The 57,671-nt window shown below is 59.5% G+C and carries 46 protein-coding genes, 1 tRNA gene, 3 pseudogenes and 1 riboswitch (2 of these 51 running past the window's edge); of the genes and pseudogenes, 21 read left to right on the forward strand and 29 right to left on the reverse strand.

From position 1 onward, the window contains the following. The 5 genes and pseudogenes from JHD80_RS01610 to istA (JHD80_RS01630) all read right to left on the reverse strand — a co-directional run. Window positions 1-2,685, reverse strand: partial view of a calcium-binding protein gene (locus JHD80_RS01610; RefSeq protein ID WP_199084622.1) — the 5' portion only. 6,888 nt of this gene lie to the left of the window's left edge; 2,685 of the gene's 9,573 nt are visible here — the first part of the coding sequence; it begins with the start codon at window positions 2,683-2,685; the stop codon falls past the left edge of the window. Between the two features lie 25 nt (window positions 2,686-2,710). Beyond that, on the reverse strand, window positions 2,711-3,595 hold the full coding sequence (locus JHD80_RS01615; protein WP_199084623.1) for a hypothetical protein: 885 nt from the start codon (window positions 3,593-3,595) through the stop codon (window positions 2,711-2,713). Window positions 3,596-3,611: 16 nt separating this feature from the next. After that, window positions 3,612-4,217, reverse strand: coding sequence for a toxin-activating lysine-acyltransferase (locus tag JHD80_RS01620; protein WP_199084624.1), 606 nt, complete (start codon window positions 4,215-4,217; stop codon window positions 3,612-3,614). 427 nt (window positions 4,218-4,644) lie between these two features. Beyond that, window positions 4,645-5,374 (reverse strand): annotated as a pseudogene (gene istB / locus JHD80_RS01625) (IS21-like element helper ATPase IstB). Beyond that, window positions 5,374-6,873: an IS21 family transposase gene (gene istA / locus JHD80_RS01630; protein ID WP_199084625.1), complete on the reverse strand. Its 1,500-nt coding sequence runs from the start codon at window positions 6,871-6,873 to the stop codon at window positions 5,374-5,376. The pseudogene istB (JHD80_RS01625) and the gene istA (JHD80_RS01630) overlap by 1 nt, the downstream one beginning before the upstream one ends. Before the next feature lie 65 nt (window positions 6,874-6,938). Here istA (JHD80_RS01630) and JHD80_RS01635 point away from each other — a divergent pair, with 65 nt between their 5' ends. Further along, window positions 6,939-7,739, forward strand: a complete 801-nt coding sequence (locus tag JHD80_RS01635; RefSeq protein WP_210339775.1) for a ferredoxin--NADP reductase — start codon at window positions 6,939-6,941, stop codon at window positions 7,737-7,739. A gap of 84 nt (window positions 7,740-7,823) precedes the next feature. Further along, window positions 7,824-8,294, forward strand: coding sequence for an Lrp/AsnC family transcriptional regulator (locus JHD80_RS01640; protein ID WP_199084626.1), 471 nt, complete (start codon window positions 7,824-7,826; stop codon window positions 8,292-8,294). Between the two features lie 248 nt (window positions 8,295-8,542). Here JHD80_RS01640 and JHD80_RS01645 read toward each other — a convergent pair whose 3' ends face one another. From JHD80_RS01645 to JHD80_RS01660, 4 genes are all read right to left on the reverse strand, one after another. Next, window positions 8,543-8,854 carry a Dabb family protein gene (locus JHD80_RS01645; protein WP_199084627.1) on the reverse strand — a complete coding sequence of 104 codons (312 nt, stop codon included), beginning with the start codon at window positions 8,852-8,854 and terminating at the stop codon, window positions 8,543-8,545. Between the two features lie 108 nt (window positions 8,855-8,962). Further along, entirely contained in the window at window positions 8,963-10,312 is a 1,350-nt protein-coding gene (locus JHD80_RS01650; protein ID WP_199084628.1) for an MBL fold metallo-hydrolase, read from the reverse strand. After that, window positions 10,294-12,189: a gluzincin family metallopeptidase gene (locus tag JHD80_RS01655; RefSeq protein WP_199084629.1), complete on the reverse strand. Its 1,896-nt coding sequence runs from the start codon at window positions 12,187-12,189 to the stop codon at window positions 10,294-10,296. Before JHD80_RS01655 ends, JHD80_RS01650 begins: the two co-directional genes overlap by 19 nt. 663 nt (window positions 12,190-12,852) lie before the next feature. Further along, entirely contained in the window at window positions 12,853-14,046 is a 1,194-nt protein-coding gene (locus tag JHD80_RS01660) for a DUF2235 domain-containing protein (protein WP_199084630.1), read from the reverse strand. A gap of 404 nt (window positions 14,047-14,450) precedes the next feature. Here JHD80_RS01660 and JHD80_RS01665 point away from each other — a divergent pair, with 404 nt between their 5' ends. After that, window positions 14,451-14,882, forward strand: a complete 432-nt coding sequence (locus tag JHD80_RS01665; RefSeq protein WP_199084631.1) for a Ros/MucR family transcriptional regulator — start codon at window positions 14,451-14,453, stop codon at window positions 14,880-14,882. A gap of 31 nt (window positions 14,883-14,913) precedes the next feature. Then, entirely contained in the window at window positions 14,914-15,186 is a 273-nt protein-coding gene (locus tag JHD80_RS01670; protein ID WP_199084632.1) for an HU family DNA-binding protein, read from the forward strand. A 316-nt stretch (window positions 15,187-15,502) separates the two neighbouring features. Here JHD80_RS01670 and JHD80_RS01675 read toward each other — a convergent pair whose 3' ends face one another. From JHD80_RS01675 to JHD80_RS01685, 3 genes are read right to left on the reverse strand one after another with little or no spacing between them, the layout of a single operon-like run. Next, a complete protein-coding gene (locus tag JHD80_RS01675) occupies window positions 15,503-16,315 on the reverse strand; it encodes an HNH endonuclease (RefSeq protein WP_199084633.1) in 813 nt (270 codons plus the stop codon). Further along, complete coding sequence (locus JHD80_RS01680) at window positions 16,312-17,847, reverse strand: AAA family ATPase (RefSeq protein WP_199084634.1); 1,536 nt, start codon at window positions 17,845-17,847, stop codon at window positions 16,312-16,314. The genes JHD80_RS01675 and JHD80_RS01680 overlap by 4 nt, the downstream gene beginning before the upstream one ends. 26 nt (window positions 17,848-17,873) lie before the next feature. After that, window positions 17,874-18,161 carry a hypothetical protein gene (locus tag JHD80_RS01685; RefSeq protein ID WP_199084635.1) on the reverse strand — a complete coding sequence of 96 codons (288 nt, stop codon included), beginning with the start codon at window positions 18,159-18,161 and terminating at the stop codon, window positions 17,874-17,876. A gap of 407 nt (window positions 18,162-18,568) precedes the next feature. Between JHD80_RS01685 and JHD80_RS01690 the strand changes: the two genes are divergently transcribed. Beyond that, window positions 18,569-19,219 (forward strand): hypothetical protein, encoded by a 651-nt coding sequence (locus tag JHD80_RS01690; RefSeq protein ID WP_199084636.1) that lies wholly within the window; start codon window positions 18,569-18,571, stop codon window positions 19,217-19,219. An 87-nt stretch (window positions 19,220-19,306) separates the two neighbouring features. On the opposite strand, the gene JHD80_RS01695 is transcribed toward JHD80_RS01690, so the two are convergent. Further along, window positions 19,307-19,729: a DUF1214 domain-containing protein gene (locus JHD80_RS01695; RefSeq protein ID WP_199084637.1), complete on the reverse strand. Its 423-nt coding sequence runs from the start codon at window positions 19,727-19,729 to the stop codon at window positions 19,307-19,309. 934 nt (window positions 19,730-20,663) lie between these two features. Between JHD80_RS01695 and JHD80_RS01700 the strand changes: the two genes are divergently transcribed. After that, on the forward strand, window positions 20,664-21,641 hold the full coding sequence (locus JHD80_RS01700; RefSeq protein ID WP_199084638.1) for a helix-turn-helix domain-containing protein: 978 nt from the start codon (window positions 20,664-20,666) through the stop codon (window positions 21,639-21,641). On the opposite strand, the gene JHD80_RS01705 is transcribed toward JHD80_RS01700, so the two are convergent. The 6 genes from JHD80_RS01705 to JHD80_RS01730 all read right to left on the reverse strand — a co-directional run bounded on the left by JHD80_RS01705 (window position 21,634) and on the right by JHD80_RS01730 (window position 30,221). Continuing rightward, a complete protein-coding gene (locus JHD80_RS01705) occupies window positions 21,634-24,459 on the reverse strand; it encodes a transposase (protein ID WP_199084639.1) in 2,826 nt (941 codons plus the stop codon). The two genes, JHD80_RS01700 and JHD80_RS01705, sit on opposite strands and share 8 nt — an antisense overlap. A gap of 366 nt (window positions 24,460-24,825) precedes the next feature. Next, a complete protein-coding gene (locus JHD80_RS01710; protein ID WP_199084640.1) occupies window positions 24,826-25,185 on the reverse strand; it encodes an antitoxin Xre/MbcA/ParS toxin-binding domain-containing protein in 360 nt (119 codons plus the stop codon). Beyond that, window positions 25,175-27,034, reverse strand: a complete 1,860-nt coding sequence (locus JHD80_RS01715; RefSeq protein ID WP_199084641.1) for an AAA family ATPase — start codon at window positions 27,032-27,034, stop codon at window positions 25,175-25,177. The genes JHD80_RS01710 and JHD80_RS01715 overlap by 11 nt, the downstream gene beginning before the upstream one ends. Before the next feature lie 151 nt (window positions 27,035-27,185). Next, window positions 27,186-27,842: a hypothetical protein gene (locus JHD80_RS01720; protein ID WP_199084642.1), complete on the reverse strand. Its 657-nt coding sequence runs from the start codon at window positions 27,840-27,842 to the stop codon at window positions 27,186-27,188. Continuing rightward, the gene (locus JHD80_RS01725) at window positions 27,839-28,183 is read right to left on the reverse strand and encodes a DUF6634 family protein (RefSeq protein ID WP_199084643.1); all 345 of its coding nucleotides are present in this window, start codon (window positions 28,181-28,183) and stop codon (window positions 27,839-27,841) included. The genes JHD80_RS01720 and JHD80_RS01725 overlap by 4 nt, the downstream gene beginning before the upstream one ends. 967 nt (window positions 28,184-29,150) lie before the next feature. Then, the gene (locus JHD80_RS01730; RefSeq protein WP_199084644.1) at window positions 29,151-30,221 is read right to left on the reverse strand and encodes an AlbA family DNA-binding domain-containing protein; all 1,071 of its coding nucleotides are present in this window, start codon (window positions 30,219-30,221) and stop codon (window positions 29,151-29,153) included. Between the two features lie 125 nt (window positions 30,222-30,346). On the opposite strand from JHD80_RS01730, the gene JHD80_RS01735 reads away from it, so the two are divergent. After that, on the forward strand, window positions 30,347-30,766 hold the full coding sequence (locus tag JHD80_RS01735) for a DNA-binding protein (RefSeq protein WP_199084645.1): 420 nt from the start codon (window positions 30,347-30,349) through the stop codon (window positions 30,764-30,766). Window positions 30,767-31,187: 421 nt separating this feature from the next. Here the strand turns inward: JHD80_RS01735 and JHD80_RS01740 are convergent, their stop codons facing one another. The 3 genes from JHD80_RS01740 to JHD80_RS01750 all read right to left on the reverse strand — a co-directional run bounded on the left by JHD80_RS01740 (window position 31,188) and on the right by JHD80_RS01750 (window position 37,701). Further along, window positions 31,188-31,460, reverse strand: a complete 273-nt coding sequence (locus JHD80_RS01740; protein ID WP_199084646.1) for a hypothetical protein — start codon at window positions 31,458-31,460, stop codon at window positions 31,188-31,190. A 167-nt stretch (window positions 31,461-31,627) separates the two neighbouring features. After that, complete coding sequence (locus JHD80_RS01745; protein WP_199084647.1) at window positions 31,628-35,737, reverse strand: NACHT domain-containing protein; 4,110 nt, start codon at window positions 35,735-35,737, stop codon at window positions 31,628-31,630. 701 nt (window positions 35,738-36,438) lie between these two features. Continuing rightward, window positions 36,439-37,701, reverse strand: a complete 1,263-nt coding sequence (locus tag JHD80_RS01750; protein WP_199084648.1) for a hypothetical protein — start codon at window positions 37,699-37,701, stop codon at window positions 36,439-36,441. A gap of 214 nt (window positions 37,702-37,915) precedes the next feature. Between JHD80_RS01750 and istA (JHD80_RS01755) the strand changes: the two are divergent. Beyond that, window positions 37,916-39,430, forward strand: a pseudogene (gene istA / locus JHD80_RS01755) (IS21 family transposase). Then, window positions 39,420-40,213, forward strand: a pseudogene (istB, locus tag JHD80_RS01760) (IS21-like element helper ATPase IstB). Before istA (JHD80_RS01755) ends, istB (JHD80_RS01760) begins: the two co-directional pseudogenes overlap by 11 nt. Window positions 40,214-40,243: 30 nt before the next feature. Here istB (JHD80_RS01760) and JHD80_RS01765 read toward each other — a convergent pair. Continuing rightward, window positions 40,244-40,438, reverse strand: a complete 195-nt coding sequence (locus JHD80_RS01765; protein WP_199084649.1) for a hypothetical protein — start codon at window positions 40,436-40,438, stop codon at window positions 40,244-40,246. 87 nt (window positions 40,439-40,525) lie between these two features. Between JHD80_RS01765 and JHD80_RS01770 the strand changes: the two genes are divergently transcribed. The 4 genes from JHD80_RS01770 (at window position 40,526) to JHD80_RS01785 (ending at window position 43,877) form a co-directional block, all read left to right on the forward strand. Then, window positions 40,526-41,446, forward strand: coding sequence for a hypothetical protein (locus JHD80_RS01770; RefSeq protein WP_199084650.1), 921 nt, complete (start codon window positions 40,526-40,528; stop codon window positions 41,444-41,446). After that, complete coding sequence (locus tag JHD80_RS01775; protein WP_199084651.1) at window positions 41,446-43,032, forward strand: hypothetical protein; 1,587 nt, start codon at window positions 41,446-41,448, stop codon at window positions 43,030-43,032. The genes JHD80_RS01770 and JHD80_RS01775 overlap by 1 nt, the downstream gene beginning before the upstream one ends. Before the next feature lie 125 nt (window positions 43,033-43,157). Beyond that, entirely contained in the window at window positions 43,158-43,595 is a 438-nt protein-coding gene (locus JHD80_RS01780; RefSeq protein WP_199084652.1) for a Ros/MucR family transcriptional regulator, read from the forward strand. A gap of 9 nt (window positions 43,596-43,604) precedes the next feature. After that, entirely contained in the window at window positions 43,605-43,877 is a 273-nt protein-coding gene (locus JHD80_RS01785) for an HU family DNA-binding protein (RefSeq protein ID WP_199084653.1), read from the forward strand. 633 nt (window positions 43,878-44,510) lie between these two features. On the opposite strand, the gene JHD80_RS01795 is transcribed toward JHD80_RS01785, so the two are convergent. Beyond that, on the reverse strand, window positions 44,511-45,800 hold the full coding sequence (locus tag JHD80_RS01795; protein WP_199084655.1) for a SidA/IucD/PvdA family monooxygenase: 1,290 nt from the start codon (window positions 45,798-45,800) through the stop codon (window positions 44,511-44,513). Between the two features lie 198 nt (window positions 45,801-45,998). Here JHD80_RS01795 and JHD80_RS28575 point away from each other — a divergent pair, with 198 nt between their 5' ends. Together JHD80_RS28575 and JHD80_RS01805 are read left to right on the forward strand one after the other, a co-directional pair. After that, complete coding sequence (locus JHD80_RS28575) at window positions 45,999-46,877, forward strand: NAD(P)H-dependent oxidoreductase (protein ID WP_248311336.1); 879 nt, start codon at window positions 45,999-46,001, stop codon at window positions 46,875-46,877. Between the two features lie 465 nt (window positions 46,878-47,342). Continuing rightward, the gene (locus JHD80_RS01805) at window positions 47,343-47,663 is read left to right on the forward strand and encodes a hypothetical protein (protein WP_199084656.1); all 321 of its coding nucleotides are present in this window, start codon (window positions 47,343-47,345) and stop codon (window positions 47,661-47,663) included. A gap of 41 nt (window positions 47,664-47,704) precedes the next feature. On the opposite strand, the gene JHD80_RS01810 is transcribed toward JHD80_RS01805, so the two are convergent. After that, window positions 47,705-49,549 carry a site-specific integrase gene (locus tag JHD80_RS01810; RefSeq protein ID WP_199084657.1) on the reverse strand — a complete coding sequence of 615 codons (1,845 nt, stop codon included), beginning with the start codon at window positions 49,547-49,549 and terminating at the stop codon, window positions 47,705-47,707. A gap of 108 nt (window positions 49,550-49,657) precedes the next feature. After that, window positions 49,658-49,748 (reverse strand) — tRNA-Ser (locus tag JHD80_RS01815). A gap of 214 nt (window positions 49,749-49,962) precedes the next feature. Further along, window positions 49,963-50,064, forward strand: a riboswitch (TPP riboswitch). Between the two features lie 78 nt (window positions 50,065-50,142). Here JHD80_RS01815 and thiO point away from each other — a divergent pair. From thiO to JHD80_RS01835, 4 genes are read left to right on the forward strand one after another with little or no spacing between them, the layout of a single operon-like run. After that, entirely contained in the window at window positions 50,143-51,138 is a 996-nt protein-coding gene (thiO, locus tag JHD80_RS01820; protein WP_199084685.1) for a glycine oxidase ThiO, read from the forward strand. After that, window positions 51,122-51,319 carry a sulfur carrier protein ThiS gene (thiS, locus tag JHD80_RS01825; protein ID WP_199084658.1) on the forward strand — a complete coding sequence of 66 codons (198 nt, stop codon included), beginning with the start codon at window positions 51,122-51,124 and terminating at the stop codon, window positions 51,317-51,319. Before thiO ends, thiS begins: the two co-directional genes overlap by 17 nt. Window position 51,320: 1 nt before the next feature. Beyond that, window positions 51,321-52,091 carry a thiazole synthase gene (locus JHD80_RS01830; protein WP_199084659.1) on the forward strand — a complete coding sequence of 257 codons (771 nt, stop codon included), beginning with the start codon at window positions 51,321-51,323 and terminating at the stop codon, window positions 52,089-52,091. Between the two features lie 14 nt (window positions 52,092-52,105). Then, window positions 52,106-52,723, forward strand: a complete 618-nt coding sequence (locus tag JHD80_RS01835) for a thiamine phosphate synthase (protein ID WP_199084660.1) — start codon at window positions 52,106-52,108, stop codon at window positions 52,721-52,723. Window positions 52,724-52,848: 125 nt separating this feature from the next. Here JHD80_RS01835 and JHD80_RS01840 read toward each other — a convergent pair whose 3' ends face one another. The 3 genes from JHD80_RS01840 to JHD80_RS01850 form a co-directional block, all read right to left on the reverse strand. Then, complete coding sequence (locus JHD80_RS01840) at window positions 52,849-53,163, reverse strand: Rdx family protein (RefSeq protein ID WP_047580587.1); 315 nt, start codon at window positions 53,161-53,163, stop codon at window positions 52,849-52,851. A gap of 134 nt (window positions 53,164-53,297) precedes the next feature. Beyond that, the gene (locus JHD80_RS01845; RefSeq protein WP_199084661.1) at window positions 53,298-54,791 is read right to left on the reverse strand and encodes a carboxypeptidase M32; all 1,494 of its coding nucleotides are present in this window, start codon (window positions 54,789-54,791) and stop codon (window positions 53,298-53,300) included. A 162-nt stretch (window positions 54,792-54,953) separates the two neighbouring features. Further along, on the reverse strand, window positions 54,954-56,045 hold the full coding sequence (locus JHD80_RS01850) for an NADH:flavin oxidoreductase/NADH oxidase (RefSeq protein WP_199084662.1): 1,092 nt from the start codon (window positions 56,043-56,045) through the stop codon (window positions 54,954-54,956). A gap of 176 nt (window positions 56,046-56,221) precedes the next feature. On the opposite strand from JHD80_RS01850, the gene JHD80_RS01855 reads away from it, so the two are divergent. Both JHD80_RS01855 and JHD80_RS01860 read left to right on the forward strand, forming a co-directional pair. Beyond that, window positions 56,222-57,013, forward strand: coding sequence for an enoyl-CoA hydratase/isomerase family protein (locus tag JHD80_RS01855; RefSeq protein ID WP_199084663.1), 792 nt, complete (start codon window positions 56,222-56,224; stop codon window positions 57,011-57,013). Between the two features lie 194 nt (window positions 57,014-57,207). After that, a protein-coding gene (locus JHD80_RS01860; protein ID WP_199084664.1) for a MarR family winged helix-turn-helix transcriptional regulator crosses the window boundary here: on the forward strand, window positions 57,208-57,671 show its 5' portion. 7 nt of this gene lie beyond the right edge of the window; only the first 464 of its 471 coding nucleotides appear in the window; it begins with the start codon at window positions 57,208-57,210; the stop codon falls past the right edge of the window.

The following is a 57,671-nucleotide window of genomic DNA, read 5'->3' on the forward strand; positions in this document are numbered from 1 at the left end:
AGCTGCCCATCGAATAACGATCGAGGTAACTGCGTTGCGAAGATCTTGCCAGCTAGAGGCCTGCGACATGGAAGTGGCAGATGAGACCATCGCTTGCAGGGTGGCATCGGAACTCATTGCAATCCGGAGGTCCCGCACGACCCCAAAACCACGGAGCTCAGGCAGTTCACTGGCGGACGCCGAGATTGTCTGATCACCTAAGTATCGAGTGTTTGCCTCGTCGGCCTCAAGCAGAATATCGCCAATTTTCGACGTTGAGCCATCAGAACGCGTGAACACGCTCTCAGCCCGCACCACGTTGCCTCGGATGAGGTTATCCGAAGGTGCAGAGGACCCAAGCGAGATGCCGGTTATGCCCATCTCTCCGAGTGTCTTAAGTTCACCCGCATCGGTTTGACCGTTTCCATTCAAATCTCTCCAGACGAGGAGTGAGCCAAATCCGGCATCGGCTGCATTAACCCAGCCATCGGAATTCGAATCCAGGGCCGCAAGAGCACTGAAACCGGGCGTGGAAGCAGTTCCAAAGAGTTCCGTTATATCGTCAATTCTGCCGTTGCCATTCAGGTCGCGTGTGAGCAAACCATCATCGGGGCTGACCCACGATGTCTGTTCAGCAAAGCCATCGGCGTCCAAATCAAAGAATATATCACTAGATGTACGCGGGATAAGCTCAAATCCGTCACCATCAAGATCCAAAACAAGGGGATCTTTACCATTTAGGTCTGTGCCGTAACCTGCTTTAAGGACCAAGTTCGTGTAATTTGTTATTGATTCGAGCGAACCAATTCCATTAAGAATCGTTTGTTTGAATACGACTATGTTTCCAGAGCCCTTATGATTATCAAGATCGAGCTCGTAATCTTCAATTATTATTTGGCCGCCCTCACCGAGCGCCATTTGGATAACGAGTTGGCCGCTCTCTGTCATTTTGAACTGGAATAGAAGCGAGCTGACAACATCTAAAGCCACGCCGAGCATCATGATTGGCGCAACCGCCCCGAAACCCATCAGGAAGGGTAGAGGCATTCCTGAGATCAAGCTGCTGAATGGAGCCCAGGTCGCCCATCCGCCTTCCATCCACCACTGCTGAACGCCACCGGTTACCCGAAGCGGCCCCCAGTAAACGTAATCCTCGAAGCCGGCATCATGAATGAACGTGTTATTCGAAGCTACGAACCAGTCCTCCTCATTGTCCGCTACCTCTCCGTCGCCGCCGAACAGGTGATCTTCTCCCGACCATCCGATCAGAATGTCGCCACCGGCGCCGCCGTAAACATATGAACCGGCCCCCCACAAGGTTACGATGAGATCATTTCCGGCACCGCCGCTAATTTCTTGAGCTACATTTCCTGGATAATTTGCGACTGGCAGCGCGAAAATCCAGTCGTTACCAGCACCACCATCAATCGAGCCCGTCGATTTTAAGGAGATAATTATATCGTTGTCGGCCCCACCGTAGGCTTCGGCTTCATCGGTAACGACGATGAAATCTTTTCCTTCTCCGCCATCCACGGACGATCTCTTCATCCCGACGAGAATGTCGTCACCGTCGTCGCCGTACCCTTTCGCAAAGGCGGTCGGCTCCGCGCCCCTGGCAAAAATGAGATCCTTTCCGCCGGCGCCGTGGACTTCGCCGTTAGCAAACGCCAACATGACGTCGCCCTGTCCGGAGCCGTACACCTTCGCCGTATCATAAGCTCCGATGATTTTACCTTCCGAACCGCCTACCGCATAGGTTCCAGCGTTCCGCAAAATGATTCCAAATTCGTCCCACACCAAACCGGAGGGCAAAGTCCCATTCGGCGCAATCTCTTCGCCATGCGCGCCGAGGAATTGAGTAATACGGTCGCGGAGCCCGAAATCGACATCCGGACCACTCGAAAGTAATTTTATTTTCTCTCCGAGTATCTTTTCTGTAATTCCACCTAGCGCATCATTGAATTCTTTAACAGAACTTACGAGATAGTCCGAAATGATGCCGCTAAATGGACCGGTAAAAATTTTAACTACACTTTCGGATAGGAATTTGATTCGCCCATCGGTAATAAATTTATTTGTTAATGGCGAAATAATTCCTATCTTTTCTTGAACGAAGACGATTCGGCCATTCGAATCTCGAACAAGATCGTAGTCCGTATTAGATGTATCTAAAATTCCAGTATAATCACTTCTCTTGAAACCGATGTGACTGCCAAAGACTAACTGTAAAAATGCTATGGCATTTGACATCGTCGATGCAGTGAGCAGGTTATCGTAGTCGACGCTCCATAGCTGGAAATTTCCCGGAAAATAGTCCTGCAGCCCTTTTTCAGCCCAAACCGATTGGTCAGATGAGCGTATTTCAAATTCACTCAAGTACCCAGCGTCAGCGCCTCCCTTGTCCACCGAAAGTTCTATCGAAGCGAGCAGGCCCTTACAGATATCCCAAGAAAATTCATCTAAGGATATTGTATACAAATCTGGTCGTGCAAACTTTGCGATTGCATTCCCCAGGAGAGCGGCACCGCCAATGAAGCCAGAATATGTTGCGATGTGCGCTTGCAGTAAGATCTGCGCGGCCGCCGTGGAATTGTGTGGCTTGATCAGCTCATAGTACCGTAGATAAAAAGCTGCTCGATCCCCAACCTGATAGCTGTCGCCTAAGAGTGATTTTAGTTCTGCCACATCAGATTGAGAAAGTGCCATTTTCGACCTCTAATGTATCAAAGCCTTAGGGGCAGCTAACGTAAGTGCAAAGTCCGGAACGAACCGCAGCAACACGCTTCTTCAAGAAAGACTCCCCGCCCCATCGACGGAAGTCTACGAAACGCGCAATTGCAAAATATCGATCCGACAAATATATGTGATATCGACACAGCCTAAAATCGACATTACCTGACGTGCATGTTATGAATTTCAAATGCTTCGGCGATGAACCGAACAAAAATGACGAATTCGAGTCCAGCCCGTATTGTGTCATCGAACCAAATTCCGTTTTGACGGTTCTTTTTGCGATATTATGGTCTAATTCGCGGTTGAACTGACGCCTTAGCATTTCAGCTGCCCCGGTTATCGGAGTGTAAATAAGTTCGACCGAGATTATAGCTGCTCTTTCATCGCGCACTTGAACTGAATTGGAATACGTCTCAGCTAAATCTCCAGATTTCCGGGTAAGCATATATGGCTTTCCGTCAGGAGAGGAAATCAGTAAATTTACGCTCCCGTAAGTTGTCACCTCTTGCGGAAGCGCCTTCACGTATGTTGTGTTGGAATCCTTAAACCCAGAAAGAACCGCTCTACGCGCGTAGCCAGTTACTCGGTAGACGTAAGCCCTCGGCAAAATGACCGTGTCTGATAGCTGGCGGCCGGAATCATCTAGTTTGAGCTTGAAATTAACGACAATATTATCATTTTTGATTGAGCTATAGAAATCTTCGGCGGAACCCATGCCAGGAACGTCTGAACTCTCTTGCTCCGCGCTAGAGCAACCCATCAACAAAACAACGGGAATAATCTTAACGAAGGGAAGGGTTCTAGCGATCACAAACCATTTAAAACCAGATAGAACGGCCGGCGCTCTCTGAAATGATTGTGTAATCCAATGAATCAATGCCATCCCTAGAACCCGTAATCTAAATTTCTATAATTCGAGACCCGGAATTCTTTTGTGCAACGCGAATTTTCAGCCTTTTCTCAGCGAAAATTGATTCTTTTAGTTTTTCGATCAAGGCCTGCCTCGCGCTTGGTTCGCCAAACGCTTCAATAATCCAAATCGTGGATCCGCTCCGCCATTCTTCGGGGCGCAGCCTACCAGGCCGGTCTGCGCTAGCGCAAAGGCGAGCATCCACCTCATCTGAAACGCATGCCCAAAGCACCGCGGCTATCGGCGCAACAAGACCAAGACTCTTTGATTGAGCTTCGGCTATCAAAAACTGCCCACTGGCGATCGCGGGCATAATCAACCATTCAAGCTCGGCAAGGTTCGTGAGCCGGTGGGCGTCAGATCTCGCCATTAAGGCCACGATCTGTCCGAAAGAAGCCGCCATCCGATTAGCGATTTTTGCTCGCCGCTCCAACTCCTCAGTAGAGATTACTGGATGCTGGCTTCGTTCGCTGAGTGTCTCTTCGGATGCGGGTACAACGTTTTCCACACAGCCTCCATGTATCATAGGAGTGCGCCCAAAAATCGGTTGCTCAAATTTCTGCCACATTTCTTCACCGGTGATACCGCCATACAATTACACAATATTATGACATAATAGCGCTAGCGACATTGTTCTGCGTGGCCTGCCTCTGAAAAATTCCTAATCGCATTGGTCAAGCTGGCTGATTGGTACCAACGTCCTTCATGGCCGACCGTATCCGGCTAAGATCAAACGGCGCCTCCGACAAACCCAGGGCGATTCATAGCTTCCGGCTTGCAACCCTTACTCGTCGGAAGCCGACCGTCGCGATAAGCGGCCAGGCTCACTGCAGCGGCGTCGACCGAGATCGACCACGAAATCGAACATGCTCTGCTACGGTGTCAAACGGCCCGCAAAGTTGCCCCCCGATCGGCGTCCAATGTTGACCCCTTGAGTATGCTCTACAGCGAGGAGACGGCGCGGCGGAGCTGGTCTGTGTTGCGCAGCCGCGCCGGCTCCGGATCGGTGGCGTGCGGGGAACTCAGAGCCTTTTCTTGAAGCGCCAGCTCTCGTTGCCGGTCTCGACGATGTCGCAGTGATGGGTGAGCCGGTCGAGGAGCGCGGTGGTCATCTTGGCGTCGCCGAAGACGGACGGCCATTTCGCCGAAGGCGAGGTTTGTGGTGACGATGACGGAGCTCTGCTCGTAGAGCCTGCTGACCAGGTGGAAGAGCAGTTGTCCGCCGGACTGGGCGAAGGGCAGATAGCCGAGTTCGTCGAGGACGATGAAGTCCATGCGTGCGAGATAATCGGCCATGCGGCCCTGGCGGCCGGCGCGGGCTTCGGCCTCGAGCTTGTTGACGAGATCGACGACGTTGAAGAAGCGGCCGCGAGCACCGGCACGGATGCATGCCCGGGCGATCGCGATGGCGAGATGGGTCTTGCCGGTCCCAGTCCCGCCGACGAGGACAACGTTGCGCTGATGGCCCAGGAAGTTGCCGCCGGCGAGATCATGAACGAGGGTCTCGTTGATCGGGGTTCCGTCGAAGGCGAAGTCGGCGACATCCTTGGCGAGCGGCAGCTTGGCGATAGTGATCTGATACTTGATCGAACGAGCCTGCTTCTCGGCGATCTCGGCGGCGAGCAGATCGCCGACGACGCGCTGGGGCTCGTGCTGGCGCTTTACCGCCGAGGCGATGATCTCGTCGAAGGCGGCCTTCATGCCATAGAGCTTGAGCTCGCCCATGGTGGCGAGAATCTCCGAGCGTTCCATCACACGGCTCTCCTGAGGCTGTCGTAGCGGGCACAATCGGCGGCGGGCTCATGGCGCAGCCGCAAGGCATCGGGCGTCATGATCGTGATCGCTGCCGCGGGCTCGCGGCGCCGGGCCAGGATGTTGATGATCACGTCGGCGGAATGGACGCCTTGCCGCAGAGCGTCCGCGCAGGCGGCTTCGACGGTAGGCAGCCCGTCGCTGAGCACCGCCGTGAGGATCTCGACCATCTGCCGATCGCCGTCTTGAACGGCAGCGAGCTTGCGCCGGACCCGATCGATCGCGCCGGGCAGAACCCAATCCTTGAAGGGCGCGCCATTGCGCAGAGCGCCCGGTTTGCGAGCCAGCACCGGGACATAGTGCCAGGGATCGTAGATGGTCTGGTCGCGGCCGTAGCAGCGGGGATGCTCGCCGACGAGGCGCCCGTCCTGGCGCAGTTCGATCCGATCGGCATAGGCGCGGATCTCGACGGGGCGCCCGACCGCACTCGCGATGACCGAGTACTTGTTGTTGTCGAAGCGCACGAGGCAGGTCTTCGACACCGAGGCCGGCAGCGCATGGAAGCCATCGAACCGCCCGGCGTAAGGCACGAGGCTCGACCGCTCGGCTTCGAACATCTCCCAGATCGTGCGGTCACGTTGCTCCGGATGGCGGTGAGCCTTGGCGTAGCGGAGCACCTGATCCATCAGCCAGGCGTTCAACTCGTCGTAGTTCTTGACCCGCAGGCGCGGGGCGAAGAAGCGCTCCCGCACGAGCCCGACCTGGTTCTCGACCTGCCCCTTCTCCCAGCCCGAGGCCGGCGTGCAAGCGACTGGATCGACCAGGTAATGGCTGCACATCTGCTGGAAGCGGCGATTATAGGCACGCTCCTTGCCGACGAAGATCGTCTCTACCGCAGTCTTCATGTTGTCGTAGATGCCGCGCGTGCAGGCGCCCTTGAAGAAGGCGAAGGCCCGGTCATGGGCATCGAAGACCATCTCCTGGCTCTCGCGCGGATAGGCCCGCACGAACAGCATGCGCGAGTGACAGAGCCGGACATGCGCCACCTTCACCTGGGTCGTGGCGCCATTGATGACGACGATCTCGTGGCTCCAGTCGAACTGGTAGGCCTCGCCGGGCGCGAAGCTCAAAGGCACATAGGCGTCGGCCGTGACGGCGGATTGCTCGCGGCGCCAGCCTCTCGCATAGCGACGAACGGCATCGTAGCCGCCCTCGAAGCCGAGATCCCGCAGCTCTTCGAAAAGACGGATCAGCGTCAGGCGCTCGCGGGCCGGCTTGCCGTCGTCCGCCATCAGCAGCCGATCCAGCTCCTGGCGCCAGGGCCCGATCTTTGGTTGCGGCTGAACCTTCCGCTCATACTCGAACGACGTCGCGCCCGAGCGCAGCACCTTCCGCACCGTGTTCCGAGAGACGTGCAGCTCGCGGGCGATCTCCTTGATCGTCTTCCCGCGGATCGAAAACTCGCGCCGGATCCGCGCAATCGTATCCACGCCCTTCATCCCCCGCCCGCCCATCCGAAACCAGGACGGGCAGTCTCACCGAAACCGGCTCAAGGGGGTCAAAGTTGGAAGCCGATCCCCCGCCTCACGGGGTCAAACTTGCACGCCGAAACACAGTGCTGAGTGTGCGCCACTGGACGGATACACTTTTCAGCTTCACGACCACGCGGGATGCTTCCTTCCGCTTCAAGAATGGCCAGTTCACCATGATCGGGGTTGCGGTCGACCAGAGACCGTTGCTGCGTGCCTATAGTGTCGCCAGCACCAATTACGACGAAAATCTGGAGTTTCTGTCGATCAAGGTTCCGGATGGGCCGCTCACTTCGCGTCTTCAAAACTTAAGGGTTGGCGACCCCATCATCGTTGGGAAAAAAGCCACCGGCACATTGGTCCTCGACAACTTAAATGCAGGTAGGCGGCTGTTCTTGCTTGGTACGGGGACGGGATTGGCTCCCTTCCTATCGCTGATCCGCGATCCAGAGGTGTATGAACGCTTCGAGACGGTTGTGCTGGTGCACGGATGCCGCCAGGTTGCGGAGCTTGCCTATGGCGAGCGGATACAGCGAGAGCTGCCGGCGGACGAGTTTATCGGAGAGATGATCAGCCGACAGCTGATTTATTACCCGACGGTGACGCGAGAGCCGTTTCGCAACCGTGGGCGAATCACAGATCTATTTCTGTCGGCTCAGTTCTTCTCGGATATCGGCCAGCCTACCTTCGATGCCGCGGGAGACAAGTTCATGCTTTGTGGCTCGCCCCAGATGCTAGCTGACTTCAAGCCGATCTTTTCCCGCTATGGCCTGCGCGAAGGCAACCACGGTGAGGCGGGCGACTACCTGATCGAGAAAGCCTTCGTCGAAAAATAATACCGCGACTCCCAGCCGTGCATCTGCGCCAAAGCGCCCAGGCGGCTCGGCAGCTGCACATGTCAACTTTTACCGGGCGCATCGATGGACGGCATTGACCGAAAGATCCTGGCTGTTCTCCAGTCGAACGCCGAAGTCACGCTTTCCGATCTCGCCAAGCGTGTGGCGTTATCTCAGACACCCTGTTGGAATCGGATCCAGAAGCTTGAGAAGAACGGTACCCTTCTCAAGCGAGTAGCGTTGCTTGACCCTGATAAACTCGGGCTGCGTCTTACCGTGTTCGTCCAAATCGAAACCGGGGATCACTCCGCTTCTTGGCTGGAGAATTTTGCTCGAATTGTGAGCGCTATGCCGGAAGTTATGGAGTTCTATCGAATGGCAGGCGAAGTGGATTACCTGCTCCGCGTCGTTGTTCCCGACCTGGAGGCATATGAGTTCTTCGCCGAAAGATTGGCAGATTCAGTTCAGCTGAGAAAGCTGACCCCCTTGTTCACTTCGGAGCGCATCAAGTCGACGACGGCCTATTTTACTCAGTACTCTGCTCAAGCTCGTTGAAATTGTATCTCTCGGGACGCGGGCAGTCTGGCCAAACTCTATCGTTCATACAATGCCATCACGTTCTTGAAGCGCAGACCTTCGATGAAGTCTCGGCCGTCCTGGCGGAGATGCAGGAAGCGTTGAGGGCTGGCAATCACCTGGCTGGCTATGCTGCATACGAACTGGGGCACGTGTTCGAGCCGCGGCTATCTAAGCTGACCATCGGACGAGACGAAGGCCGTGCATGGCGCCGTCGCGCTATCCGCTCAGCGCACCGGGAAGGTCGTAGCCTCGGAAGTGTTATAGTCTGCCGCCAATCGCACTTCTCGGAGGGGCCTCACCAGTCGAATTGCCTCTGCGTAAAGCTCATGCCCCTTGTATGCTGACAGGGCGGCGTCATCCTGAAATTCGCCATACACAACGATATCGATTTCAGAGCTGATAGGGTCAGACTTCCGATTGACCGCAACTTCCAATGCGTTCGCATGTGGGATTGCCGTCAGGACTGAGAGGCCTACGCGGATGCGCTCGACATCTAGGCCGGCTTTGGCGGTGAAAAACACGAAGTGGCGGATCATCAATCTACCGAAACGAAAACAAACGAAGGGAGCTGCCGAATAGCCCAAGGACATTAGACTGGTGGCTGCTAATTCGTGCCGAACCACCGCGCCAAATGATGACGCTTTCTATGGCCCTATGGCCTCGAACTCAACGTCGACGAAGCCCACGCCGGTGAGCATGCGTTCGCAATCCGTTCGCTGGGGCTGCGGCAGTTCGATCCAATCCTCCTCAAACTTGCTGTATTTTGGCAGCGCTGTCGCCGTGAGACCCGCGGCGGCGAACCGCTTCGAGTACCTTTGTGCATTGGCTACCCGCTGGCCAAGTTCTGCAAGCAACTCGCTTCTTGGAATCGTCTCGTATCGACCGCGTTGGGTCGAAGCGACAGCCTTCGCCTTAGCCTTGGCGTTACCCACCGGTTTCGGAAGAATTGCGTCAAGGATCGCGCGCGGCTCTCCGTCCGCTCCCCAAGGCGTTGCGTTCTCGCTGCCGTGATGGCCAATCTTCAGAAAATCGAATGGCGCCTTGAGCTCTTCCTTCCGGGCATGCCACATAACGTTCCAGGAGCTGTTTGCTTTGCCGTCCCTGAAGGCGCTATCCCATTCCGCGTCGCCGACAAATAACAAGCGCCGCCCACCCCATTCGAGAAGTAGCACCACGCTGGTGTTGTTGGTCACCTTGCTGGACAAGGCGGCGAACGCCAGAGCGCTAGAGAGCATCCGCTGCTTCAAGCGGGTGAAGTCGGCGCTCCCAATGTTGGTCGGTATCGCCGATTTGGACCTGACCGACGCCGAGGCGCCAGGCCCCATTAGGGTGATAGAGTCGGACAGCGCGTTTACAGCTGCCCCGCCGGATTTGCCGAGATAGTAACCGTCAATGTCATTCTCTGGGCCCAGAACGGAGAGCTTGGCTCCCTTGAGCGGAAGCTCGAAGTCCTCGTGAGTCTTGCCCGCAAAAACGTACTGAGGCTTGATGCCGTTGGCTTCTGGCAGATCTTTGCGTAGCGCTTTGACTGCTCCCTCGTTGTCGATCCCAAATAGCTCGGTCAACGAGGCGAGCTCGGGCCCCAGTTCGGCCCGACTTTCGACGAGCCTCTGAACGGCATCTACCGCGAAGGCTTGCAGTTTTTGCGCTCCCTTCGCCTGTTCGTGGTTGGGGTTCATCGCGGCGCTCATCCAGATCGCGCCGATCTGGAATTTCTCAAACAAGACCGGATCGCACCCGGCCATATGGTCCTTGTGCTCGTGGGTCACGACCAGCAAGTCGAGGCGCTTCTTGTCTCCGCCGGCCGATGGTAACTGCGTGGCGATATCGGCCAGAGCGGTCTCCAGGAACGGTATCCCACTCCAGGAACCGCAATCGATAAGCATGTGAAATGGAGCCGGCACGCCGTCCACAACGGCGCCGTCTGGAATCCGGCACAGGATGCAATCGCCCAGACCGACGTCGTAAACCCGAATTAAGAGCTTAGATGCCAACGCCTGCCCTCCATTTCGCTTTCGTGGCCGTGGCCGCTCGATAGGTGGGGGGTCAACTCGAACCGTAGCGACCCGCCGACGTCGACCGCAGTGAGCTGGGGGATGCTTCCCGCGAGCAATCCAACATTCCCACCGATGGCGTCGCCGACGCTCCCCGCCTGGATCCGTCGTGCCAGCGTGTCGAGGTAGAGATCCTTGCGAGCCGTCCCGAGCGTCATTTCTTGCGCGACTGCTGCTCGCGTTCCTTCCAGAGCCAGAGTGCCAGGCTTCCGGGCCCAGTGAATAAAGTTCCCACTCGGGTCGAGGACCAGTGTGGCACCACACAGCATCCCGGTTGTCTTGCCTTCGTACTGACCGAAGCGCGATCCTGCGAGCGTCAGCTCCTCGCGCCACACATACTGGATAATGAACTGCCTGGGCAGCTTTTGGCCGGTATTGTTCAGCTTTTGAGAGCTGAAGACATCCGCAAGGACCAGGTCGACGTTCCTTGGAATTAAAAGATCGGCTCGATTGTCGTCTAGGAAGCGATAGGCGGCGGCGCGCGAACTGGCGAGATCGCCGACATCGTACGGTACGGTTAGCGAAGTGCGCGCGAATACCGGCTCGGGCGTGAGAAGGCGTTCCCTCTCGGACAGGTCAAGGATACCTCGGTCGACGAAAACGTCGATCAGCATCCCGCGATAGTTGTCGGGATCGGTCGGGTTGGCGACGAATTCAGCCCGCAGCATCGCCTGCGCATAGTCCCAGAACGTCACTTCGACCGGGGGCAGCAGGTCAAGCGCTTGAATGACCATCGTCTGGATTCGTTGGACCGTGAACCAGAGCGCGCGTGCAACGCTCGTCGACTTATTTCGGGTGCGATACTGAACCGACAACTTGAGGAGAAAGCCGAAGATCGCGCCGGTGAGAACCTGAGACGTCCTGTGCGGCTCGAAGCTGCCCTTGACGTCGCGCATCTTCAGCTCGTTTTTCGCACTGCGCAGGTAGTCTTCGCCTTTCACCGCCTCGCCAAACTCATGCGCGATGCCTGAAAGGAGCGCATCGCCATCGAGCTTGCCGCCGGTTCGCTTGGCGAGATCCTCCCGAAATTTGTTGTTTCGGAACACCATCAAGAGCGCGGTGATGTCGCCGACGAACTCATGGAACGCAGCCGTCTCAGGAGTAACTGCTTCAAGATAATAGGGGCGGATGCCATCGAGAATCGCATGCGCCAGTTCGTGGTTGACGATGTCACTGGACAAGCATGTATATATGCGCTTTTTGTCCTCAGTATCAAAGTAATAGAATTGTAGTGATTTGCTTTTCCTATCGTAATAGGCGTTCTCTCCGTAGCCCGCTTGCGGCACGACGATGAGCCGGGAGCCTTCGAAGCCCCAGAGAATGCGGCGTCCTAGGCCAGCCCCGCTTTCGAAATGATCGAGAGTTGCCTGCAGAACCGCCCAAGCGCTCACTTGACGGAAATGGCTCGACGATTTTGCCAATTCCTTGCCGTTCGGAGCGACGTAGGCGCACTGCCTTGTGTTCCATTTCGCCGGCGGCTGAAGCGCATCCAGAGAAGCGTCGTAGTCGACTACGGCGAAGCGGGCGCTCGTCGGACCATCGGCCAAGCCAGGTTCCCAGGGGGTGTAGAAATCGTTGTCGATGCCCACTCCGGGAAAATTCTGGGCGACCAGCGGATCTTTAAAGTAAACGGGTACCCTCAGTCGGAGGCCCAGATCCTTTTGAGCTTCGAGACCGAGAAGGTTGCGTACTGAGTAGAGCCTTCTTCGCTGCTCAATTGGCAACGGCTTTACGGCTGGCGAGGATGGTCGTCTTGTTGCCACCGAGAAGCGCTCCCGAGTTCGCGACTGGCGACGCGAACGCGCTTTGCCAAACAAGTCGGCGCGCTTCCTTGCCCCCTTTTCTAAATATGGCTGCGGGGAGCCCGGATTTCAACCTTTTCGTGCAAAGCCTCCTCGCGATGTGCATACTTAAACTACATGTCAGAAGCGATTAAGTCGGGAATTTCTGCCCATTCACTCGCGTCTTCCGAAATAGGCGATCCGCACTGACGAGCTATGCTCGTGTGACGCTGGTGCAAGGAGATCGTCGTACCAGCGAATACAAGGATTGGGCGCCGTGGCTGGGGCGCTTTGTTCGCTGGTCACCAAATTTGATGATGAACTGACGGACGATCCGCTATCTTATCGAGACCGCCAGCGTCAGTCTTTCTGGCCGCCGTGGCCAAGGCAGAATATCTAGGCATTGCCGAATTCAGCCTGGTCAAAGGGCACAGAGTTGACCATCGCCGTTCCGCCAGGGGCCGATGCGATTTTTGGATGTCCGCCACCCGAAACAACTACGGGCTTGAGTTCAAACAGGTCGCACGTGCGCGCATCACTCGGTCGGTCTGGCTGCATGCTATGGAAGAAGCTGCAGAGTGCGCGCGCTGTCTCAGGGCGTAGGAGGCTGATTTTCGCGTCGGCAGCTTGCTAGTCTCGCCGTGGCACCATGATCGTGACAAAATGCATGATGCCCGTAAGTTGTTGTGCGAACTGCGCTCACCAAGGCTCGACCTCAACGGCGGTCGGCAGATTGACCGGAATATATCCGCCGGCAGCTATTCGATCGAAAACGCCTTGATGGACCCTGGGCCGCGGGCTTGTCCGGGTAAGGGCTCTGGGTTCAGCGAGCGGCAGATAAAGCGGCCAAATGGGCTTTCGAGTTTCCGCGAAATCCCTGGCCTTAGGGATGTACTCGAAGAACCCGTGACCAGGCATTGAGTCGTGCAGATCGCCATTGAATGACGGCTTTACGAACCGCCCGTTATCGTCAGCTCTCTCTCCCCGGACAAAGCGATCGATCCTGCGATGGCTGAGCCGAAGACCATGCGCCTGTGCTTCTTGAATCATCCAGAGAAGCGGCACCTTGGCCAGGCTGGACTTCGCTTCAGGGTAGCCGCCTCCGATATCGGCATGCACCCCAGCAAACCAAACCTGCTTAACGTCCTGAGGCTCTTCGATTTCGGGCCTGAAGGGGTTGGGGACGAAAGGCTGCGGTTCGGTCCAGCGGTTGAGACGAAATAGAGCGCGCCGTTCATCGATCGCCGCCGCATGCCGAACGACCCTAACGCTTTTGTTCTTTCGCGTGCAGGGCAGGGTAGCAAGCCCGGGAAACGGCCCGTTACGTTCAGGCAGGATCAAACTGGATACGGTATCGAACAAGCCAAGGAACCAGATGCTCACCCTTCGCGCGCCAGCGATCCGAGCGAAGCCGTATACCCGGTCAAAATCCGCCTTGTCGGCCTCTCCGTCTCGTTCCGATATGGCTTTGAGATAGCTCAGTGCATATCCGGAGAGTTCGATCTGGTCCTTGGGCAGCACTCCGACCATGTGCAGAAGCGCAGCCACAATGCGAACCGTGTAAGCTCCTCGGCTGAAGCCGAAGAGCCAAATGCGATCGCCGTCCTGATAGTTCGCGCAGATAAATCTGTAGATCGCGAGGATGTCTCGATCGATAGCGTAGCCTGTGGCTTGCTCAAAAAGTGCCTTGACGCTGCGGGCGCGCTGCGACCACCACATGTCGCCGCCGATCGTGCCTACGCCAGAGTTATAGAAGACCTGCTGCGTGGCGTCGCGATCAAGGCATCTGAATAACCTCGCGATATTGGTCAGGTCGTCGCCTAAGTGGTTCCTTGTTCCGTCACATAGTGCCACGAGATTGCGAGGCTTCGCTTCCGCAGACAGATCGATCATTCGATGCGCCCCCTAAACCCGAACAAGGTCAATCATTACTTGGAGAGTTTCAACTGCTCCGCTGCGTCGTCGATGGAATTTGTACAGAAATTTACGTGTGTGCTTAAAGCGAGGGGTGTGATCCGGTTCATATTCTAGGCTCTGCGGTGAGGCGCCGCTCGATCTCGTCGTAAATCTCCCAGGCCTTTTGCCTGTGTTCGCAAGTTTCACGTAGCCGCGCGCAGCCGTGAATTGCCGTCACGAGCTAATATGGGAGCGCCCTCCAAAGAACTGTTGAAATGCCACGATCCACTGCAGCACGGCGACTTCATGCCTTGTCGCCTGGATTCAATCGGCATAGTCGATTTGAGCGGCGGTCTGCTCGTGCTTGGAATCAATGGACCGTCCCGATCCAGGAGAGAGCTATGGCTGAAGCTAACGAGAATCTGATCGGCTTAGTAGCCGACATCGTGTCCGCCTATGTCTCGAACAATAGCGTGCCGGCAGCTGAGCTTCCGGCTTTAATTGCTACCACCCATGTCGCAATTTCAAGGTTGGGGTCGGAACCGGCTCCCGTGGTCGAGGAGAAGCCCGCACCGGCCGTCTCGATAAAGAAGTCCATCACAGCTGACTTCCTCATTTGCCTTGAAGACGGCAAAAAATTCAAATCGCTTAAGCGGCATCTGCGCACAGCCTACAACATAACGCCGGAAGAGTACCGGGCGCGCTGGGGGTTGCCTGCCGACTATCCGATGGTTGCACCTGCATATGCCGAGGCTCGCTCCACCCTTGCCAAGAAGATGGGCCTGGGTCAGCAGCGCCGCAAGAGCCCGGCGCGCACCCGGAAATCTGGTTGAGAAGGCCTCCTCCGACATCGGGAGAACATTAATGACCAAGAACGAGCTGATTGCCGCGGTGGCAGAACAGTCAAGTAAGTCCAAGGCCGACGTGACTGTGGTTTTGACCTCGCTCGCCGGTACAATTTCAAAGACGCTCGCGTCGGGCGGTGACGTTAGTTTGGGGGGCGTCGGCAAGCTGTCGTCTGCGAAGCGTAATGCACGTCAGGCTCGGAACCCTTCGACGGGGGCTATGATCGACGTTCCGGCGAAGACCGTCGTGAAGTTCAAGGTCGCGAAGGACCTCGCCGACGCCCTCGCATAAGACGTGAGGTGTCGAATGATCGGGCGGCGATCGACACCTCAACAATTTATCGTTGCCCGGATAAGCCGGAGCAGGGCGAGGCATGGGGGAGGAACTGGATCCGGGCCGCATCGGCCGCATGGGCGAGGCGACTTTTCAGCTGCAGTCCGAACAAGCCGGCCTGATACGCAACAAGAGCCCCATCGACCAGATGGACTGGTGGAGCCGTCTACGCTCGGTTTCCACAGGCCGCCCCTGTGAAGGCGAGCACGGATCACCTGTCGGACGTCGAAGAGCCTCAAGGCAGGGGAACCCTAGGAGTAGATTTTCCCTATGGCTAGGCTCTTACCCATCCGAGCGCTTCGGGAACATTTTCAAAAGCGGCCCGAATAACCGGATCCAGAACCACCTGTCGCTTCATTTCCTCGAAGATGCTGGGGTGGTACTGGTTTAGCAGATCCTCTCGCCGACGGTCGAGCTCACCAGCATCTGCGCCGCCATCTCGTCGGAGCGCGTAAACTACCAGGCGGTCTTGGTAGCTCTGGAAGTGAGTTTTGCGGGCCTTTAGGAGATACCCTCGATTGAGATCCAGGACCTCGATCGTCGTCTCGGCCCTCTCGTGCGCCAACGCTTCGATCCCGATTCTCGGTAGAAACCGGAAGGTCCCTGCCAGATCGAGCTCCAGATAATCGAGAGGATCCTCGACCCTAGGGTCAATCAAAAGCGAAGTTCCAGCTGGCGGGGGCAACACGGGAGTATTGGGCTTGCGAGCGCCATCAACGATCTGGCCGCTGGCAAGTTTCAATGGAAAGGAATTGTTCTTGCCTCGATTGCAGTAGCCGCAAGCGTAGAGGTAGTTGGCCCAGTCAAATGTACGTTCTGGGTATAGCGATTTTGGCGCGATGTGTTCGACCTCGTCCGCAGCGCTGTCCTCGCAATATCCGCATCGCACGGCGCCGCAGCACATCGAGGATAGAACGTCTCGAATATGTGCGAAGGTGGGATTGTCTTTTCGGTTACGCCGAGTGAAGGATAGCTTCGCAGCCTTCACTCGACGCTCGTACTCCGGGTCAGAGTCAACCTCGTCCTGCCAGCCGCGCAGCACGGCGCGCGCTGCGTCGCTAATCCCTGCGTCCGATATATGCATCATAATTGAACGCCCGCGGCCTGTGCCGGGAAGATGGCTCGAAGCTCATCAAATTGACGACGCTGGTTGGGATCTAGCTCGCCCCGAAGCGACAGCCGGTTCAGTGTAGCGAGTTCGTCGAGCATGGCGGCTGCTTCGTCAGATTGCTCTACACTCCGTCCGAACACTTCGGTCCCAACTGCTTCGACGAGGTCGCCATAGACCAGTCTCTTCAGGCGCTGGCCGGTAACAGCCTCAAGTCTACAGCCTCCCTCATCATCGGGAATAAGCTGCCAAACGGAGCCCGATAGCTGCCCATCAGTGATCAGCGACCTGCATACAATAGGGCTGTGGCTGGTCACGATGAACTGGATGCGTGGAAAGCTTGCTCGGAGCCAATCCCCGATTTGCTCCTGCCAATCCGGATGCAAATGGGCCTCGACCTCGTCTATGATCACCACACCTGGGAGCTGCACCGTCCCGTTGTCATCCAGGAATTTTTCGAATTGGCGTGGCCCGAACAGGATGAGCTGCAAGCGTAGAATCTCCAAAGCGATCGAGATTGCAGCCCGATACCCGTCACTCAACTGAGAAAGCGACAGCTCGTTTCCGAACCCGTCGACAGCGAGGATAGCATCATGCGTAATCCGATCGATTCGGGCCGGGTGCAGGAGACGCGAGCTGTTGAGAAAGCGTATGATGCGCTTACTCAGCGTATCTACAACCACGTCGACGTCGAAAACGCCTCGGTCGACAGTCTCGGTCAACGCAGTGGTCTTGATATCGACGACTCTGACCACTCCCCAGGTCATGTCGGCGTTAGCTTGCTCCTCGAAATTCGCAAGTGCCTCGACGATTCGCTTGGCCACTTCGGGACGTCCGACTTCGTCGCTACCCATGATGGCGATCGCGTCGCCGAGGGCGCCTTGAGTGCCGGATAAAAAACGTTCGCAGCTGCGGATGAGCTGCTTTTCAGCTTCGAGCTCCTCAATATGCATTTTCTGCAGCCACGACGACGCGGCTGTTAAGGCGACGCCCTCATTAAGCGCAGACAGATGGGCGCCGAGCCGGGGTCGCTTTTCGAACAGTTCTACGTAGGAGGGGTCCCCGCCCGACAATCGCCGGAACGCACCGAATGCTACGCTGAACCAGCCCTTGGTTTGTTCCCAGGGGAATTTGGTGCCTGGAGCGCCCGACCTAATATCGACTTGAGTGAGAGAATGGCTTTTGCTGGCAAATTCGACTGACCATTCATGTTCCGGACCGACGGTAAAAGGCCGCGTCTGATCCTGGTCATCGATCTGAGTTTCCACGACTCTGAGGTTCAATCGATGCCGTTCAGAGTCCGCCCGGAGCCATCGGGACAAGTCTTCACGGCTAGCGTCGATATTGCGTTCGCCAATCAGCCCAAGCGCAAGGGCTCGTACGACAGTTGATTTGCCCGAGCCGTTGGGACCGACGATGACGTGCCAGCCCGCCTCACACCCCTCTGGAAATTCCAGAGAGGCGTCTTTGAGGGAGCGCAAGCCTTGGATTGATAGCGAGCGAATGTACATGTGCCGTTATACGGCCGTTCAGAACGTCAGCTGCCGATAGCGAATTCACGCGCTCGCTGAACGCGTCCTTCCTCGTCTTCCTTCCAAGCTCCGACAAGGAATCCATCGTTGCGCGCCTTCATGGCTTTGAAGACATAGTTCAAGCCTTCGCGTACGACGTCGGTCTTTGTGCGTCCCAGCCGCTGCGCGGCAGACTCCAGCTCTTGAGCAAGAGGCCCCGTCAAATCGACGGTCATTCGCACACGAAAGGTTTCGGGCTGATCCGCTGCCGGAACCACGTCGATTGGCTCGTGGGATTTTGCGAATTTTGCCATGGAATTCTCTCCGTTCATGCACTCTATTATCCGCCCATTTTCCGCCAAGGGCCAGTCCCCATCCACAGCCTAGTTTGACCATGGCTCGCCAAGCATCGAGCGCGGGGGGTACCCGATAAAGCTCTCTTCCAGGCATGGAGTTCCTCCCGAAAACGAAAAATCCGACCCGTCGAGGCAGGGCGGATTGTCGAGTGACGCGTGTGGCGCCCTGCAGGATAAATACTCCCATCCATGAAACATGCAATATCTTTCATATTAAATTTCCGTAAATTCTATGCCATAGTCACGCCGTTGGTGTTAGTGCCCGATTCGCGGGAGATGTGGCGATGCGTAGGTCCGGGTGGAGGAAGTCGGTCGGCGTCTCGTTAAATGCGAGCAACTGCATTCGATCGGCGCGTGAAAGCGACATGTTCCCGTCCGCCGACTGGGATCGGCTGCTGCGGATCTGCGAGACCGGTGCGACCCTTCAATCCCAGCGCCGAAGCGGGAGTCACGCGGGTGGGCGGGTGAGCGCTCGCCCTTTTCTGGGGTCTCTGGTCGCTTGGCTGAGTCGCGGAGCTCCCGGAACTTTTGAATTGAAGGTTGGACGGCTTACGGCAAAGCTCAGCGCGGGTAAGCGCAAGCTTATCATCATCCAGGGCGTTGCGATTGCCAAACGCCAAGTGCCGATGCGTGGCCGGGAACTTCTCAAAATTCCGATCGTGCTTCAGGACAACGCGGCCGAAACAAGGGGCGTCACTATGGTGGCCGACATCCCGATCTCGCAAGACGCGCAGCAGAGCATCTCACAAATGACCTGCCCGCGCGAACGCCATGTCACAACGCTTCTGCTCTCCCGAATCTGCCTTGCGATTGCTGCGGCCGGCTGCTGCCTCGGCGGGTCTGATCTGCGCATCACCGACCCCTTCGTGTCGAACCTGGCTGGCTACATCTTTGAAGCCATGGATGAAGCCGCCGTCATGCCGATCAGCATTTCCTACGGCGGAATCGAAATCACCTTTGAAATGGGCGCTAATTCCGATTTTCCGCTGAGCGTGATTTCGGTGACCCGCGCCTGACGCGACGCGGCCGGAATTTTCTGGGATGGGAGACTGCTGAGTTCTTCGCACGGCTGCCATTATTGAGTGCGTCTAACGAGAAACTCGTTACTTCACGGTAGCCACCGGGAACTTCCAGCTCCCGTTCAGGATCTCGGCCTTTGGCCGATAGCGCCTGACCAGATAGTTCCAGCCCTTGGTGATCGGCAGGCAGTTGGGTACCTCGCCGTCGCAGCCTCCGAACTGGATGGCGACCGAGCCGTCGGCGGCCTTCCTCGCGGTGATGTCGTTGATCGAATAGGCGTTCAGCCTGTTCGGCGCGAAATAGCCGGCGCCAATGTAGATGCTGACCGACCAGAAGCTGTCGACCGGTACGTTGCCCGGCACCAGCAGCCGGTAGACGGTCTTGCCGTCGTTCTGCTGCGGGAAGACGTTGAGATAGGTCGCATCCTTCTCCGGGTTGCCGCCCCAGACGGAGGCCGCCCCGAGCAGGAAGCGGATTGGATCGACCTCGCCGCGGGCGCCGAACATGCGGTTCCGGTGCACTGCCGGCGGCGCGGTCGAGGTACCGTCGGCGCCGCCCGCTGGGGCACGTACAGATCGTGGGTCGCACTGTCACCTATCTACCCATCTCGAAAGTGCGCTTTTGGCTAGACCGAGCAAGAGACCAAGCGCTTAAAATCTAATGCCGATGCGACAGCCTAAGCCGTAGCAGTCTCTCTGCGCTTCGCACCCGGCGACCTCGCCATCCAAGAGGCGGCTCGAAATGCGTTCGGTCTTGCGGCTCGCCCGAGTGCAGCTGAGCTCAAGGTGATGGCGGAGAGTTGGAGGCCATGCGTGGAGTCGCAGCACGCCTGCTCTGGGCGGACTACGCGATTCTTAAGCGCGGGAGGGGATCGTGCCAACCGCCGGCACTTGATGATAAAAAGTAATGAATTGGTTCTCGCGCCGGGCCGAGCCATTTGCGTCGGCTTGCTTGGGTGCATTCGGCGGTACTGCATCGCTTACGGCACTGCAGCGGCTCGCGGGGGTCCATTTCCCAGCTCCGTGCGACGGCAAAAATCACGCCCACCCCGCGCTCGAAAAGCATCTCAGCCCGGGCGTCGCTCGCGGTGACCGCCAATACGAGCCGCCTCTGCGCAGGCTGGTTTGATCAATTCAGAGCGATAATTGAATTGACTTCAATGGCTTAGGCATCTGCTTCATGTTCTCTGTATTTTTTCCTCAGACCGCCGTTTTTGGACTGTTATCGGTCGATAACAGTCGGCCCCACGCCCTCAATTTCAAATCATCGGTGAAAGATGAAGCAGATAGCGCCCGTCTGGCGGTGTCTTGCGCGGATGATGCGCGATAAATTCGTGGCGCAACACAGTGAGTCGAAACGCCCAATTGAGAATTGATGATTTTTTCTCATGTATTATGTTCTGGACGAGATTGTTGTTGTCCCTTGAGCTGAGGAGACGCCATGCGCGACTTTTACGGGGATCCCAAGGCGGGTAACCGGCTAAGGCGCTCGCGCATCGCGAGGGGCTTCGTTTCGGCGGGCGCCGCAGCTTCGGCTTTCGGCTGGTCGGCGCCCGTGTATATCGCCCATGAAGCGGGAAGTCGCGCTTGGTCCATTGAGCAAATAAAAAAATACGCCGAGGCATTCGACGTGCCTGCAGAGTGGCTAGGGCAGGGGCTTTACCCGGCGGACGAGCGGCAGCTGGATCGAGTTCGTGTGATTGGGGAGGCGCCGGTCGCAGAGATCACGGAGCGCCTGGCTCAGCTCGCAAGCGGCCGTCCATACGTGCCGCAATGGCGACGGCTCGTTGCTGCGCGGGCTGCCAGGGGCTTCAGGAACGCTGGCCGCGCAGCAGCATTCTTCGGCTGGAATAACTCGACCTACGCGGGTCACGAGAGCGGCAAGAACCGCCTGACACCAGAAACCGCAGAGCGGTATGGGCAAGCCTTCGAGGTGAGCGCGCAATGGCTCCTGGATGGGAGTGTGCCATCGGGCCTGGCCGATGGCAGAGAGCCGACGAGCGAAGTTCCGGCAACACAGGGGCCGGCCCTGGCGGACTATGGGCGTCCTTTGTCGAAGCGCCCGGCAAGGGGTCGTATCCAAGCGAGCGTTCTTGTCCCCTATCTGTCGGATATCCCAGGTCGAGGTCCGATTGTTCAGGGTCGTTTGACCTTCCCGGCTTCGTTCATGCCGAAGGAACTCGACAACACGAATTTATTCGCATTGAGGATCACGGAGGAGTTCTCACCGGCGGCTGATCTGCAGCCGAACGACGTGGTCCTCGTGTCGCCGACCCTGCTTAGCGGGCCGGTGATGGGCTACCTGTCACTGTTAGGGGGCGTGCCAGTCATTCACCACTCCACCTATCAATCCGAGCAGGAGGGCTTTGTTGGCAGCATCCTGGCTATCATCTGGAGGGCGAGCTTATCGCTTAGTTGACTGACGGCATCCGATAGCCAAATCGGCTTAGCGTTTCGGGCATATCGGTTCGAAACGTCGTGATAAGTTCCTGCCATATTCCGCATGCGATCAAGCGATTGAAGTACCGACAGTTCGTCTTAGGCGCTGTTGCGCTTGAGGGGATCCTCGCCCAGGAGACTTGGGTCGACAATTTGTAGAAGATCGCGTTGAGCGTGCCGCGACCCCAAACAGCGCGGCGCCGCAGCTTCAAGCGGTGAGCGACTCTCTCGATAACAGAGCTCGCAAGGATCCACTCTTCGTCGGTGAGCGGCTTGAACATGTGTTCTGGAACCGCTTCGGCCCAGCTGACGGAGCGCCAGACATCATCGGGGAAAACCGGGACACGATCGCGCTGTCGGTCTAAGCTGGCCCAACGCTTCCGATCATTTATCTCGGATATGTCGACGCCTTCCAGGACCTCCGGGTGTTCTTTCGCCCATACCTTGACGGCTGCATCCCAGCGTCCCGACGAGATCACCCGCGTAACGTTGCGGATAATCTCATCATGAGTTCCAAGCGGGGGCGGCAGGTGGTTCCACGTGCAGCCTGTCCTCAGTTTGATAAAGATCGTGTCGAAGGTACCTCTGGTTTCGTTCATTTTGGACGCGCGACCCCCGATCCTGTTTTCGATCGACTTGATCGCTGGCACGACAGCCTGCCACTGCGCATCGGTCAGCTTGCTCGCACCACTCGCCGCCAGGAGATGGGCTTCGTGCACTCGCGCAAGAGACCGCTTGCCGCGCTTGCCGGTGGCAACGAGTTCGAGCTTGAGGCCTTCGAGCCAGCCTGGATCGTGCGCCCCGAGTATATCGACCATGATGTCCAGCCGGCCGGAATATTCAAAGCTGATCACCGCGGAATTGAGCGATAACTGGGGGGCGAAGTAAGTCGGAACGCGCTGGGTTGGGACGCCTGTCCTCAGGCGAAAGACACAGGCATCTGCGAGCGTCCGTAGCGGGATTTTACCCTGATGGTTTGGCGCAAACGCAATACGATCCTTGATGAGGTCCCACTGCTCATCCGTCAAAGCGTAGATGCCCGATCGCGCCAACTCGCTCACCTTTTCGCATCGAGCAGGGGTCCAAAGCGTCTTCTCGAAAAGGATGAACGGAACATCGACAATAGCGTTCGGCGTGGTTTCTTGGTCATCGGAGGCAAGGAGCATCGCGTCGCAGGCAATCCAGATCCGGATGGTCGCGGCACCCTCGCGATGTCCTTCGCGGCAAATCTGCACTTTCGGAACCAGGCGCTGAAACGCCTCGAGGAAGAGATAATCGCTCTGCTGCGTCGGCTTGAAGGGCAAACGCTGCTCGAACTCCCTCAGCGTCTCCTGAAACGTCTTGAGCTCGACCTCATCCATCTTGATGCGGCTCATATCCGGAAGCGCTGTAATCATGGACCAAAGCGATGCGACGTCAGCTTCCATGCGCCGTCGATTGTCTTCGACGCGTGGTCCGCTCCAGCCATTGATGACGCCCGCCTCAAAGGCCCTGTTCGCAGCGTCGTCTTTTTCTTTGTGCTGCGCGATCAGCTGCGTGCGACGCTCATCATTCTCGGCAGCCAGCTCCACCAAGCGCGCACGGCAAGCGGACGCAAAGGTTTCGGGCTCATCGTTACCGAATACATGCTCGTAAACAGCTCTGAGAATGATCGAGCCGAAATCAGGTATGCGTGGGATGGACTTATGGCAATCGCTCTTATAGTGACGCTCCACGCATTTTAGTAACCCACCTCTACCCCAGATCAATTTGTTATTGTCCACGCCCGGGCAATCACAGGTAACAGATTTGACAATCCGCTCAGTGACGAAGGGCTTTGATTTTCGGCCCTCCACATTCAAATACGGATTCATATCGTTTGCTGTTGCGAATAATTCGTCGCTGACGATGCGATAACGTTCGTTTTGATTTTCTTGAATTTCGTCGCCGCGTATATATTCAATTTTGCCGTCTATCTCGATCTTTTTCTTGCGACGAAACGTGATAAAACCGACGTAAATCGCATTTCTCACAATCGATTTGACGGCCGAGCCGTACCAAATTTTCCCCCCACCCGGAGCCTGAACGGATCGACGGGTCAGCGATAGCGCAATCGACTCGAAGGAGGCTCCCGCGGCGACCCGTTCGAATATCTCCAGAACAATGGGTCTGGTGCTGTCGTCGATCTCGGGAAAGCCAGGCTTAATGGTCTGCTTGTAGCCATAGCTATAACCCCAAGGCAATCCGCCCCCTTCAACGAGCTGGTCCAAACCTGCCATGAGGAGCTCTGTGCGGCGCCGGGTATCTTCCTCCGCCTGCATAGCGGCGTAGACGATATCCTGTTTGGTCAGACGCGCGCGCCGTTTGGCGCAATGAAACTCGATACCGCGCTGCTCCAGAAGCTGAGCCATAGGAATGGCTTCAAAAACTTCGCGCGACCAGCGGTCGAAATTCTCGACGATAACAATCTGAAACTCATCAAGCCTGCTCAGGAGCTCCTGAAGTTTAGGCCTCTCCATGTTCGCGCCGGACCGCGCTTCATCGGAGAAACAGCTGATCTCTCCTTCACGCAGTGTCAGCGCATATTTTTCGCATCTTCCGACCTGCCGAACGGTGCTGGTTGCCTTCTGACTGTCGGTCGAAAACCGCGTATAAATTGCAATCTTCCGATGGCCTCTCGGACGTTCCGGGCGATCCTTCGCACCGCGCAACCCGAATATGCTGTATCTCCGAATTTTCTCTAGTAGCTCCTCAGATCGCGGCAACGCCGCTTGGGCGAGCCACTCATTGATGCGCTCAGGTGCATCAGTAAGGTTCATGTCACTCGCTCGCAAATGTTATCCCTAAATGTTACACGGTATTAATCGAGGAGTCCATCTCGCGTCGTTGTCCGCCGGTCGCGGACGAGGTCGTCGAAGAGTTTCTCTGCGGCGATGCGGGCGAGAGCGATTACAAGGGCCTCGCGCGCCGTTTTCGGAGGCGAAGGTTCCTGGCTCGAAGCGCGTTGGCTTATCGAGCCCTGAATTGGGTCAACGTGTATTTGTCCCCCAACGTAGATGTGTCGGGATGGCCGCCCGCTATCGCGTGAATGCATCAGGAGTCCTCGCGTTTTGGGGGGGGGCGCGCGTCTCCCGGCGGCGCCGACGTCAGAATGTGTGGGATCGGTCGAACGGTCAGGCGCCAGCTTAAAGAGGGGCTTCCGTTTCCGCGGCGAGATAGGCCTGGAGACGGGCGAGCGCACTCAATTCGCCGCTTGCGATCAGGTCGATCGGGCTCTGGCCGAAAGCGTCATTCGGCCGGCGCATCCAGGCATATCCACGCCCGATGCCAATGAACATCGACCGTAGTTGAACATGGATGTTCAGCAGCACCACGAGGCGCAGGATGAGGTCGTCGTCGACCCTGGACATGTCACCGCGCTTCCAGGTGCGATAGCGGCGCAGATCGATCGCGAGGATCCTCGCGCCCGTCTCGTCGCTGACCTGCCAGCGTTCAAAGAGCTTCGCGACCGCGCGGGTCAGTGCAGCAAGCTCTTCAGGTGTCATTGAAGAGCTTCCGCAATTCATCCCCGGATATGGCGCGACGCTCGCTCAGGGAGTCAGCGATCGCTTGAAGTCGGGTCAGGTGGGTGGACAAGATATCGCGGCAGCGGGCGTCCAATACTCGCAGTTCAGCTTCCACAACCTCACGGAAACTGCGGTCGATGAGGGCATGCCTGGCGTCCTCGATAGGAGCGCGCTGGGTGATGGCAGCGCCCAATCCGAGCGATGCGTGTATAGAGCACACCAGGTTGGTAGCAGCCTCGAGGTCGGCGCAGGCTCCAGACGAGCTTTCGCCCAGCAACAGCGCTTCAGCCGCGCGCCCGGCCAAGAGAATGGCAACCTGTTCCTCGATGCGCGCGCGGGTCCCGATGTTGCCGATCGCTTCGGCCAGAACGCCGCCGCCGCGTTTGCCGACTGAGACAGTTGAGGCATGCTCGACGCGGCGCCCGAGCGCCATGGCCACAACCGCGTGGCCTGCCTCATGGGTGGCTATACGGCGGAGGGTCTCATCATCATCACCTTCGCCGAGGAACTGGGTAGCAACGTCATCGAAAGTCAGTTCGCGTCCGGCGCGGCGCGCTTCAGCGACGGCACTTTTGGTTCGGAAAGCGACATCTGCGCCGGTTGCGCCACATGCCAGATCCGCCAGCGATGCAAGCTGCGCGGCTGAGAGGCGGTCGCCGATATAGTGATGGAAGACACCAACGAGCTCGCTGACAGAGGGCGGCGTAATCTCGAAATGCAGCTCGATGCGGCCCGGTCGCGTGATTGCGGGATCAAGGCGGCTATAGAGGTTTGTCGCTGCGACGATGATGACGCCTTTGCGCTCGTCATCGAGCAGTTTCAGAAAGCGCGTGACGACCACGTGAAAGTAGCCATCGTTATGGTCGCCACGGTGCGCGGTGCGGCTGGGGAGGGCGTCGATCTCGTCGAGGAAGAGCACGCAGGGCGCTTTTGCCCGAGCCTCGCTGAACGCCTGATCGAGAGCCTTTACGACGGAGTTGAGATATCCGTCGGTTGTCGCGAACAGTTTCCCGACTGAGGTGGAGACGATCGGTATCTTGCACTGTCGCGCAAGCGCAGAGGCGAAGAGCGTCTTGCCGGTCCCGGGTTCGCCATGCAGCAGCGCGGCGCTGCTGAGTTCCGCCCAGCCCAATTCACCCGCGCGATAGGCCTGGATGTCGCGAGCCAGTGTAAGGCCCCATTCCTTGGCCGCGCCGTAGCCGGCCAGATCCGACAGAGATGGTCCATCCGCAAGGCTGGGAGAACTGGAGAGGCGCTGGTCGAGCGCATATAAGCGTGCGACAGCGCGGCCGGCGAATTCCGAGGGCCTGATGGCGGCGAGAAGGGCGCTAGCAGGGGCGGTCGCGCCGATGGCTGTCGGGAGTTTTCCGATGCGAACATTGCCGTAGACGGCGCGAAGGGTAGCGGCGATCTGGGAGTTAGCCGGATGGGGGATCTTGAACCGGTAATCGGCGCAAGCGAGTACCGAGGGAGATGCCTGGGCCTCGGCGTCCATCACAATCAGAACGAAGGATTGCCCAACTTCCATGGCGGCGCGCAGCGAGCTGTCCTGGAAGGCATTGTTGGTATCGCCTGACTTCTTCTCGACGGCGATGAAGTTGGCCGGACGGAGGCGCACCCGGGCTGCCTGGTGGATCATGTCGAACCAATCGCGTGAGGGCGGTTCGATGATGGCGATGAAACTGCGCCGACGGTGAACGTCCTTGATCAGCATCCGTGGCATCGCGTCGTCCAGCATCAACAACGGCAGGTGCGCGCTGGCGCGGACGGCGATCTCCTTGTCGTCTTCGATGAGAAGCTCGTCGGGGAGCTGGGCGTCGGTGGTCATCATATGGCCTTTGCGAGCGACACGACTGTGATGGCCTGAAGGCAGGGGCGAGGGCGCCTTGAAGGTGTCTAAGACGATGGTCGAGAACGATCCCAAGGCGAAATCGTCGACTCTGTTTGGCCGGGTAGCGGGTAGCGCTACCGGCTCTCTGCTACCATTGTTCGCGTATTGCGCCGGAGGCGGTTTGCGCGTCGTTGGAGCTCAACCAGGCGATCGGGGCGCAGGGGGAGAATGATCCCAGGCGCACGGGGCTATTGAGTGTGAGGGGCGTCGACGCATCGAAGTGCAACGTGCCGTTTGAGACGAGCTTAAGGGCAGCGTCGCAGCTATCTGAGCTTGCTTCGCAGCGTCGGGCGCACTCGATCAGCGGTGCCTGACCTGCTCCCTCGAGGAAGTCGATGACGCGGGCTTCATCGTGCGGGTGGACTTCCGATCTGGCGCAGCGTGCAACTTGCTGTGCATTTGACCAGTGTGGTTCAGCCTGGAGAGCTTCACTTGTGGTCGAGAACAGCCAGATGTTGCGGCCTGCGAGGATGCGATCGGCCTCGCACCAGGCATCGCGGAGGTGTCGGGTGCTGGCGAAATCGTGGTTCTTGACGGCGATGACAAAGACCCCGGCCTCGTGACGCAGCAGATAGGCTGACATGTGACGGAAGGCATCGGCTTTACGTGCCGGCAGGATTGTATGGAAATCGAACGGGGCGCACGAAAGAGCTCTGGGGTCGGCTTCGATATGGATGATGAGTTCCAAGCTTCCGTAATTCGGCAGGGCAAAGCAGCCGCCGGCCTTTGTTGGCTGCAATTTCATGACGCCAGTCCTCGATGCCAGAGATCCGCTGTCTCGGATCCATGTTCCAGCCTGTAAAAGCGCGAGAAGGTCCGAGCCCATTTTCGGTTGGGGTCGACGAAGAAGAGCTGCGAGGTCGTGATCAGTCTCGTGCCGAGGCGGGGATGGCCGTCTGCGAGGCCGATGAGGTTGGGCACCTGGTGCTGGCCGATCACGAAGTTGCGCATCACGACCGCCTCCCGGAGGTCTTGCGACGTTGGGCGCGTTCCGGCGACGATATCGGTGAGGTCATCGGTCAGGGCTTGGAGGAGGCGAATCCTCTCCAAAGCGTCGGCGCGCGACTGCGGGTCCTCGAACGTCATTCCTGGTCTCCAGCGGGTTTGGAAGAAGGATTGTCCGCAGCGGGAGCGTGGCTCGACCGAAGGCGGCTTTAAAAGGATTGAGCTACACCAGAATGGTGCAATCCATGACTGGATCATGAATCGTTGGCCGCTGAGCAAGGATTGAGCTCAACGCCGCGTTAACTCGGCTGCTTGCACTGTCGAGCGAAGTGGTGATCGTGGTCTCAAGGATTGGCCGGCTGATTCACACCACTGCTTGACGCAACAGGAAGCAGATGGACGGAGCTGCCTTCAAAGAGGCCTTGACGGCGCTGGGTCACACGCAAACCAGCTTTGCGCGTGAGCAGAAGTTGCCCGTCCGCACGGTCCAGAATTGGGCCAGGAGCGGCCCACCCGACCATATCGCGCAAGCGATCGGGGGAATGTTGCGCCAGAGGATCGACCCGCCTGCGAAATTGGACTGGGGCTCGGATGACGAGGGCATGCTGGATGCTGCTCGTGCCCTTGATGTGTCGCTTCGGGCCGTTCTCCTCCGTGCGACCCAGGCGGGTTGGCCGAAGGAGATGGCGGCGGCTGGAGCCATAACCTGGTTTGCTCGGCAACTCTCCCATAAGCGCTAGTGCGTTTCTGAAGAGCACCATATCTGCAGAATCGTTACCAAATTCCTAACGTTTGGCGGTTGGCTGGTTAATCGGGGCGCTGGCCTTGTCACCGGAGTGTGAGCCGTTCGCGTCCGGCATAACCTGGACGGCGGATCAGGAGCCCGACCCATCGTCCCACCACACGGGCGGAAGATGCGAACTCGGCATTCCGCCAGCATTCATCAGGTCGGCTCCGACCTCCTGCAGAATGTCGGAAATGTCCTGCGTTTCTCCGAGCGTGTAGGTGGGGAATTGCACGTCTTCGTCCAGCCGCCCGAACGATCCTTGGTGACCGACATGCGAGATCCCGCCGACCCCCACATGGCCGCGGGTGACAATGTCTATCGCTACCTCAGCTGGGGTGGATGGGTAGCTAGCTTTCCTACGGAGCTGATCGAACAAGCCCATCGCCATTCCAGCTGCACCGGCTTGAACGAAACGGCGACAGTGCCGTCACGCATTGCGCGAACCGACTTGTCGAAGCCGCCCGTCTGATCGGCCCTGACACCACCCAGTATCTTGCCCGGGTTGCTAGAGGCGTATTCGTACGGCGCGAGAAACTGGGTCTTGAATGGACCCGCTGGGCCCTCAACTGTGATCGCGTCGGCCGGGGGAACCAAACCCGCCAATCTTTCCAAGCGCGGCATCCCAAGGCCGAAATGCGGAACCACCACGACTTGCGCGCCTAACGCTGACTGGCCGGTTTCGTCGAGCCATTTTTTGATCATTTGGGCGGTGTCACCCATGTAATTCGAGGGTTTCCTTCTCCGTACGTTGTCTCGAAACGCTTTGAAGAAGGAGACGCGTTCGGCAACGAGAAGGCTCGTCATCGCATCGATGCGCCGCGAGTGCCTCAGTACCATTTCGTGAACCTCCGACATCGTGAGCGTATCACAGCGGTCCTCGCGTCGAATTGTCGGCTTTCGGGACCACGATACCCAGTGGGGACTGAGTGCCGATGCCCCCGTTTCGATCAGCACAATTCCGGATCCGTCTTTGGCGATGGGGAGCGCACGAACGGCAAAGTAGGGGAGGCGGGGCTCGATGCAGTCGACGATCACATCACGAAGCCGTCGCTCAAGGCCCGCGACGTCCGGCAAGCGATTTATATGACTGGCACGGGCGGGTTGGTCGGACGTTTCCTCCATCCCTAGAATGAGGGTTCCCCCTTCTGCATTCGCGAAGGCGACGATCTCTTCCAGAAGAGCATCGCGGCCGAATTTCGAGAACTTCTTCCCCTGAACCCAAGATCGATCGAGCGCTCTTTCCCCGGGGTTTCCCTTCGCGTGGACACGCTGCTCCTCCGCACTGACCGGAATATCCGATTTGAATTCGATGCGTCGCCCCTCTGCCACCTTATCGGAGATGAGTTGATCGATGTCCTCAAGGGTAACCAGCTCGATCGGCTTGCCTCGCATGCGTCGTATCTCCTGCTTACATTCCACCAAATTCAAGCACGCTACGGCGAGTGCGGTCCCAGTGTCGGTCATTGACGAGGCGTTCATTGCTTCCCGCTTAGCATTCGGCAGCCTGCGGAGAGACAATGCCTACGAAAGCCGAAGTCTGGATGGTGGCCGACACTTTGCGGGCCAAGGGCGAGATCGTCTCTATCCGGACCGTACGGCGGGAATTGACCTATGGGGGATCGTATCGCGACATAGGTCCGCATCTGGCAACCTGGAAGGCGACCCGCATATACCAGCCAGGGATTGAGCTTGCAGGGTTGCCAGCCTTTCTCCAGACGACGGTCGCTCAGACAGCATCCGACATGTGGGAAGCGGCAATGCAAGTTGCGAGCAAGCAACTCGTGATCGAGCGCCAGAATGCAGTCGCTGGGATCGCGATCGAGCGAGAGATCCGCGACGAGGCGTTGGCAGCGGCCGACAAGCTTGAGCTGGAGATTTCGTACTTACGGCGAGATGTCGAGAGGCTCACGGCCGAGCTCAGCGCAGCCAGATCTTAGGCAAGCGTCGCCTGGGATTGGCAACAGACGCGACTTCTCGGCACCGGCTTATTCTCGCGGGTTCGGATCGCGGTCTTGATCGAAAACTAGCGTAGGTCGATCCCGCTTCGTTTCCTTTGCCTTCTCCTGCTTTTCAAGGTCCCGCGCGCGTCGTGCCTTCGCTCGCCTAGCAGCGAGCGAAAGTGTCTGGCCCGCCTTCATAAACTCTGTTCCTGGCGCCGCTGGTAGAGCAGGCCAGAACCTCAGACCCAAAACGTCCTCCATTTGGGTGTATTTGCGATAACTGCAGGGGTTATGGCATAAATGGGCAATGATCGATCATGCGAGGCATTCGTCCGCAGCGGTGATCCACTTTCCCTCTTTGATGCGCAATTGATCCTTAGTGAGGGGCGCGCACTCTTCTTACTTCCGACGAGAACACTTACTTTGCAGTCCGATTGTGTCGGAGAGCTTTCCGGTCAGATCGGCTTTCGGCGGGTTTCTTGTTAAACCGGTCCACTGTACGCTGGGCCAGCTCTTCCTCGTCGATAGCGACGTGGACCAGGCTTGCCACAATGAGCGCCAGTTGCGTGCGCGCCTCATCGAGGTCGGCTTTACTGACCGCCGGTCCAACCTTGCCCCAAGCGATATCGAAAGCAGCTTGAGCGCGAGCCATATCAACAGCGTCGGTAATTCGAGAGAAGGGCATGGCCAAGTGACGCTACATTTATATTTCGCTCGATGCGAATGGTCGTTGACGAAGAGTTAGATCGAGCAGATGTTTGTATAGCTGCCTAAGGACACCCCACGTCTTGCTCAGCCATAAAGTCCTCGGTGCCGCAAAAGCCGAGGGCTTTATGCAAAGTGGTGGTCTCATTCGATCTAGGATTCACCAACGTCTTTCAAGTTGGTCGACGTCGCCTTTTTGGTTCTCTTTGAGGAGGGGGCCGTCGCGGCCGACGGCCGTTTGGCGACGTCAAGCACGACCACATCGGTACGGTCTTTCAAGGTTGAGGGGAGGTCGGCGATTAGCATCCCCTCCAGTTCTTCTGCTGAAGTCGGCCCCGGCATTCCATCGGGGCGGGGAGGGGCTTGCTCCACCTCGCTTCCGAACCAAAATACGAGATAGACGCCGAAGCCGTCCGCGCCATCGTCGGCGGCATAGCCCTGGAGCTGCGTCGACGCGGCAGTCCAAATTTTCCGATGGTAATGCCGCTTCGCTTCTAGCGGTAGATTCCGCCCTGCTTGAGATACGAAAAGGACGTCAGCCCGCGTATCGTCTGCCCTCTGGGCCTCGGGCGCGGACGCAGCGATTTTGTATCTTTCCAGTCGATCGCGGAGGCGATCGAGCAAATAATTTCGACAGTCGTTCTCGTTAAGCGGCGTTGTAGCATGCCCCTGGGAGTTTCGGTTCCAGCAGTTCCTCCATGGCGACGTATCGCTGGAACGCAATTCACGGCGGAGTTGGAGAAGTTCCTCGAGGACAACGGCGCGGAGATCGGCCGCGTTGACGGGCGGGCCTCCTGCTAGCGCTGCTTTCACCGCTATCGAAGTTGGGTGCCGAAACTCGTGATCCCTGCGCAAACGAGAATGTTGCGCGTCAGCGTGGCGTAGCTCGGCGTGCCACACACGCAGGTCCGGCCGAGCAATAAGCTCCTTCAAAAGGCGGCCGGCCGTTTCACTTACATTCTGTGCGAGCATGTTAATCGCGATTAGTACGCGAGATCCTATGGTCTTTTTTGCAAGCGATCGCTTCTTGATCACACGGACGGTAGGTATGCCGCCGGGGCCCAATATCCGCACAATAACAGCATTGCGGATCGCCTTGGCATGGTCGGGCAATGCCGCCACGTCTACGAAGCCCTCGTTCAATCCTTCGTCGAACAACATCGATATCTGGGACGCGCTGTGCTCGGAGATAAATCGCTCAGCCTGGCCCGCGGGGTCGAGGTTAAAGGCCACAAAGCTCCAGAGAAGACGAGGGCGCCCTGTAAGGTATGGATCCGCCAGCGCCGCGTCAGCCAATTCCGCGAGCTGAGACGCCTCTAACTGGCTGGTGGCGGCATGAAGCGTTGCTCTCAACGCCTGGAGGGGCAGCACTTTGCGATCAGCCAGAAGCTTCATGAGAGCGCCAGCGACCACAGTTTCTTGTCCAGCCCGGGCAGGCATGCGCCACATCGACGACAAATCCTTCGCACCCGCGTCGAGTGCCCCTGTCCAGTAGTCCAGGAGAGCTTTCGAGCCATTATCGCCGCCGAGTTCGAGGCGCTTCAGCGCCCACTGCTCAAGCTCCCCGTGGCGGTCGGAATCTATCGCGACCCCTCCCGAGTTCAGAACCGCGATGGCGAGTTCGATCGGCATCGTTGCGGGATCGGGGCACCGACCCTGGTTCAACAGGCGATCAAGCCCTGCGATTGCAGGGTATTCGACACAGCATCGATTACCCTGCGCGTACGTCGCGCCGATCTCCGCTGCCGACACCTCCAAACTGCCGCAAGCGATACTCTCCCACCCCTGCGCGATCGCATCCGCAATCGCGCGATCGCAATGCGAAGCCACGAGTTCCAGGCCGGAAGGTTCGCCTTCTTTGCTGTGCGACCGGAAATACAGCTGGGCTGCCCAATCAAGGTGTTGGACGAAGCCGCCGGAGCTCAACGATCCGATATGGGGCGTCAGACGCGACACGTTTTGAGCGACAGCATTGCTTCGCCGCTCTCTCCGCTCCAGAGATTTCTTGTGGGCCGCTGTCCTGTACGGACGAACTGGTACCGTCGTGAGGCTCGCCAACAGCTTTTTGCTGTTCGGTAGAGAGGCGATCTGGCGGTAGGTATCCAGAAAGACGCTCTCAATTGGCCCTGAGCCGTTCACCAGGTCGACAGCAAGCTCCAGCAACCGCTTCCGAGTTTTATGGTCCGGCGAGGCAGACGCCTTATCAAGAACACTGCGAATGATCGCTTCGCTCGGTCGGCGACGGGTAGCGGAGGTGTATTCGAAACCGGCACGTCGCGGGCTCTTCGTGGGTTCATCACCGTCCAGAATGGCGCTGAAGAGATCGACCTCGTGAGCGGGGTCCAAGTCGAGCCACTCCGACAGCGCCACGATGGTTTCGTTTCCTGGATCGGATGATGGGTCAGAGCGGGAATTCTCGATCCATTGCCAAATCTTCGCCCCAGAAAGTCCTGAGGTTTTTCGAATGGTTGACGCCAAAATATCATCGATCAGATCGTCTACTTCCTCGGTACGTCGCCGGTCTGAAACTGACGGCCGCCAAGTGGCTGATGAAATGTCGAAGAGTGTTGGGTCCGGCTCGGTGAGCAGTGTGCGCTTGAACTGGAAAAGCCGAAGGATCGTGTCATCGGAGGAACAACGGTCGAAATCGCCCAGAAGAGAGCGAATGTCAGCTGACGTCAGCATGGCTCGCGGCAGGGAAACGGCAATGTCGCATCGAAGGCTTTCGCGAGCAGGTGAAGCCGGTTCGGGAGCGAGGTCATCGAAAAGTTGTCGCAAGCTTGCAGCGCGATCTTGAGCGCCATTTAGCCACGCCTCCGCCGCGCGTCTGCGGTGCCATTCAACCCGGTTCGGATCGAGTGCGATCTCGCGAAGGAGCGGCCGCAACGACATTACCGGGGTGCCGCTCGCGAGTGCGTCGAAAACGGTTAGCGCGAGATGCTCGCTGCCGGCAGGGTCGGCGAGAATGGCTCTGAAATCGCCCGCGAGATCTTCGCCGCTCAAACCGCCGAAGGCCGTCACGCCGGCGTCGGAGTTTCGGAAGTGTGGGTCGTTCCGATTTAGCTTCGATAAGATGGATCGACGAGTGTCTGTCGAAAATACCGCCGCATCGCCGTAAGCCAACACGGTCCCCGCATCGGCTTCGATCAAGCGCTGCACGGCGCCCTCGTTCTTGAGGTTCGCCAGATGAGCCGCAAACCAGGCGTAAAGGCCCCGCAGCTCGGTTGGAGGGACCGCATCATGTCCGGTGATCAGGGCAATTGCTCGGGATAAGGGTAAAGCCGCCCGGTCGCCAGCAGCGTTCACAGCCTCAGCTAGCGCCTTACCGCCGAGGAACTCAGCAACTGTTCGGTGTATTGGTTCGAAGCCCTCGCCTTCGCCCCTAAACAGTGCGGTGTTGAGCGTGTCCCTCATTAGACCGTGGTCCGCCCGAACATCCTGTGCTTGAAGATGAGCGCGGGAATCCGCCCCTGCAGGAGGCACTCCTCCCGACCGCCAAATGGTCGTGGCTCCCGTAGTGAGCAACAGCAGTGATGCCTCGGATGCCACGTCCACGATGTCTGTTATGGAGTGGCGCGGGCCGAATTTAAGATCGCTGTTCGGCTCAAACGACAGGTTTTGGACGGCTGAAGCGAACAACTCGAACCTGGTCTTGGGCCACCGGCCGGCGCGCGCGACAGCGGCATGGAGCAATTTCAAGCTTAGCGGGCTCTCAGTGAAGCCATTAGCGCCGAGCAAGAAGGCTTTCTCTAGGAACTGGTCGGCATCCTCCTCGCCCAGCGATCGGAGCACCGCGACAGCTTCGTTATTGTCGAGCGGCAGCAGTTGCGCGACGACGATATCGCCCGCTCCGGCTGTCCGCTGGATAGGCGTGATATCCGCATCCTTTCGCCAATCTTCCGATCGGCAAGAAATTCGCCAACGGGTTGGGGCAGCCGCGATCATAGCTTTGGCGAGAAAGTAGGCTTTATCGCCTGCATGCCCGTCAGACCGATACTCGTCGAGGGCGTCTAGAAACAGCGTCGGATGGCCGTCATCGCCGAGCCCGTGGATCAATTCTCGAACTTTGACGACCGTGGTGCCTTCCAACTCCGCTTCTTGACCGAGGACGACGGACTTCCCCATCCCGGGCTCACCCAAAAGCACGACAAAATTCTCGCCTCGCAGATTGCTGACCCGATGAACCCCGACCGGTGTCTGGGAAGACCCAATGGTAACCTGAACGCGGCGATCGATTCGCGCCGCGGAGTTGGTCGTTGTCACCTAAAATCCTCGATAAACTTGGGTTCGCTGCGCGATGCGACTGCTCACAAGAGCGCGCAGTGTAACGCGGCGTTTTGATCCGACCATCTTTGCAAAGTTTCAGAGGTGTACAACCGTGCCTTGGGCGCAGATGTGAGCGGCCGGCGATTTAACCGCTGGGCCTGTCGCCCGATCCACAACAAACTGCTGACGGAGTGTGCGATGCTCCGACCGGAAAGCGCCATGAGAACTGGTTCGCGAAGCTGCAGCTCTTCGGGCGGCAGTGGTGCGGTCACGCTCTCTGCTCGCCAGACCGGCTGCACTATCGAAGTTGTCGCTCCGGTAGTCAGAAAATTCGGCTGAGGGGAACCGGAGAAGCGTTGCTGCCCCGCGCGGCAGGCTCTGCTAGGCTATCGCGAGATTGGCACCGGGGAGAGGGCATGTACGTTCGGTCTCTAGAAGTTGCGCTGATCCGCCGCTGCTGGAAAAACGAAATTCCGTAGTCGTCTGGGCGGGTCACCGGAAAGGCGATTCAGGCACTCGCGACTTCATGCCCATCACAAATGGTCGATCGAATAGAAGCGAGCTTCCGTGTCGGACCCAGTGTTGGCCCTGATCGCCTGCCGGGTCCGGAGGGCAATGGGGTTGCTGGGTTCACCCGAAATCGTCAACGTTCGGCACTTCTCTGCGCTCGTGTGTCCCCACATGTCGGCGGCTAGGCATTACAGGGCTCGCGGTCGCTGCGACGCTGCGCGATGATCCAGCCGACGCACAATCCAACTGAGCGTGTCCGTCACCGCCAAAACGGTTTCCTCAAGCCAGCCGTGCAGCTGATCGAGAGCATCCCGGCGTTGCTTGTACAAGCGCGGCACCCAGTCGTGCGACGCCAATTCGCCGGTGTTGCGCAAATCGGGAGCCATGAACTGCGCATACTGCAGCTCCAATCCGTTCACCGGAGTGCCGCGGCTCCCCACGTAAACGGGCAGGTCGAATGCAACGGGTCCTAGATTGTGCGTCAGCTCATTTCTCCAGGCTTTCAGGCCGAAGAAAGCTCCGTCTCCCAGGTTAGATAGGGCATAGGGTGCAACTGTCGCGTCGAGATCGTTCGCCTTGGTCCGGATCGCCTTCGGGAGATCCTGCGTCGCCCTTCCGCGGGTCGGGAGCGGCAGGTCGACCCGGCCGGGCGAAGCGGGATTGCCGAGTGGCTCGACCGCGGTTTGCAAGAGGACCTTGAACAGGAGATCGAGCGTCGAGCTGCAGGCCAACGTGCAATCGACGTACGCGTCGTACAACGCCTGTGTGGAAGGCGACGAGTGACGGATCTCCCAGGTCGAAATGAGAGGCTCGTGCCAGGTGGGGCGTTCTGCGTTGATTTGGCCGAGAAGTTGAATTGCAGCCGAGAAGCGATTCATCGCGCGAAGCAATACCGTTCTCATGTCCTCGATCGCGATGTGCACGTTGGCGTAATAGAACGCGTATCGGTAGGTGGGCGAGGCACGGAGACCTTGTTCGACCAGAAGGCGGTCTAGGTCCTGAGCGTCTAGGTGCCCCTCGCCGACCAGCGTCGTGAGGATGACGAGCACCTCGCCGTAAACTGCATCCAGCCAAGGGGAACCTGTGACGCGTTCGGCCGCGGCCCGCAGTCGCGTTTGTATGGCGTTCGTCGGTCGGATGAGTGCCTCGACGAATTGCTCTCCGTCGATAGCGTGTCCGAAGGGCGCCTTTAGCGTGAAACCGACGCGGCCCTCGAAGCCCAGGAAGCGAACGCCGGCGAGACGTCGCGCATTGCTCAGCTCCGGAAGCCCGGGCTTCGCATCTTTCCCCAGATCCAGGGTCGATTGGCCGCCGTGGAGGAAAGCGCCGGCGCTCGACTTTCGCAGGACCAAACCGCGCGAAAGTTCCATGGTCGAGATAGAAGCCAAAGGCGTTGTCAGGAACGACAACTCAGCTAGGTCAAGTCGATCTTCCGTACGCCCGGGATACACGACGCTTATCCAATAAAGTGAGCTGCGCGTAATTGAGCGGTTTAGTGCATGACGTCAAACTGCCGCGACGGGCCGTTCCGGGCCCGCGCGGCTACCCTCGTTGTTGATTTCCGCCGAGATGTGACCCGTTAGGCGGGGATTTTTCCATCGAGACTTGACCCATGTTTTGACCACGTCTCACGCGGGATACGCGGGGGACCTCGGAGTGATCGACATGGAGTTATTGAGTGTCATCCGCCGCTGGCATGGGCGGAATCATCTTTCGATCCGGGAATTTCCCGACGCACCGGGCTTTCGAGGAACACGGTCCGCAAATACCTGCGCTCGGACAGCGTCGAGCCTCGGTTTCATGTTCCGGACCGGCCGAGCAAACTCGATCCTTATGCTGCCAAGCTCTCGGCGATGCTGCGGATCGAAGGCGGCAAGTCGCGCAAGCACAAGCGCACGGTCCGCCAGTTACATGCCGACCTGATCCTGCTCGGTTATGAGGGTTCCTACAATCGGGTTGCGGCCTTCGCCCGGGGCAGGAAGGCCGCCCGCCTGCGCGAGCAGCAGACCAGCGGTCGCGGCACCTTTGTCCCCCTGGCCTTTGTGCCGGGCGAGGCATTCCAGTTCGACTGGTCGGAGGACTGGGCGATCATCGCCGGCGAGCGCACCAAGCTCCAGGTCGCCCATGTGAAGCTGTCCTACAGCCGCGCCTCTACCCTGCGGGCTTACCTGCTCCAGACCCATGAGATGCTGTTCGATGCTCATAATCACGCCTTCCGGGTGCTGGGAGGCGTGCCGCGGCGGGGCATCTACGACAACATGAAGACGGCCGTCGACAAGGTCGGCCGCGGCAAGGACCGTCAGGTCAACATCCGCTTCTCGGCCATGGTGAGCCACTTCCTGTTCGAGGCCGAGTTCTGCAATCCGGCCTCGGGCTGGGAGAAGGGGCAGATCGAGAAGAACGTGCAGGATGCCCGACATCGTCTCTGGCAGCCCCTGCCGAACTTCCCGTCGCTGGAGGCACTGAACGACTGGCTGGAGACCCGATGTCGGGAGTTGTGGTCGCAGACCACGCACGGCACGCAACCTGGTTCAATCGCCGACGTATGGGGCCGAGGAGATCACCTGATGGCGATGCCGCGCCCCTTCGATGGCTTCGTCGAGTACGCCAAGCGCGTCTCTCCGACCTGCCTGGTCCATCTGGAGCGCAATCGTTACAGCGTGCCGGCGTCCTTTGCGAACCGCCCGGTGAGCCTGCGTGTTTATCCCGACCGGATCGTCATCGTCGCCGAGGGGTAGGCCATCTGCGAACATCTCCGGGTCTTCGCCCGCTCGCATGATAGTCTCAGCCGGACGGTCTACGATTGGCGGCATTATCTGGCCGTCCTCCAGCGCAAACCCGGGGCCCTGCGTAACGGTCCCCCCTTTGCCGAAATGCCGCCGGCCTTCCGATCGCTGCAAAAGCATCTACTCAAAACGCCAGGTAGCGACCGGGAGGTGGTCGAGATCCTGGCCCTGGTCCTGCAGCATGACGAGGAGGTCGTGCTGGCAGCGGTCGAGCTGGCCCTGAAGGCTGGCGTGCCGACCAAGACCCACATCATCAACCTGCTTCATCGGCTGATCGACGGCGCACCGATGATCGCGTCAACGGTCGAAGCCCCTTCCGCCCTCCGAGCCGTGCGCCAATGTCGAACGCTATGACGCCCTGCGCCCGGCCGATGAGGTGCGCCATGCGTCATAATCCTGCGAGCGGGGCCATCGTCATCATGCTGCGCAGCCTCAAGATGCACGGTATGGCCCAGGCCATCAGCGACCTGACTGAACAGGGGGCACCGGCCTTCGAGACCGCTGTGCCGATCCTGTCGCAGCTCCTGAAGGCGGAGATGGCCGAGAGAGAGATCCGATCAACGGCCTATCAACTCAAGGCCGCGCGCTTCCCGGCCTATCGCGACCTCAACGGCTTCGACTTCGCCAGCAGCGAAATCAACGAGGCGCTCGTGCGCCAACTGCATCGTTGCGAGTTCCTCCAGGACGCTCACAACGTTGTCCTGGTGGGAGGGCCCGGCACTGCCGAGGCCCATGTCGCTACGGCTCTCGGAGTCCAGGCCATCGAGCACCATCACAAGCGGTCCGCTTCTTCTCCACCGTCGAGCTCGTCAACGCTCTCGAACAGGAAAAGGCTCAGGGCAAGGCAGGACAGATCGCCAGCCGGCTCGCTTACGCCGATCTCATCATCCTCGATGAGCTCGGCTACCTGCCCTTCAGTGCATCAGGCGGCGCCTTGCTCTTCCACTTGCTGAGCAAGCTCTACGAGCGCACCAGCGTCGTCATCACCACCAATCTGAGCTTCTCGGAATGGGCCACAGTCTTCGGCGATGCCAAGATGACCACAGCCCTGCTCGATCGCCTCACGCATCACTGCCACATCATCGAGACCGGAAACGACAGCTTCCGCTTCAGGAACAGCTCGGCAAAGCCCGACAAGCCAGCCAGGGAGAAAGCCAAAAACTTGACCGCAACCTGAACAAACAACACCATTTGGGCGGGTCACTTCTCAGTGAAAACCCAAGGCCACTTCTCGGTGGAAATCAACAGTCAGTGCTGCAAGCGATGGAAGAAGGCGTCGTATCAGGTCTTCCACCTGCCGGACCTCGTCACTCGTCGGATTGAGAAGGTCGATCCATACGGCCGCGGCGAGCTCGCTGGAACTGGTCTCGGCCCCGTCCTCTGCGGCATACAAATTGATCATCGCCAATCCACCCGAGGCAGCTCAAACTGCAGATCGAACAGTTTCGAGGGATCTGTTGTCCGCGACTGGTCGAAAGGACGCTGTCGCATGTATCGCGGTGCGCGGTCTTGGATTCTGCAACTCGGTGCTTGCTTTGCTGAGTTGCAGTCCGCGCATATGGCTGACTACCAGCGGCACCACGGAGTTCGCACTTTGAATTCGGATAATCGCCGTCGAGCGTTGGCAGAGGTCGCTTCATTAGAAGCTTGGCACGAGAGCTTTACGAGCTCCCGCAAGGCCGCGGCTCTTCACGTCGATGTTTCCTTCGATGTCGGCCGGATAGGAGGCGAAGAGGGGTCTGGCGTCAGATTTCGATTGGCTCTGAGGCGCGCGGAGGTGGTCGTGATCATCCCTCCCGGGGAGCCTGCTTCAATCGATCCGACATCGGTGAGCCGCGATAACCGTTCCGTTAAGGTGAGCACCCAAAAAACGGTGTCTTCGAAGGAGAAGCGAGAGGTGGGCGCAAACGCCCTCCTCAAAGCTGATCAACATCTCGTAAAAGGGCGGCTGGCTGCAAAGGCGTTCTACGCCTTAGGCGGAAAAAGCCAGACCCTTATCAAAATCGCCGAGAATGCCACGGCAATGCGGATAAGGCACAAGCTGGATTCCGAAGGAAACCACTGCTGGACCATCGAGCCATCTGCGGAACAAGCACTGTCTGGCAAGCCGTGGAGCGCGGACAAGGCCCCGCGCGCCAAAGTCAACGACGATCGGCCAAAGGGCTCGCCGAGCCTTGCCCCAAGCGTCAGAGTGGAGCTCCGGTGCAGACGCGAGGATCTGCTGATAACGGATATCCAGATCGATCGGCCGGGCTGGAAAGCTCTTGGCGATCCATTCGGAAGAAACAAGGAGCTGGCTGCTGAAGCTGTCATCCGAACCAGGCTTGCTCAAGCTGGCCTGCTGACAGGGGATATTTCTGACCCGTTTGCGATGATCACCGTGAGCGCCACGATTGCTGAGCCGATCTGATGAAATCCAGGCGCCACTGGCTCGATGGTATCGCGGAGATTGCTGACGCCGATACCGGAGATCTCCGCAAGCTCGCTCAGGTCGCCGGTGAGGATCCCGCGACTCTTTTTATCGGAACCGTCATGGATGGCGCAGATCTGCGAGGCCAGGATCTGCGCGGAATGCTCTTCACACATCTCAGCGTAACAAAGGTAAAGCGCGACGCCAACACAGTCGTAGATCCAAATCCATTCGTGCAGGAGGATTTGCTTCCAGTTCAGGTTTTGAGTGCGCTTATATACGTCGCGAGGGATGATTTATTTGATCTAGGTGATCGGCGGACAATTTTTAGAGATTTCGAAGTATTCAAACGCGGAGAAGAGCTTCAATTTGCCGATGCGTGCCGAAAATTTAGCGGGGCCAAAATCGTCATCATCGACGTCTACGACGTGAACCAGACGATAGGCTTCGCCCCCGAAATCCCCGGCATGATAATTTTCGCGGTCGTGGACGAGAGCGAAACGGATTATCTCGGCTCACTCGTGTCGGATGATTTAGTCGGGATTCTGGTCATTCCTCGACGGGTTCGGCAAAGGGTAGGGTCCATCCGCTCACAAATATCTCAACTCACAAACGAGCTGCTTATCGCGGCGCACAACTGGAAATTTATCTACGCGCTCGCGACCCAGTGGCGAGGCGCAGCGTTCTTCTGTGCCAAAAGCCAAAACGGAGACGCCGAGGTCGGTGCATGGGGGCAGCTTTACAGCCGCATTGCACAGGTGCGAGGTCATCCAGTCGCGGGGGTTCGGCTCGTTAATCACTATGGACGGCGCCCTTGGTCCGAAGCTTTGGGCAACTCGCTCTTCCGTGAACTCACGCAGGAAAGCGCCAACGTGCCTGCGAACGTAGCTGCTGTGATCCTGAGATCGCTTCACGGCGCTGCCGGACCGAACTTTGGCGAAGAGTATGAGCGCACCGTCCAGACCTTGATGGTGGCGCTGGGCTGGCGCGTGGAATCCATCGCCGACGAAAAACGCTCGGATCTCGCGATAACGGACGGCCGTTCCCAATTCAAGCTGGCGATCACTGGGACCCCCCGCATGACCGCGCGGCCGGTGCCGCGAGATTTTCGGCTGCCAGATTTTATCGATGAAGCTTCATTGATCATTGGCGCGTCTGAATTCTTTGACGTTGACGAACTGATTTTGGATCTTTGCGATGGCAAGCTGTGGGTGAGTTGCCAAGACCTCGTACGGTTCCGGCATGGATCGAATGTCTGGGCTTTGTTTGCTAGCCATCTGGGAAGGGTCGCGCTGTGGGGCAGCTCCTGGGCAAGAGCAGCGTTTGTGACCGTTCTGGTTCGCGACGCGCTGCATCGACAGCAATCAATTTTTCCACTTCCTCAGCCGATGCAGGACGCTTTCTTCGACGCTTCTTTTGCTCCGGAGCGTACAATTTCCTGTTCAAATATCCGGTTCAGAAACAACAACGTAATTGCCAGAGTGAAGGTCTCTTCCTCTGACCGATCCGGTAAAGACAATCTTGTCTTCGATCTCGCGGTCGGTTTCGGGGGGCCATTTATCACTAGGATCGATCTCAGCGGGTAGTTGGGCCGATCAACACGGCAATCGTCGACCGAATTCGCTTGAAGTGCGGATTCGCCCAGCGTACTCGGGATTCCTGCCATGGGCCTATTGGGATGGCTGTTCTACGAGATAAGAAAGATTGGCTCATGGCCGAAAATACCGAGAACCTGATTGGCTTGGTCGCCGATATTGTCGCCGCCTATGTTTCGAATAACAGTGTCCCGGCAGCCGATTTACCGACCCTCATTGCAATGACGTATTCTGCCATCACAGGGCTCGGCAATGCCCCTGTCGCTCTCCCAGAAGATAAGCCGGTGCCGGCCGTTTCAGTCAAAAAGTCGATCACGGCCGACTTCCTGGTGTGCCTCGAGGATGGGAAGAAGTTCAAATCCCTGAAGCGGCATCTTCGGACGCAGTACAACATGTCTCCCGAGGACTACCGCGCCAAGTGGGGCCTGCCGGTCGATTATCCGATGGTGGCCCCTGCATACGCGGAAGCGCGTTCGAACCTCGCCAAGAAGATTGGCCTCGGCCAGCAGCGCCGTAAGCCGGTGACGCGCGCCAAGGCTTCCAAGGCGAACTGACGGTCGATCATGACGAAGAACGAACTGATCGCCGCGATCTCCGAAGAGGCTGCAAAAACGAAGGCCGATCTATCGGCGGTCCTGGCGTCGCTGGCGGCGGTTGCAGCCAAATCCTTGAGCGCTGGCAGCGAAGTTACGCTCGGTGGTATCGGCAAGCTTGCGGCTGTGAAGCGTGACGCGCGCCAGGCCCGAAATCCTTCGACGGGCGCCATGCTCGACGTCCCGGCCAAGACTATCGTCAAGTTCAAGGTTGCCAAGGACCTGGCGGACGCGGTTGCTTGATTTGATGCGCGGCCCGATCTACTGCGGGCCGCGCGTTAGTCGCGCCTAACGGAGCGACGCATTTTGCCCGCGACCGCTCTCGACAAAGAACCGTTGAGCTTTCTAGTTTTTTGGCCCGGATTCATACCTGTCGGCCGGGGTTCGATAGGCGATTGCGTTCAGCAACTCTATGTTTCGCCATCCAAGTCGCGGAATTAGGGGGAAGCGCTATCTGCGCTTCGGTTTCGACGGTGCTCCCTTCGCCCCAGACTTTCCAACGATTGACGGTGCGACGCGCGTCTGCTCGCTTACGCTTCGAGAACGCATAATTGCTCTAGCAGATTCAATCGCTGCTTTCTGTTTGGCGGTGCGAACTGGAGGGTCGGTCGGCAACGTGGTCGGGGCGTCACCTCTAGCCTCCGGCGCTGCTTTTCGTGCTCTTCGAGGCCTGTCTGCTCGCGGTGCACCGAGAATCTTCTCGACAGCAACGCGAATCAGTTCGTCTCTTGTGATCCGCTGCCGGAAAGCCATAACGCGAAGTTTTTCGTCCACTTCCGGTGGGAGGTAGACGGTGCGAAGAACCATCCTCACATCTCGCTCAGCCATGGCGACCCTCCTTTACACGGACATATGTATGCCGTTGCCGAGTTCCTGTCATGAGGCGACATAGGAAGCCAGTATCCGCTCGCTCATTGAGCCGAGCACCATCAACGATGCAAACCCAGGACCTTGGGCCGCGCTCAACATCGGCACATGCAATCCCGTAAATTTACCGGGCAACGACAGATCCTCAGCGATGCCCTCGGCGGTTTTCTCTCGCTGCTTCCGCGTTTCACTGGGGTCAACTCCCTGAAACGCCTCCCTGAGATCGGCGGGTAGCAACCCTAGGAACCACCAGGCGTCAAAGCCCGCTGCGTCTATTACAAAGCTGGCTGGTAGATTGATCGTGCCCGCATTGTTTAAAACTTCCACTGAAAGCTCCGATGGTTGCCCATGAATGGCCTGCGTTGCCGAGACCGATTTTACTCGCCCAGGGCGGAAACTTATGTCCGCCGAGGATGACAAAATGTCTGAAACAGAAGACCAAACCACGCCGCGCGTCAGGCGCTTTGTCACGCTGATGCGCTCCTCCACATTGAGCGCGGCCCAGGCTTGATCGTCAGAAAACAATGCATTCTCGAAGAAGCTCTCGGTCCGTGTAAAAAGTGCAGCTTGATTTCCAATGATTAGGACAGGAATTTCCCGCTTGTTGCGGGCAATCCACGCTGCAATCGCCGCCGAAGTTCCGCCGGAGCCAGCGATAACGATCGGAGCATCACCGGGCTGCGCTTTTTTAAGAAATTGATCTGGAGACGTCCAGAAATCAACGCCGTTTATGATCCTAATATCACTATCTCGATCGAAGCCGCTTAAAGCGGGTCCGGATCCAGTGAAAACTACGCCGTCAAAACCGACGCTGGTCTTAACAATACCTTTCTTTTCATGTGTGATGGCCCATTTACCATTTCGTCTGCTAACTGCAGTCACGTTGGCAAGAGTTCTCTTTACGTCCGCTTTCTCAATGACCCATGTGATATAGGCTGAGTAATGGCGATGCGGTGGAGGTTTACGGCCGCGGTCGACCCAATTGCGGTAATTCGTCAGAGATCCGCCTTCTAATTCGATCAGGAACGAGTTCCAGGAAAATTCCTGGAACAGCCGCTGTAATCCTGCAGTGTCGAGTAGGCCTTGGTCATAGGGAAATCCGACATCTCGCTCGGCTGGTGTGCATAGCCGCTGAACTCCGTCGGTGTAGCCATGATCGCCTGACCAGGCGGCTCCCCATTTATCCCTCTCAAACACGCGGACATCGAGGCGCTCAGAGGAGGAGAGGTTGAAGCTGTGCGCCTTCGCACAAATTGCAGCCGCCTTTGGCCCACCGCCTATCACAGCAATCTTCTTCACGGTTCCTCGCCGGTTCGGCAGCGAGACGCTTTGACGCGCCCTTCATATTGGCTAGCAAACGGCGTGCGTCATTGCTGCATAGAAAATTGGCGAATGATGCCCTTTTGTATTGTGAGATTCGAAAATTGCTGGGGTTAGCAAACCATTAGCTGCCCAAGCGCGTGGCTACGCCGGTGCCCACTGGCCTGGATCCCCGCCATGAAGATTACCGATCTCAAAATTCGTACCAAGATCATGCTCGCCGTGCTCATCGCGGGCCTCATAGGAGTCGGCGTCTCTGTCTTCGGGAGCGTCCAACTTCAGGCTGTGGACCAGAATTACGCCGCCCTGCTGGGGACGATGCCGAAGGCTCTTCTCGCTTCTGCGCGCGCGTCGCGTGCGGGCGCCGATCTTATTGGCCAGACGTACAAGGTCATTCCCTACCCACTGGGCTCGCCTAGAATCTCTCAGGCCCGTGCCAAGGGCGAGAGGGCCTACCATGACACGCTCACGTATTTAGATGAGGCGAGCGCGGCTCGCGCCGTTATGGTCTTCAAGCAAAACGGGCTCTCCATGCTTCGCCTCGAAATGGAAAAGGCGGAGCAGGAGGCCTTGGCATCAGCGGAGCGGGAGGCACACGAAGACGAGCGGAAGCGGGTCGAGATCGACCGCGTCGAGCTTGCCCGTCAGCCAGGAACTCAACATTTCCGAATTATCGATCTAGATCCCGAGGCGCTCGTGAAGGGCCGCGCCGATCACTTTTCGATCGCACCAGTTTTGGGAGCTATCGACCAGGCCGACGGGGTGATCGTCGCCACTCCGATCTACAAGGCATCTTGCTCCGGCTTGATGGAGGTTTTCCTAGACCTGCTTCCGCAGTACGGGCTTTCGAACAAGGCGGTATTGCCGCTCGCAACCGGCGGGTCACTGGCCCACGTCCTAGCGTTCGATTACGCATTTCGCCCTATCCTGCAGTCGATGCGTGCGCGCCACATCGTCCAGGGCGTCTTCGTCAGCAACGGGCAATCGAGCGTGGTCGACGGCGCGATCGTCCTGGAGCCGGGGCGCTCGTATTGTGCCGCGAGGCGCGAGAAGTGAACCGCAGCTAAGCCGACGCCTCCAGTCCTTTTGCAGGATTCGCTGATTGAACTCGTGCCAAGTCGTGAGGGGCCGCTATGTAGCGCGATCGGGCGCCATGGCCTCGCAGATAGCCCATCGATGCAGATATTAGCTGCCCTCGCGGACTTCTGACGACCCTGTGACTGGTCATATCGGGCCGACCAGTCCAAAAGCATTCCAGGGACGTGGCACAGTGGTCTATCGCGGGCGTCGGAAGTTTGCTCCATACCCCCCGGCGCAGATGGCACGCTCCGAAGTATAAATGGCTTCGCGCGGGTTCGAATCCCGCCGTCTCACTTCGGCTTCCGCGATATACGAGACCTAAGACTTTGGGCCCAAATGGCCCGACCGTCGGGCCATTTAGTTCCTTTCAACCTATGTCCCTAGATTGTGCACGACGCAGGAACGTGGGCTTCCACAGGAACTCTTGCGAGCGAGGAACACATGGCTAAAAAGGTAAAATTCAAAAGCGGTTTGGAGTTCTCGCCGTTGAGAGCGGCGGTCCTTCATGTGTACGGGATCATGAGAGAGCATTCCGAAGGATCAGCGATACCAGAGCCCCACGCTTCCGATCTGCTCGATATGTACCGCAGGTACTGCGATGTCACAGGCCGCGATGATTTTGGCGTCGTCGCGGTGCGCGCAATGACATCTTGCATGGAATTTTACATTAAGCCTGGCCAGCTCAAGCTTGTCGCGTGCGGCAAAAGAGCCTGGCTGCCAATCAACGTTTCTGAAGCGATTTTTGCAATCGCAACCGAATGAGCCGAAGGCTCGCCAGTTGACCGGAGAGGCCGCTCGGGCAGCTATTTCTTTAGGTATGGTCCGAGATCAACGTGTGGGAAAGCGACCAAATCAATCTCATCGGTTTCGGACTGAAGAGGGTCGGGGTTGCCATACACGCCGTTCATTCCGGGTAGCTGATGCCCCATGAACTTCATCCGTGTCTCTTCTCGCACCTTGCCATCGACACAAGCGTCTCGAAAACTGTGCCTGAGGCTGTACGCTGAGTAGATAGGGTTCTTGATGCCGCAGGTTCGGAGGCGCCGGTTGAGCGTCTTCGACACCGCGGCGCTCCAATGGCCGTGCCTGTTGGCTTTGAGCTCGTCGAAAAGTTGGCACTCGCGTCTCTTTCGGTCACGCCTGGAAGCGACGAACTCGATAAATCCGAGCCTTAAAAGCTCGTTGTGTATTGGGATCACTCGCCGAGCCGCGTCCGTCTTCACACCACGCTCATCGGGAGTCTTCTGCCGCGTCGGAACCTCGTCACCGGTTTCGTCGCTCTCGTCGCTCAAGCAAACGATGCTGAGATGCAGGCGGCCGTTGTGATGCTTGATATCGTCGGTTCGAAGTTGCGCGAGCTCGTTAATCCGCGCGCCGGTGAACAGCATGAGCGGAGGAATCCAATAAATTGGCGAGACTTTCGACGATTTCGCGGTCTCGGCGAAAAACCGGGAAATCTGGTCAGGCTTGAACGGAAGGCGTTTGTGCTTCGCTCTCTTTTTTTCTTTCCGGATAGATCCGATGCCCTCTCCAGGGTTCCGTTCGATCTTTTCTTCATCCACCAACCAATCCAAGAACCGATGAACGGGACCTAGATACTTAAGATTGATCGTGACCGGTCCGATCGGCCGAACCGGTGGCTTGCGTTTGGCGTTCAGCGCGATCGCTTCGCGCACATCGAGGGTCTTGAAGCGGGTTGCCGCACGATCTGGCAAGCGCTCAAGATGGTCGCGGAAGATCTTGATATCGTCCCGGGACACGTCGCGAACCGGTTTATCGCCGACGAATGTCAGAAAAACGAATAGGCGGGTTCTGACATCCTCGATATGCTTTAAGCCGTTACTCGATAGCGAAATTACCGCCGCATCGTACTGCTTGATCGCCTCCGACAAGGGCTCGTCCGACCAGCGTGTGCGGCGCTCTTCGGCAATCGCTTTCGAAACGGTGTCGACATCCGCAGGCGCGGAGCTTTGCGTTTGCCTGATCTCCAAGTTTGAAACCGAGGCATTCGTTTTTTCAACTATCGCCTGCAGCTCGGCTAGCTGCGCCATTACCGATCGCAGCGCGGCGCTCGTTTGGTCGGGAGGTTCGACGTAAAACGGCCCGCTGATGTCTGTCACGGCTGAACCAGCTGTCCGCACCTCCGCCGGGCTGATAGCTCCCATTTGACCAACCGCGCTCAGCAGCGCGATTGCCGCCTGGTTGGTTGGCCCCCGAGGAGCCTCGCGGCCGAGGAGCTCGAAAGCGACCGCGCTTGATACCATTCCGCTCCGACGTCTGCGCGGCGGGGTTTGTGCACGCTCGCCCGCCGGTTCCTGGTCGCTAGCGAAGTTTGAAATGGCAGCTTTGGCGTCATTGATCAGGTCGCGCTTGAACTCGAACGACCACCGTGTGCCCGCGTTGGTTTCAAGAGCCTCGTCGAGCAGAGCCAGTGCTACTTCGCGCGTTGGACCCAGCGGGCGTTTTGAGCGCAGTACCGCATAAACGTCATCGACCCGAATCAGCATGTGTAATGCTCTGCGCCTCGCTAAAGCGGAGTCCTTGGTGCGCAGAGATCGACGAACCTGCTCGAAACCAAGGATTGCCGTGAGGTCTACAGGAACGGCTTTACGAAACCACCAATGCGCTCCCCGCCGATGCAGGTACATGCGTGCTCCTGAATCATGCCGGGATGCTGATCCCGAATGTGTCAGGCTGCTGTGACAGCGCGTGGAATCAAAAACAGGAAAAACCCTCAAATATCAAGGGCTTAGGAGTGGCGGAGACGGAGGGATTCGAACCCTCGATACCCTTGTGGGGTATGCTCATTTAGCAAACGAGTGCCTTCAGCCTCTCGGCCACGTCTCCGGCGAGAGGCTCTATGCCTGATTGCCGAGGCGTTTGACAAGCCTTGTCGGCAACTTCCTTTGCTAGGCTTGTGAATGCGCGCCGCGAGAGTGGGGGAGCACTCCCTTGGTAATGGCGTGATCGAGAGGGTGCGGGGGCTGATCGACCGCAGGCTGCTGCAAAGGAGCTCTGCGCCGGCCTGCCTTGCTCCTCCGCCGGGCAGCCATTAGATTGAATCCGTCCGTTGGGGTGCCGAAAGGCTGAGAGGCGTGGTTCGCGCCAACCCATCGTACCTGATCCGGGTAATGCCGGCGAAGGGAACGGTCTTCGGTTCGCAGACATCGCGCTCGCGCCCCAGGCCGCTGCCTTCCCGGAAGCAGGGAAGAACATGACGGCACAACGCCCTCAGTCTGGCCTGAACGTCGCGGTGATCGGCGCCGGCGTCGTCGGGCTGGCCTGCGCGACCGAACTGGTCGCGCGTGGCGCCCAGGTATCGATCTACGAGCGCGGAGCACGCATCGGCGCCGAGGCCTGCTCCTGGTATGCCGGTGGCATGCTCGCGCCGTGGTGCGAGGGCGAAAGCGCCGAGGAGCCGGTGATCCGGCTCGGGCAACAGTCTGCCGACTGGTGGGAGCGCCATGCCGGTGGCGTCGTCCGCAACGGCACGCTCGTGGTCGCGCCGAGCCGGGACCGGTCTGAACTGCGCCGCTTCGGCCAGCGCACCAGCCATTTCGAGGAGATCGACGGCGAGGCGATCGCCGGCCTGGAGCCCGATCTCACCGGGCGTTTCTCACGAGGGCTGTTCTTCTCGGGCGAAGGCCATCTCGATCCGCGCAAGGCGATCGCGGCTTTGGCCGGGCGGCTGGTGGCGAACGGCGCCGTCATCCATTTCGACAGTGCCGTCGAGCCGGCCGATCTCGATGCCGATATCGTGCTCGATTGCCGGGGGCTGGCGGCGCGCGACATCCTGCCGGAGCTGCGCGGCGTCAAGGGTGAGATGCTGCTGCTGCGCAGCGATGATATCAGCCTGTCGCGGCCGGTCCGGCTGCTGCATCCGCGCATCCCGCTCTACATCGTGCCGCGGGCGGACGGGCTCTTCATGGTCGGTGCGACGATGATCGAGAGCGGAGAGCGCCGTCGCATCTCCGCCCGCGCCATGCTCGAACTGCTCGGCGCGGCCTATGCCCTGCATCCGGCCTTCGCCGAGGCTGAGGTGGTCGAGATCGGCACCGATGCCCGTCCGGCCTTTCCCGACAACCTGCCGCGGCTGACGCGCCGCGGCCGGGTGATCCATGTCAATGGGCTCTATCGCCACGGTTTCCTGCTCAGCCCCGCCATGGCGCGGATGGCGGCGGAGGCTGCACTGAATCCGCACGCAACCCCGGAGATGCTGCATGACCTTGCTGCTTAACGGCGCCCCGCAGACCGTTGCCGCCAAGACGCTGGCCGAGGTGCTGGCCGAACTGGGCTTTGGCGGCCGCATCGTCGCGACCGCGGTGAACGGCGATTTCGTGCCGGCCCGCAAGCGCGCCGAGACGGCGCTGAGCGAAGGCGATCGCGTCGAAATCGTCGCGCCGATGCAGGGAGGTTGAGATGGCGTCCTTCTATGGCTTCGAGCCGCAGAACCCGCTCTTCCTTGGCACGGCGCAATACCCGTCGCCCGCCATCCTGGCCGAAGCGGTGAAGCGCTCGGGCGTCGAGGTCGTCACCGTCTCGCTGCGGCGGGAATCGTCGGGCGGCGCCGGACAGGCCTTCTGGGCGCTGATCCGCGAGCTCGGCGTCAAGGTGCTCCCGAACACCGCCGGTTGCCACACGGTGAAGGAGGCCGTCACCACCGCGCAGATGGCGCGCGAAGTCTTCGGCACGGACTGGATCAAGCTGGAGGTGATCGGCGAGGACGACACGCTCCAGCCGGACGTGATCGCGCTGGTCGAGGCCGCCCGCATCCTCACTGACGACGGCTTCAAGGTCTTTCCCTACACGACGGAGGACCTCGTGGTCGGGGGGCGCCTGCTCGATGCCGGCTGCGAGGTCCTGATGCCCTGGGGCGCGCCGATCGGGTCGGGCAGGGGGCTTAACAACCCCTATGGCCTGCGCAGCATGCGCCAGCATTTCCCGGATGTGCCGCTGGTCGTCGATGCCGGTATCGGCCTGCCCTCCCATGCCGCGCAGGCGATGGAGCTGGGCTATGACGGCATCCTGCTCAACACGGCGGTCGCCAAGGCCGGCGATCCCGCCGCGATGGCGGAAGCCTTCGCGCTTGCCATCCGCGCCGGCCGCCAAGCCTTCGCCGCGCAGCCGATCGAGGCGCGCGACATGGCCGCTCCCTCCACGCCCGTCATGGGCAAAGCCTTCCTGGCCTGAAAGACTGACTCCGCATGAAGCTCGATCCGTTCTACCCCATCTTCGACAGCGCCGATTGGCTGGAGCGGATGCTGCCGCTCGGCGTCAAGCTGGTGCAATTGCGCGTCAAGGACCGCCCCGAGACCGAGGTTGCGCGCGAGATCGCCCGCGCGAAGACGCTGTGCGCCGCGGCCGGTTGCGTGCTCGTCGTCAACGACTACTGGAAGCTCGCCATCGCCGAGGGCTGCGGTTTCATCCATCTCGGCCAGGAGGATCTCGACGACGCCGATCTCGGCGCGATCCGCAAGGCCGGCCTCAAGCTCGGCATCAGCAGCCATGACGAGCCCGAGCTGGAGCGCGCGCTGGCGGCCGGCCCCGACTATATCGCGCTCGGCCCGGTCTATCCGACGATCCTGAAGCAGATGCGCTTCGGCCCGCAGGGGCTGGAGCGGGTGACCGAGTGGAAGCGCCGCATCGGCGATCTGCCGCTGGTCGGCATCGGCGGCATTTCGCTGGAGCGGGCGCCGGGCGTCTTCGAGGCTGGCGCCGACATCGTTGCGGCGGTGACGGACATCACGCTGAATGCCGATCCCGAGGGGCGCCTGAAGGCCTGGGTCGCGGCGACGCGGGAGCGCCTTTCTCCCGCTTCCTGAACGCTGTCATCCCGGACAAGCGGCGAAGCCGCGCCGATCCGGGATCCATCGTAGAGCGCCGAGCCCTCCGATGGATCCCGGGTCTGCGCTACGCTTGCCCGGGATGACGCCGCGGTTCCGGCGCCTCAGCTCTCCGCCTCGGCCGACATCGTATGCCCGTCGACATGGCCGAGGCTGCGCTCGGGGTCGAGTCGGTCGCGCACGCGTTGCTTCAGCACCTTGGAATCCGGGAAGCCGCCATCGGCCTTGCGGTCCCAGATCAATTCGCCGTCGTAATGGATCTGGAAGATGCCGCCGGTGCGCGGGATCAGCGCGACCTCGCCGAGATCCTGCCCAAAGGTCGAGAGCAGCTCCTGCCCGAGCCAGGCTGAGCGCAGCATCCAGTTGCACATCGAGCAATAGGTGATGGCGATGCGGGGGGCGGGCTTGGTCTGGGTCATGATCGGTCACCGAAACAGGAGGTCGCCTCCGACATCCTGCTTCATGTGCCCCAATGCAAGCCCGAAAGCTGCATGGCCGACCGGCAGGAAAATCCGATCTAAGTCTTTGTTTCGAATAAATAAAATGAGGGCGTTCAGATCTCGTCGATATAGCGGCGGCGCAGATGCGCCTTGAACACCGAGGCGTCGAGCGGGCGGCCGGTCGCCTCTGTCAGCAGCTCGTCGGTCGGGAGCAGCGAGCCCTTGCCGTGGATATTGGCCCGCAGCCAGCCGACCAGCGGGCTGAAATCGCCCTTGCCGATGCCGGGCAGGATCGCAGTTTCGGCCTTGCAGGCGGAGTCGAAGATCTGGGCCGCGGTCATCGCACCCAGCGTATAGGTCGGGAAATAGCCCCAGCCGCCGGACGGCCAGTGGATATCCTGCAGGCAGCCGAGGCGGTCGTTGGGGACGGTGACGCCGAGCAGGGACTTCATCCCCGCATTCCAGGCCGAGGGCAGTTCCGCGAGCGGCATCTCGTCGGCGATCAGCGCCTTCTCGAGCCGGTAGCGCAGGATGACATGGGCGGGGTAGGTGACCTCGTCGGCATCGACGCGGATGAAGCCGGGCTCGACGCGGGTATAGCGATGCCACATCGCCTCGGCTTCCCACGAAGGACCCACACCTCCAAAACTCTCGCGCATCAGCGGTGCGGCGTAAGTCAGGAACTGGCGCGAGCGGCAGGCCTGCATCTCCATCAAGAGCGACTGGCTCTCATGCAGGCTCATGCCGCGCGCCGCGCCGACCGGCTGGTTGAGATAGGCTTGCGGCCGGCCCTGCTCGTAGAGCGCATGGCCCGTCTCGTGCAGCACCCCCATCAGCGCCTTGGTGAAATCGGCCTCGTCATAGCGCGTGGTGATGCGGACGTCGTTATCGGCCCCGCCGCAGAACGGATGGGTCGAGATGTCGAGCCGGCCGCGCTCGAAATCATAGCCGAGCGCCGCCATGAACTTGAGACCGAGCGCCCGCTGCGTTTCGGTGGCGAAGGGCCCTTGCAGCGCAGCCAGGGCCGGCCGGCGCGCCTGCACGGCAAGCGCCTCCTGCGTGAAGCCGGGCAGGAAGGCGGCGAGGTCGTCGAACAGCGCATCGATCTTGGCGGAGCGGCCGCCGGGTTCGTAATCGTTGAGCAGGGCGTCGTAGGGCGAGAGCCCGAGCTTCTCGCCTTTGGCTCGGCCGATCTGGCGCTGCAGGTTCAGGACCTCGGCAAGATAGGGCAGGAGGCCGGCGAAATCGGCATCCGCCCGCGCCTGCCGCCAGCGCATCTCGCAGGCCGAGATGGCCTTGCTCGACGCTTCCACCAGCTCGGAGGGCAGGGCGGTATCGACAGTCCAGACCCGCCGGATCTCGCGCAGGTTCGCCTTCTCCCAGGCGCCGAGACTGCCGTCGTTGTCAGCCTTGTCCAGCCAGTCCCCGATGCGGGCATCGGTCGAAAGGCCGTGGCGCATGACCTGGAGCAGGGCCATGCTCTCGGCCCGCGTCTCGGCCGCGCCCTTCGGCATCATCACGTCGTTGTCCCATTGCAGGATGCCGATGGCGTTCGACAGCGCCGCGATGCGGCCGAAATGGGCGGAGAGGTCGGAATAGGCGGTCATGCGGGCTCTCTGGACAGGGGCTGACATGAAAAAGAAGGGATTCCGTCATTCCGGACAAGCGGCGAAGCCGCGCCGATCCGGAATCCATCGAAGGGCCCCGCACTCTACGATGGATTCCGGGTCCGCGCTTCGCTTGCCCGGAATGACGGGGCTACGGCAAATTCAGCCGAACAGCTTCGAATACTGCCGCGGCTGCGAGCGCAGATACTGGTTCGGCGCCTTGACGCTGGCGCCGAGCTGCGCCGCGGCATGCCAGGGCCAGCGCGGGTCGTAGAGGATGCCGCGCGCCAGCCCGATCAGGTCGGCCTCGCCGGTGCCGATGATCGCCTCGGCCTGCTCCGGCTCCGTGATCAGGCCGACGGCGATCGTCGCGATGCCGGTCGCCTGTTTCACCGCCCGCGCGAACGGCACCTGGTAGCTCGGGCCGAGCGGGATCTTCTGCGCGGCCGAGAGGCCGCCGCTGGAGACATGGATGAAGTCGGCGCCGTGGGCCTTGGCCGCTTCCGAGAAGGCGATGCTCTGCTCGATATCCCAGCCGCCCTCGACCCAGTCGCTGCCCGAGATGCGGAAGCCGACGGGGAAGCCCGTCGGAACGACCGCGCGCACCGCGTCCAGGACCTCCAGCGGGAACCGCATGCGGTTTTCGAGCGAGCCGCCGTAATCGTCCTCGCGCCGATTGGAGAGCGGCGACAGGAATTGGTGCATCAGATAGCCATGCGCGCCATGCAGCTCGATCGCCGCCAGCCCGAGCCGCACGCTGCGCCGCGCCGACTCCGCGAAGGCTTCGACGAGCCGGGCGATATCGTCGCGGGTGAGGGCGCGCGGCGGCCGCGGATAGGTTTCGAAGCCGACATCCGAGGGCCCCTCGACCGTCCAGCCGCCTTGGTCGAGGCCGAGCTGGCCGCCGCCCTTCCAGGGCTGGGCGACCGAGGCCTTGCGGCCGGCATGGGCGAGCTGGATCGCGATCGGCATGTCCGACCAGCGGCGGGCGGCGTCGAGCGCCTTGCCGAGCGCGGCCTCCGTCTCGTCGGACCAGAGACCGAGGTCGAAGGGGCTGATGCGCCCGTCCGGCTCGACGGCCGTCGCCTCGACGATGAGAAGCGCGGCGCCCGACAGCGCGAGATGGCCGAGATGGATGGTGTGCCAGTCGGTGGCGCAGCCGTCCTGTGCCGAATACTGGCACATCGGGGCGATGACGATGCGGTTGGCGAGCGAAAGGCCGCCGAGCTGATAGGGGCTGAAGAGCTGGCTCATGATGGGAATAGGTCTCGGAAGGGGGCAGGTTTCCCGCACAGTCTAGAAGCCTCCGCGCGGCCAAGGCCAGTGGTCCTCGCGCAAACGCGATGCCCGATGCGTGCAGATGCACCTCGCGACACCCGCGATCCCGATGCTAGCCTCGCGAGGACAATCCGCGCGCTCCGGAGACCGCCATGCCTGACACGTCCGACACCGTCCTGCTGACCCGGGATGGCGGCGTCGCCATCCTGACGCTCAACCGGCCGGCACAGTTGAACGCCATCGATGCACCGATGGCGGCGCTCTTCCTCGCTCACGTCAAGACGATTGCAGCGAGCGGCGATGTGCGCGCGATCCTGCTGCAGGGGAATGGCCGTGCCTACTCCGTCGGGGGAGACATCTCGCAATTCCTCGCCGGCGGCGATGTCGCGGCCGGCATCGAGGCGATCATGGCCCCGCTGCACGAGGCGCTGTGCCTGCTCGATTCCCTGCCGCAACCTTCGGTCGCCTGTCTGCACGGGGCCGTCGCGGGCGGCGGTTTCAGCCTCGCGCTTGCATGCGATCTCGCCATAGCGGCCGACGATGCGCGCTTCACCATGGCCTATTCGCGAATCGGTGCGACCTCCGATCTCGGCGGCACGTACCGGCTCGCCCGCCTCGTCGGCCAGCGCAAGGCGCGCGAGATCGCGCTTCTGGCGGATGTGTTCGGGGCAGCCGAGGCGCTGGATATCGGCCTCGTCAATCGCGTCGTGCCGGCCGCAGCGGCGCGCGACGAGGCTCTGGCGCTGGCGCGTAGGCTCGCGGCAGGGCCGACCCAGGCCTATGGCCGGATCCGGACGCTGCTGGCGGAGGCCGAAGATGCAGCACTCGCCCAGCATCTCGACGCCGAGCGCGATGCCTTCCGCGCCACGACCGCGACAGCCGATTTCCGCGAGGGCGTGACCGCATTCCTGGAAAAGCGCGCGGCGGTCTTCACCGGCCGATAGTCGCGGCGGCGCTCGGCCGGTTCGCACCGCAGGAACGCCGTTCGCTGGGACGGAAGTGTCCTCGTATCCCTTCTAGCATTTCCAGCCTTTCTGCATGCGGCGTCACCTTTGCGTGTGCGCTGCACAAACCTCTCGTCAAATTGCCGTAATCCGACATATGATAAGCGGGCTTACGGTTGGGAGGCCTGTCGATAATGAAGCGACCCCTGCGGCGGGAACTCGTGTTCCAGCTCGTCGAAACCTCGCGGCTGCTGCGGACCTATGTCGAGCAGCGGGCGCGCCAGCACGGCACGACGCGGGCGCAATGGGGGGTGATGTCGCGTTTGCGGCGGCAGGAGGGGCTCAATCAGGCCGCGCTCGCCGACCAGATGGACTTGCAGCCGATCTCGCTCGCACGCCTGCTCGACCGCCTGCAGAACCAGAACCTGATCGAGCGCCGCGAAGACCCGACCGATCGCCGGGCCTATCGCCTCTATCTCACGACGGAAGGCCGATCGCTCGTCGATGATTTGGATGCCGTGCGGACCGACATCGCCCATGAAGTGCTGGGCGATGTCGACGAAACGTCGATCCTGTCTGCGCTCGAAACGCTCTCTGCGATCCGTGAGCAGACCCGCACCCGAACCGAAGACAAGGCCCCGGCTTCCGCCGGCCATGC

It is taken from the genome of Allobosea sp. ASV33, assembly GCF_016428755.1.
Lineage (GTDB): Bacteria > Pseudomonadota > Alphaproteobacteria > Rhizobiales > Beijerinckiaceae > Allobosea.

Bases quoted from the DNA above. Each gene is read 5' to 3' on its own strand.
- JHD80_RS01615 (WP_199084623.1), bottom strand. From the start codon at position 3,595: ATGGCATTGATTCATTGGATTACACAATCATTTCAGAGAGCGCCGGCC.
- istA (WP_199084625.1), bottom strand. From the start codon at position 6,873: ATGAAGGGCGTGGATACGATTGCGCGGATCCGGCGCGAGTTTTCGATC.
- JHD80_RS01640 (WP_199084626.1), top strand. From the start codon at position 7,824: ATGGACGGCATTGACCGAAAGATCCTGGCTGTTCTCCAGTCGAACGCC.
- JHD80_RS01645 (WP_199084627.1), bottom strand. From the start codon at position 8,854: ATGATCCGCCACTTCGTGTTTTTCACCGCCAAAGCCGGCCTAGATGTC.
- JHD80_RS01660 (WP_199084630.1), bottom strand. From the start codon at position 14,046: ATGATCGATCTGTCTGCGGAAGCGAAGCCTCGCAATCTCGTGGCACTA.
- JHD80_RS01665 (WP_199084631.1), top strand. From the start codon at position 14,451: ATGGCTGAAGCTAACGAGAATCTGATCGGCTTAGTAGCCGACATCGTG.
- JHD80_RS01670 (WP_199084632.1), top strand. From the start codon at position 14,914: ATGACCAAGAACGAGCTGATTGCCGCGGTGGCAGAACAGTCAAGTAAG.
- JHD80_RS01675 (WP_199084633.1), bottom strand. From the start codon at position 16,315: ATGATGCATATATCGGACGCAGGGATTAGCGACGCAGCGCGCGCCGTG.
- JHD80_RS01680 (WP_199084634.1), bottom strand. From the start codon at position 17,847: ATGTACATTCGCTCGCTATCAATCCAAGGCTTGCGCTCCCTCAAAGAC.
- JHD80_RS01685 (WP_199084635.1), bottom strand. From the start codon at position 18,161: ATGGCAAAATTCGCAAAATCCCACGAGCCAATCGACGTGGTTCCGGCA.
- JHD80_RS01690 (WP_199084636.1), top strand. From the start codon at position 18,569: ATGTTCCCGTCCGCCGACTGGGATCGGCTGCTGCGGATCTGCGAGACC.
- JHD80_RS01695 (WP_199084637.1), bottom strand. From the start codon at position 19,729: ATGTTCGGCGCCCGCGGCGAGGTCGATCCAATCCGCTTCCTGCTCGGG.
- JHD80_RS01700 (WP_199084638.1), top strand. From the start codon at position 20,664: ATGCGCGACTTTTACGGGGATCCCAAGGCGGGTAACCGGCTAAGGCGC.
- JHD80_RS01705 (WP_199084639.1), bottom strand. From the start codon at position 24,459: ATGAACCTTACTGATGCACCTGAGCGCATCAATGAGTGGCTCGCCCAA.
- JHD80_RS01710 (WP_199084640.1), bottom strand. From the start codon at position 25,185: ATGACACCTGAAGAGCTTGCTGCACTGACCCGCGCGGTCGCGAAGCTC.
- JHD80_RS01715 (WP_199084641.1), bottom strand. From the start codon at position 27,034: ATGACCACCGACGCCCAGCTCCCCGACGAGCTTCTCATCGAAGACGAC.
- JHD80_RS01720 (WP_199084642.1), bottom strand. From the start codon at position 27,842: ATGAAATTGCAGCCAACAAAGGCCGGCGGCTGCTTTGCCCTGCCGAAT.
- JHD80_RS01725 (WP_199084643.1), bottom strand. From the start codon at position 28,183: ATGACGTTCGAGGACCCGCAGTCGCGCGCCGACGCTTTGGAGAGGATT.
- JHD80_RS01730 (WP_199084644.1), bottom strand. From the start codon at position 30,221: ATGCGAGGCAAGCCGATCGAGCTGGTTACCCTTGAGGACATCGATCAA.
- JHD80_RS01735 (WP_199084645.1), top strand. From the start codon at position 30,347: ATGCCTACGAAAGCCGAAGTCTGGATGGTGGCCGACACTTTGCGGGCC.
- JHD80_RS01765 (WP_199084649.1), bottom strand. From the start codon at position 40,438: ATGATCAATTTGTATGCCGCAGAGGACGGGGCCGAGACCAGTTCCAGC.
- JHD80_RS01770 (WP_199084650.1), top strand. From the start codon at position 40,526: ATGTATCGCGGTGCGCGGTCTTGGATTCTGCAACTCGGTGCTTGCTTT.
- JHD80_RS01775 (WP_199084651.1), top strand. From the start codon at position 41,446: ATGAAATCCAGGCGCCACTGGCTCGATGGTATCGCGGAGATTGCTGAC.
- JHD80_RS01780 (WP_199084652.1), top strand. From the start codon at position 43,158: ATGGCCGAAAATACCGAGAACCTGATTGGCTTGGTCGCCGATATTGTC.
- JHD80_RS01785 (WP_199084653.1), top strand. From the start codon at position 43,605: ATGACGAAGAACGAACTGATCGCCGCGATCTCCGAAGAGGCTGCAAAA.
- JHD80_RS28575 (WP_248311336.1), top strand. From the start codon at position 45,999: ATGAAGATTACCGATCTCAAAATTCGTACCAAGATCATGCTCGCCGTG.
- JHD80_RS01805 (WP_199084656.1), top strand. From the start codon at position 47,343: ATGGCTAAAAAGGTAAAATTCAAAAGCGGTTTGGAGTTCTCGCCGTTG.
- JHD80_RS01810 (WP_199084657.1), bottom strand. From the start codon at position 49,549: ATGTACCTGCATCGGCGGGGAGCGCATTGGTGGTTTCGTAAAGCCGTT.
- thiS (WP_199084658.1), top strand. From the start codon at position 51,122: ATGACCTTGCTGCTTAACGGCGCCCCGCAGACCGTTGCCGCCAAGACG.
- JHD80_RS01830 (WP_199084659.1), top strand. From the start codon at position 51,321: ATGGCGTCCTTCTATGGCTTCGAGCCGCAGAACCCGCTCTTCCTTGGC.
- JHD80_RS01835 (WP_199084660.1), top strand. From the start codon at position 52,106: ATGAAGCTCGATCCGTTCTACCCCATCTTCGACAGCGCCGATTGGCTG.
- JHD80_RS01840 (WP_047580587.1), bottom strand. From the start codon at position 53,163: ATGACCCAGACCAAGCCCGCCCCCCGCATCGCCATCACCTATTGCTCG.
- JHD80_RS01845 (WP_199084661.1), bottom strand. From the start codon at position 54,791: ATGACCGCCTATTCCGACCTCTCCGCCCATTTCGGCCGCATCGCGGCG.
- JHD80_RS01850 (WP_199084662.1), bottom strand. From the start codon at position 56,045: ATGAGCCAGCTCTTCAGCCCCTATCAGCTCGGCGGCCTTTCGCTCGCC.
- JHD80_RS01855 (WP_199084663.1), top strand. From the start codon at position 56,222: ATGCCTGACACGTCCGACACCGTCCTGCTGACCCGGGATGGCGGCGTC.